Origin of the sequence: Clostridium sp. MCC328 (assembly GCF_018785465.1) — a bacterium.
Lineage (GTDB): Bacteria > Bacillota > Clostridia > Lachnospirales > Lachnospiraceae > Pilosibacter > Pilosibacter fragilis.
Window position 1 is genome coordinate 57,672 of the sequence record NZ_WQPW01000008.1, and the last position, 57,671, is coordinate 115,342.

At 50.7% G+C, this 57,671-nt stretch carries 61 protein-coding genes (2 of these 61 cut by a window edge); 60 read left to right on the forward strand and 1 reads right to left on the reverse strand.

Going from position 1 to position 57,671, the window contains the following annotated elements:
* From GPK83_RS01380 to GPK83_RS01630, 51 genes are all read left to right on the forward strand, one after another.
* Positions 1-186, forward strand: partial view of a tripartite tricarboxylate transporter TctB family protein gene (locus GPK83_RS01380; protein ID WP_015554303.1) — the final stretch only. The gene continues 279 nt to the left of window position 1, outside the view; the window shows 186 of its 465 coding nt (coding positions 280-465); the start codon falls outside the window, past its left edge; its stop codon occupies positions 184-186.
* A gap of 12 nt (positions 187-198) precedes the next feature.
* Positions 199-1,671 carry a tripartite tricarboxylate transporter permease gene (locus GPK83_RS01385; RefSeq protein ID WP_117483176.1) on the forward strand — a complete coding sequence of 491 codons (1,473 nt, stop codon included), beginning with the start codon at positions 199-201 and terminating at the stop codon, positions 1,669-1,671.
* A 262-nt stretch (positions 1,672-1,933) separates the two neighbouring features.
* The gene (locus GPK83_RS01390) at positions 1,934-3,001 is read left to right on the forward strand and encodes a tripartite tricarboxylate transporter substrate binding protein (protein ID WP_015554305.1); all 1,068 of its coding nucleotides are present in this window, start codon (positions 1,934-1,936) and stop codon (positions 2,999-3,001) included.
* Positions 3,002-3,109: 108 nt separating this feature from the next.
* Entirely contained in the window at positions 3,110-3,574 is a 465-nt protein-coding gene (locus GPK83_RS01395) for a tripartite tricarboxylate transporter TctB family protein (RefSeq protein WP_015554306.1), read from the forward strand.
* Positions 3,575-3,590: 16 nt separating this feature from the next.
* The gene (locus tag GPK83_RS01400) at positions 3,591-5,063 is read left to right on the forward strand and encodes a tripartite tricarboxylate transporter permease (protein WP_015554307.1); all 1,473 of its coding nucleotides are present in this window, start codon (positions 3,591-3,593) and stop codon (positions 5,061-5,063) included.
* 189 nt (positions 5,064-5,252) lie between these two features.
* Entirely contained in the window at positions 5,253-5,525 is a 273-nt protein-coding gene (locus tag GPK83_RS01405) for a YabP/YqfC family sporulation protein (protein WP_015554308.1), read from the forward strand.
* Positions 5,518-6,843 carry a sporulation protein YqfD gene (locus tag GPK83_RS01410; RefSeq protein ID WP_215703819.1) on the forward strand — a complete coding sequence of 442 codons (1,326 nt, stop codon included), beginning with the start codon at positions 5,518-5,520 and terminating at the stop codon, positions 6,841-6,843. Before GPK83_RS01405 ends, GPK83_RS01410 begins: the two co-directional genes overlap by 8 nt.
* Positions 6,830-7,852, forward strand: coding sequence for a PhoH family protein (locus GPK83_RS01415; protein ID WP_015554309.1), 1,023 nt, complete (start codon positions 6,830-6,832; stop codon positions 7,850-7,852). Before GPK83_RS01410 ends, GPK83_RS01415 begins: the two co-directional genes overlap by 14 nt.
* Positions 7,849-8,346 carry an rRNA maturation RNase YbeY gene (gene ybeY / locus GPK83_RS01420; protein WP_215703820.1) on the forward strand — a complete coding sequence of 166 codons (498 nt, stop codon included), beginning with the start codon at positions 7,849-7,851 and terminating at the stop codon, positions 8,344-8,346. The genes GPK83_RS01415 and ybeY overlap by 4 nt, the downstream gene beginning before the upstream one ends.
* On the forward strand, positions 8,343-9,473 hold the full coding sequence (locus GPK83_RS01425; RefSeq protein WP_215703821.1) for a DUF3048 domain-containing protein: 1,131 nt from the start codon (positions 8,343-8,345) through the stop codon (positions 9,471-9,473). Before ybeY ends, GPK83_RS01425 begins: the two co-directional genes overlap by 4 nt.
* A complete protein-coding gene (locus tag GPK83_RS01430) occupies positions 9,463-11,127 on the forward strand; it encodes a polysaccharide biosynthesis protein (protein ID WP_215703822.1) in 1,665 nt (554 codons plus the stop codon). The genes GPK83_RS01425 and GPK83_RS01430 overlap by 11 nt, the downstream gene beginning before the upstream one ends.
* A gap of 124 nt (positions 11,128-11,251) precedes the next feature.
* Positions 11,252-11,662 (forward strand): hypothetical protein, encoded by a 411-nt coding sequence (locus GPK83_RS01435; RefSeq protein ID WP_215703823.1) that lies wholly within the window; start codon positions 11,252-11,254, stop codon positions 11,660-11,662.
* A gap of 252 nt (positions 11,663-11,914) precedes the next feature.
* On the forward strand, positions 11,915-13,351 hold the full coding sequence (locus tag GPK83_RS01440) for an NAD(P)/FAD-dependent oxidoreductase (RefSeq protein ID WP_215703824.1): 1,437 nt from the start codon (positions 11,915-11,917) through the stop codon (positions 13,349-13,351).
* Positions 13,263-14,870, forward strand: a complete 1,608-nt coding sequence (locus tag GPK83_RS01445) for an FAD-dependent oxidoreductase (RefSeq protein ID WP_215703825.1) — start codon at positions 13,263-13,265, stop codon at positions 14,868-14,870. The genes GPK83_RS01440 and GPK83_RS01445 overlap by 89 nt, the downstream gene beginning before the upstream one ends.
* A gap of 66 nt (positions 14,871-14,936) precedes the next feature.
* Complete coding sequence (proB, locus tag GPK83_RS01450; RefSeq protein WP_015554316.1) at positions 14,937-15,782, forward strand: glutamate 5-kinase; 846 nt, start codon at positions 14,937-14,939, stop codon at positions 15,780-15,782.
* A 42-nt stretch (positions 15,783-15,824) separates the two neighbouring features.
* Complete coding sequence (locus GPK83_RS01455) at positions 15,825-16,052, forward strand: DUF896 domain-containing protein (protein ID WP_015554317.1); 228 nt, start codon at positions 15,825-15,827, stop codon at positions 16,050-16,052.
* On the forward strand, positions 16,033-16,665 hold the full coding sequence (locus tag GPK83_RS01460) for a 5-formyltetrahydrofolate cyclo-ligase (protein WP_215703826.1): 633 nt from the start codon (positions 16,033-16,035) through the stop codon (positions 16,663-16,665). The genes GPK83_RS01455 and GPK83_RS01460 overlap by 20 nt, the downstream gene beginning before the upstream one ends.
* 85 nt (positions 16,666-16,750) lie before the next feature.
* Positions 16,751-17,992 (forward strand): glutamate-5-semialdehyde dehydrogenase, encoded by a 1,242-nt coding sequence (locus tag GPK83_RS01465; RefSeq protein ID WP_021904356.1) that lies wholly within the window; start codon positions 16,751-16,753, stop codon positions 17,990-17,992.
* A gap of 334 nt (positions 17,993-18,326) precedes the next feature.
* Entirely contained in the window at positions 18,327-19,757 is a 1,431-nt protein-coding gene (gene miaB / locus GPK83_RS01470; protein ID WP_215703827.1) for a tRNA (N6-isopentenyl adenosine(37)-C2)-methylthiotransferase MiaB, read from the forward strand.
* Positions 19,758-19,848: 91 nt separating this feature from the next.
* Positions 19,849-22,482 (forward strand): DNA mismatch repair protein MutS, encoded by a 2,634-nt coding sequence (gene mutS, locus GPK83_RS01475; RefSeq protein WP_215703848.1) that lies wholly within the window; start codon positions 19,849-19,851, stop codon positions 22,480-22,482.
* A gap of 95 nt (positions 22,483-22,577) precedes the next feature.
* Entirely contained in the window at positions 22,578-24,602 is a 2,025-nt protein-coding gene (gene mutL / locus GPK83_RS01480) for a DNA mismatch repair endonuclease MutL (RefSeq protein WP_215703828.1), read from the forward strand.
* On the forward strand, positions 24,602-25,579 hold the full coding sequence (gene miaA / locus GPK83_RS01485) for a tRNA (adenosine(37)-N6)-dimethylallyltransferase MiaA (protein ID WP_215703829.1): 978 nt from the start codon (positions 24,602-24,604) through the stop codon (positions 25,577-25,579). Before mutL ends, miaA begins: the two co-directional genes overlap by 1 nt.
* Positions 25,567-26,847: a methionine gamma-lyase family protein gene (locus GPK83_RS01490; protein ID WP_215703830.1), complete on the forward strand. Its 1,281-nt coding sequence runs from the start codon at positions 25,567-25,569 to the stop codon at positions 26,845-26,847. The genes miaA and GPK83_RS01490 overlap by 13 nt, the downstream gene beginning before the upstream one ends.
* 131 nt (positions 26,848-26,978) lie before the next feature.
* Positions 26,979-27,230 carry a DUF4321 domain-containing protein gene (locus GPK83_RS01495; RefSeq protein WP_015554323.1) on the forward strand — a complete coding sequence of 84 codons (252 nt, stop codon included), beginning with the start codon at positions 26,979-26,981 and terminating at the stop codon, positions 27,228-27,230.
* Positions 27,231-27,289: 59 nt separating this feature from the next.
* Positions 27,290-27,997 (forward strand): DNA repair protein RadC, encoded by a 708-nt coding sequence (gene radC / locus GPK83_RS01500; RefSeq protein WP_117469546.1) that lies wholly within the window; start codon positions 27,290-27,292, stop codon positions 27,995-27,997.
* The gene (gene mreC / locus GPK83_RS01505) at positions 27,994-28,839 is read left to right on the forward strand and encodes a rod shape-determining protein MreC (protein ID WP_015554325.1); all 846 of its coding nucleotides are present in this window, start codon (positions 27,994-27,996) and stop codon (positions 28,837-28,839) included. Before radC ends, mreC begins: the two co-directional genes overlap by 4 nt.
* Positions 28,832-29,362, forward strand: coding sequence for a rod shape-determining protein MreD (gene mreD, locus GPK83_RS01510; protein ID WP_021904363.1), 531 nt, complete (start codon positions 28,832-28,834; stop codon positions 29,360-29,362). The genes mreC and mreD overlap by 8 nt, the downstream gene beginning before the upstream one ends.
* Positions 29,355-32,234, forward strand: a complete 2,880-nt coding sequence (locus GPK83_RS01515; RefSeq protein ID WP_215703831.1) for a penicillin-binding transpeptidase domain-containing protein — start codon at positions 29,355-29,357, stop codon at positions 32,232-32,234. Before mreD ends, GPK83_RS01515 begins: the two co-directional genes overlap by 8 nt.
* 114 nt (positions 32,235-32,348) lie before the next feature.
* Complete coding sequence (locus GPK83_RS01520) at positions 32,349-33,014, forward strand: septum site-determining protein MinC (protein WP_015554327.1); 666 nt, start codon at positions 32,349-32,351, stop codon at positions 33,012-33,014.
* A 213-nt stretch (positions 33,015-33,227) separates the two neighbouring features.
* Positions 33,228-34,019, forward strand: coding sequence for a septum site-determining protein MinD (gene minD, locus GPK83_RS01525; RefSeq protein ID WP_015554328.1), 792 nt, complete (start codon positions 33,228-33,230; stop codon positions 34,017-34,019).
* Positions 34,020-34,304, forward strand: a complete 285-nt coding sequence (minE, locus tag GPK83_RS01530) for a cell division topological specificity factor MinE (protein ID WP_015554329.1) — start codon at positions 34,020-34,022, stop codon at positions 34,302-34,304.
* 3 nt (positions 34,305-34,307) lie between these two features.
* The gene (locus GPK83_RS01535; protein ID WP_117469550.1) at positions 34,308-35,438 is read left to right on the forward strand and encodes an FtsW/RodA/SpoVE family cell cycle protein; all 1,131 of its coding nucleotides are present in this window, start codon (positions 34,308-34,310) and stop codon (positions 35,436-35,438) included.
* A gap of 11 nt (positions 35,439-35,449) precedes the next feature.
* A complete protein-coding gene (locus GPK83_RS01540; RefSeq protein ID WP_015554331.1) occupies positions 35,450-35,845 on the forward strand; it encodes a methylglyoxal synthase in 396 nt (131 codons plus the stop codon).
* Complete coding sequence (locus GPK83_RS01545) at positions 35,845-36,813, forward strand: serine hydrolase (RefSeq protein WP_215703832.1); 969 nt, start codon at positions 35,845-35,847, stop codon at positions 36,811-36,813. The genes GPK83_RS01540 and GPK83_RS01545 overlap by 1 nt, the downstream gene beginning before the upstream one ends.
* A 270-nt stretch (positions 36,814-37,083) precedes the next feature.
* Entirely contained in the window at positions 37,084-37,503 is a 420-nt protein-coding gene (locus tag GPK83_RS01550) for a hypothetical protein (protein ID WP_015554333.1), read from the forward strand.
* Between the two features lie 221 nt (positions 37,504-37,724).
* A complete protein-coding gene (ylxM, locus tag GPK83_RS01555; protein WP_015554334.1) occupies positions 37,725-38,066 on the forward strand; it encodes a YlxM family DNA-binding protein in 342 nt (113 codons plus the stop codon).
* 18 nt (positions 38,067-38,084) lie between these two features.
* Positions 38,085-39,449, forward strand: a complete 1,365-nt coding sequence (ffh, locus tag GPK83_RS01560) for a signal recognition particle protein (protein WP_215703833.1) — start codon at positions 38,085-38,087, stop codon at positions 39,447-39,449.
* A 79-nt stretch (positions 39,450-39,528) separates the two neighbouring features.
* Positions 39,529-39,771, forward strand: a complete 243-nt coding sequence (rpsP, locus tag GPK83_RS01565) for a 30S ribosomal protein S16 (RefSeq protein ID WP_015554336.1) — start codon at positions 39,529-39,531, stop codon at positions 39,769-39,771.
* A gap of 14 nt (positions 39,772-39,785) precedes the next feature.
* Positions 39,786-40,013: a KH domain-containing protein gene (locus tag GPK83_RS01570; RefSeq protein WP_015554337.1), complete on the forward strand. Its 228-nt coding sequence runs from the start codon at positions 39,786-39,788 to the stop codon at positions 40,011-40,013.
* Between the two features lie 65 nt (positions 40,014-40,078).
* Complete coding sequence (rimM, locus tag GPK83_RS01575) at positions 40,079-40,594, forward strand: ribosome maturation factor RimM (protein WP_015554338.1); 516 nt, start codon at positions 40,079-40,081, stop codon at positions 40,592-40,594.
* Positions 40,595-40,604: 10 nt separating this feature from the next.
* Positions 40,605-41,411 carry a tRNA (guanosine(37)-N1)-methyltransferase TrmD gene (gene trmD / locus GPK83_RS01580; protein WP_215703834.1) on the forward strand — a complete coding sequence of 269 codons (807 nt, stop codon included), beginning with the start codon at positions 40,605-40,607 and terminating at the stop codon, positions 41,409-41,411.
* Positions 41,412-41,801: 390 nt separating this feature from the next.
* Positions 41,802-42,149, forward strand: a complete 348-nt coding sequence (gene rplS / locus GPK83_RS01585) for a 50S ribosomal protein L19 (RefSeq protein WP_015554340.1) — start codon at positions 41,802-41,804, stop codon at positions 42,147-42,149.
* A gap of 378 nt (positions 42,150-42,527) precedes the next feature.
* A complete protein-coding gene (gene lepB, locus GPK83_RS01590; RefSeq protein WP_015554341.1) occupies positions 42,528-43,073 on the forward strand; it encodes a signal peptidase I in 546 nt (181 codons plus the stop codon).
* A 24-nt stretch (positions 43,074-43,097) separates the two neighbouring features.
* On the forward strand, positions 43,098-43,961 hold the full coding sequence (gene ylqF / locus GPK83_RS01595) for a ribosome biogenesis GTPase YlqF (protein ID WP_015554342.1): 864 nt from the start codon (positions 43,098-43,100) through the stop codon (positions 43,959-43,961).
* Between the two features lie 137 nt (positions 43,962-44,098).
* Positions 44,099-44,743 (forward strand): ribonuclease HII, encoded by a 645-nt coding sequence (locus GPK83_RS01600; RefSeq protein WP_117469556.1) that lies wholly within the window; start codon positions 44,099-44,101, stop codon positions 44,741-44,743.
* Positions 44,744-44,845: 102 nt separating this feature from the next.
* Complete coding sequence (locus GPK83_RS01605) at positions 44,846-45,193, forward strand: YraN family protein (RefSeq protein ID WP_345941750.1); 348 nt, start codon at positions 44,846-44,848, stop codon at positions 45,191-45,193.
* A gap of 51 nt (positions 45,194-45,244) precedes the next feature.
* The gene (pgeF, locus tag GPK83_RS01610) at positions 45,245-46,111 is read left to right on the forward strand and encodes a peptidoglycan editing factor PgeF (protein ID WP_215703835.1); all 867 of its coding nucleotides are present in this window, start codon (positions 45,245-45,247) and stop codon (positions 46,109-46,111) included.
* Positions 46,112-46,307: 196 nt separating this feature from the next.
* Positions 46,308-46,520: an alpha/beta-type small acid-soluble spore protein gene (locus GPK83_RS01615; RefSeq protein WP_117469559.1), complete on the forward strand. Its 213-nt coding sequence runs from the start codon at positions 46,308-46,310 to the stop codon at positions 46,518-46,520.
* 246 nt (positions 46,521-46,766) lie between these two features.
* On the forward strand, positions 46,767-47,327 hold the full coding sequence (gene rsmD, locus GPK83_RS01620; protein ID WP_215703836.1) for a 16S rRNA (guanine(966)-N(2))-methyltransferase RsmD: 561 nt from the start codon (positions 46,767-46,769) through the stop codon (positions 47,325-47,327).
* Positions 47,328-47,441: 114 nt separating this feature from the next.
* A complete protein-coding gene (gene coaD, locus GPK83_RS01625; protein ID WP_015554446.1) occupies positions 47,442-47,939 on the forward strand; it encodes a pantetheine-phosphate adenylyltransferase in 498 nt (165 codons plus the stop codon).
* A 21-nt stretch (positions 47,940-47,960) separates the two neighbouring features.
* The gene (locus tag GPK83_RS01630; RefSeq protein WP_215703837.1) at positions 47,961-48,551 is read left to right on the forward strand and encodes a vacuolar family H+-ATPase subunit H; all 591 of its coding nucleotides are present in this window, start codon (positions 47,961-47,963) and stop codon (positions 48,549-48,551) included.
* 43 nt (positions 48,552-48,594) lie between these two features.
* On the opposite strand, the gene GPK83_RS01635 is transcribed toward GPK83_RS01630, so the two are convergent.
* Positions 48,595-49,662 carry a hypothetical protein gene (locus GPK83_RS01635; RefSeq protein WP_215703838.1) on the reverse strand — a complete coding sequence of 356 codons (1,068 nt, stop codon included), beginning with the start codon at positions 49,660-49,662 and terminating at the stop codon, positions 48,595-48,597.
* A 216-nt stretch (positions 49,663-49,878) separates the two neighbouring features.
* Here GPK83_RS01635 and GPK83_RS01640 point away from each other — a divergent pair, with 216 nt between their 5' ends.
* From GPK83_RS01640 to GPK83_RS01680, 9 genes are all read left to right on the forward strand, one after another.
* Positions 49,879-50,625, forward strand: a complete 747-nt coding sequence (locus GPK83_RS01640) for a pseudouridine synthase (protein WP_345941751.1) — start codon at positions 49,879-49,881, stop codon at positions 50,623-50,625.
* Positions 50,622-51,278, forward strand: coding sequence for an HAD family phosphatase (locus GPK83_RS01645; RefSeq protein WP_215703840.1), 657 nt, complete (start codon positions 50,622-50,624; stop codon positions 51,276-51,278). The genes GPK83_RS01640 and GPK83_RS01645 overlap by 4 nt, the downstream gene beginning before the upstream one ends.
* Before the next feature lie 58 nt (positions 51,279-51,336).
* The gene (locus GPK83_RS01650) at positions 51,337-53,307 is read left to right on the forward strand and encodes a YgiQ family radical SAM protein (protein ID WP_215703841.1); all 1,971 of its coding nucleotides are present in this window, start codon (positions 51,337-51,339) and stop codon (positions 53,305-53,307) included.
* A gap of 76 nt (positions 53,308-53,383) precedes the next feature.
* Entirely contained in the window at positions 53,384-54,148 is a 765-nt protein-coding gene (locus GPK83_RS01655) for an SDR family NAD(P)-dependent oxidoreductase (RefSeq protein WP_215703842.1), read from the forward strand.
* Between the two features lie 61 nt (positions 54,149-54,209).
* Complete coding sequence (locus GPK83_RS01660; RefSeq protein ID WP_242990510.1) at positions 54,210-54,782, forward strand: O-linked GlcNAc transferase-like protein; 573 nt, start codon at positions 54,210-54,212, stop codon at positions 54,780-54,782.
* Positions 54,783-54,793: 11 nt separating this feature from the next.
* Positions 54,794-55,792: an RluA family pseudouridine synthase gene (locus tag GPK83_RS01665; protein WP_215703843.1), complete on the forward strand. Its 999-nt coding sequence runs from the start codon at positions 54,794-54,796 to the stop codon at positions 55,790-55,792.
* Positions 55,793-55,892: 100 nt separating this feature from the next.
* Complete coding sequence (locus GPK83_RS01670) at positions 55,893-56,450, forward strand: Holliday junction resolvase RecU (protein ID WP_215703844.1); 558 nt, start codon at positions 55,893-55,895, stop codon at positions 56,448-56,450.
* Positions 56,447-57,610, forward strand: coding sequence for an FtsH protease activity modulator HflK (gene hflK / locus GPK83_RS01675; protein ID WP_215703845.1), 1,164 nt, complete (start codon positions 56,447-56,449; stop codon positions 57,608-57,610). Before GPK83_RS01670 ends, hflK begins: the two co-directional genes overlap by 4 nt.
* Positions 57,611-57,671, forward strand: the 5' portion of a protein-coding gene (locus GPK83_RS01680; protein WP_118529819.1) for a protease modulator HflC. 815 nt of this gene lie beyond the right edge of the window; only the first 61 of its 876 coding nucleotides appear in the window; it begins with the start codon at positions 57,611-57,613; its stop codon lies off the right edge, out of view.

A 57,671-nucleotide genomic window follows, 5' to 3' on the forward strand; every position in this document is an offset into this window, starting at 1 on the left:
TTGGTGTTGTCCACGGTTGGATTCATCATCCCGTCTGTGATCATGCTGTTTGCGTTCTGCCAGTGGTTCCACAGAGGGGCCGTCTGGAAAAATGCGGTGATCTCCATCGCGGTGATCCTTGTGATCTACTATGTATTCAAAAATTTCCTGAACGTGCCGATCGATTTCGGTATGTTCAGCATATAGGAGGGCTGAGATATGAGTTTCTTTCTTGAAGTTGTACAGTCAGCGTTCAGCCCGATGGTCTTATTCTACATGTTCGCGGGCGTTGCGGCGGGTATCTGCATCGGAGCACTTCCGGGACTGACCGCAACAATGGGTGTAGCACTTCTTCTTCCGCTTACCTTTGGTATGGATGCTACATCCGGTATCTTAATGTTGCTTGGGATTTATGTCGGCGCGATCTACGGTGGATCTATCTCTGCGATCCTCCTTCATACACCCGGTACACCGGCATCCGCGGCCACAGCTATTGACGGATATCAGTTCTCCAAACGCGGTGAGGCGGGGCGTGCGCTCGGTATCGCCACACTTTCCAGCTATATCGGCGGTGTTGTGAGCTGTCTCTGCCTGTGGCTCATCAGCCCGCAGCTCGCGAAGCTTGCGTTAAAGTTCAGCTCGGCTGAGTTCTTTTTACTTGCGGTATTCGGCCTTTGTATCATCGCCAACATCTCCGGTGAGAACATGGCAAAGGGCCTGATCTGCGGATTCTTAGGAATCTTAACAGCTACCGTTGGTATCGACAGCGTAACAAGCTACATTCGTTTTACAGACAACGCGAACCTTCTCTCCGGTATCCAGTACATTCCGGTCATGATCGGCCTCTTCGCGATGAGCCAGGCCTTCGAGACCATCGAGGATATCTACAGCACCGACGAGATCGATGCGACGGTGACAAGACTTCTCCCGACAAAAGAAGATATGAAGACCATGTTCCGGGTCGCTCCGGTTACCGGTCTCATCGGAACCATCATCGGTATCATCCCCGGTGCAGGTGCCGATATCGGATCCTTCGTTGGATACAACACCGCCCGCGGCATGTCCAAACATCCGGAACTGTTCGGAAAAGGAAGCCCGGAGGCCGTAGCTGCTTCTGAGGGCGGCAACAACGGTGTAACCGGTGGTGCCATGATTCCGATGCTGACACTCGGTGTTCCGGGTGATGCTGTAGCAGCTATCATGATCGGCGCGTTAACGATCCAGGGTCTTACCCCGGGACCGATGCTCTTTAAGACCAACAAGGTTCTCGTTTACACGATCTTTCTTGGAATGTTCGTGGCAAACACCATCATGGTGCTCCTCGGATTCTCCTGTATCCGCCTTTTCACAAAGGTACTTAGCGTTCCGAAGACGATCCTCACACCGGTCATCTTTATCCTCTGCGTCGTGGGAAGCTATGCGATGAGGAGCAACTTCTACGATGTGGGAACGATGTTGATTGCAGGCGTGATCGGCTGGCTCATGGGTAAAGTAAAGATCCCGACAAGCCCGGCGATTCTCGGCCTGATCTTAGGCCCGATGGCTGAGAAGAACTTCCGCACCGCGCTCTTAAAGTCCAGCGGGAATGTGGGTGTATTCTTCAATACCCCGATCTGCTGGTTCTTTCTGGCCCTGATCGCATTCACCCTCTTTGGCGCGATCCGCGGACAGTTAAAGAAAAAAGCGGAATAGCTGTTAAGAAAAAATACATAAAAATTCAGGGCACCCTGACCGGGTTTTAAATTAATTTCCAACGGTCAGGGTGTCTTTTTTGGTAAAAACCTACAAAAATTATGAAAAACCATAGGAAATCAAAAGTATCTTTTGTGAAGACTTTCCATAAAACCATTGACAAGTTGTTCACAAACGTCTACAATATGTCGTGTGAAAATTTCATAAAGAAACCTAAAAAATCGTTAAGAAAGTATTAGGAAAGAGAAAAGGAGTAGGTTTTATGAGAAAAAGAGTAGTATCGCTCGCAATGGCAGCAGCTATGGCTCTCTCCCTGACAGCTTGCGGAAGCAGCTCCAGCAAAACAGAGACAACTGCAGCAGCTACAGAGGCAGCAAAAACAGAGACAACTGCAGCAGCTGAGGGAGCAGCTACAGAGGCAGCAGCTTCTGGCGTTGACACATCCGCATGGAAGGATAAAACAGTTACATGTATCGTTCCTTACGATGCAGGCGGCGGTACCGATACAGTTATGCGTGCTTTAGCAGACGCAGCGAAGGGTTCCTTCAAAAACATCTCCGTAGAGAACCGTTCCGGCGGCGGCGGAGCAACCGGTATGCTTGCTGGCGCAAACGCTAAGGCTGATGGCACAACCGTTACCATGATCACAGTAGAGCTTGCAACTCTTGAGGCTATGGGAACAAACGCTGGTCTTACATATTCCATGTTTAAACCGATCATGATGGTAAACAGCGCATGCGCAGCTATCACAGTAAACGCGAAGGATGATCGTTTCAACACGATCGAAGACTTCATCAACTACGCAAAAGAGAACGAGGTTTCCATGGGTAACTCCGGTAACGGCGCGATCTGGCACCTTGCAGCAGCAGGTCTTGCAAAAGAGACAGGCGCTCAGTTCAAACACGTTGCTTACGATGGAGCAGCAGGTGCGATCACAGACCTTCTTGGTGAGCACATCGACGCAGTAGCAGTTTCCTACGCTGAGGTTGCTAACTACGTTGAGTCCGGCGACTTAAAGGTTCTTGCAGTTATGAACGACAAACGTCTTGATTCCATTCCGGACGTTCCGACATGCCAGGAAGCTGGTTACAATGTAGTTCTTGGTACATGGAGAGGTCTTGGTGTTCCGAAGGATACTCCGGATGAGGTTGTTGACCAGCTCTATGAGATCTTCTCTCAGGCAGCACAGTCTGACGCGTTCGTTGACTTCATGAACAAGTCCAACAACGTGATCGACGTTCTTGACGGCGCTACATTCGAGGAGCGTATCAAATCTGACCTTGAGACATACACAGCTCTGGTTACAGATCTTGGTCTGAAAGTACAGTAATGTAAACCGGCTCACCGGGGAGTGGGAAACCCACTCCCCGGTTTTGTCTGTGAGGGCTTTCCCCAGGGAGACCTCTGCGAGACAGTTGTTTTAGAATGGAGTTTCAATATGAGAAAAGGAAATATTATCGCAGGTCTGATCTGCGCAGCTTTAGCTGTTTATGTGATCGTTACCTGTCTTGGCTACCCGAGAGCAGAAGCTTACGGTACAGGCGTTCCGGGTCCGGGACTCTGGCCGGGGATCATCGCAGCCCTTCTTCTGATCTGCTCCGTAGGCCTTATCGTCGTTACCCTGATGATGAAGAAAGACCAGTTCCCGGAGCTTCCGATGTGGACACCGGGTACAAAACGTGTATACATTTCCATGGCGATCCTGCTTGTATACATGCTGGTATTATCTACACTTGGATTTATCATTCCGTCAGTGATCATGCTGTTCGCGTTCTGCCAGTGGTTTCATAAAGGCGCTTTCTGGAAAAACGCACTGATCTCCGTGATCGTGGTCCTGGCAATTTACTTTATTTTCAAGAACTTCCTGAATGTGCCGATCGACTTCGGTATGTTCAGCATTTAAAGAAAGGGGTAGCAGAATGAGTTTCTTTTTAGAAGTATTTCAGAGCGCGTTCAGCCCCATGGTACTGTTCTACATGATCGCAGGTGTAGCAGCCGGAATCTGTATCGGAGCACTGCCGGGACTTACCGCAACTATGGGTGTAGCCCTTCTTCTGCCGCTTACATTCGGTATGGATGCCACAGCAGGTATCCTCATGTTACTTGGAATTTACGTGGGAGCAATCTATGGCGGATCTATTTCCGCGATCCTTTTACATACACCGGGTACACCGGCCTCTGCTGCAACCGCTATTGATGGATATCAGTTCTCCAAGCGCGGTGAGGCAGGACGTGCACTCGGTATCGCAACACTTTCCAGTTATGTGGGCGGTGTTGTCAGCGTTCTCTGCTTATGGCTCATCAGCCCGCAGCTTGCGAAGCTTGCATTAAAGTTCAGCTCTGCTGAGTTCTTCTTACTCGCGGTATTCGGACTCTGTATCATTGCCAACATCTCCGGCGAGAATATGGCAAAGGGCTTGATCTGCGGATTCTTAGGAATCTTAACAGCTACTGTCGGTATCGACAGCGTAACAAGCTACATCCGTTTCACAGACAACGCAAACCTTCTCTCCGGTATCCAGTACATTCCGGTTATGATCGGTCTGTTCGCGATGAGCCAGGCTTTCGAGACCATTGAGGATATCTACAGCACGGATGAGATCGATGCGAGCGTAACAAGACTTCTTCCGACAAAGGAGGATGTGAAGACGATCCTTCGTGTTGCTCCGGTTACGGGCCTCATCGGAACCATGATCGGTATCATCCCTGGTGCCGGTGCCGATATCGGATCCTTCGTTGGATACAACACTGCCCGCGGCATGTCCAAACATCCGGAACAGTTCGGTAAAGGAAGCCCGGAGGCAGTAGCTGCTTCTGAGGGTGGTAACAACGGTGTAACCGGTGGTGCCATGATCCCGATGCTGACACTCGGTGTTCCGGGTGATGCCGTAGCAGCCATCATGATCGGTGCGTTGACGATCCAGGGTCTTACCCCGGGACCGATGCTCTTTAAGACAAACAAGGTCCTCGTTTACACGATCTTCCTTGGAATGTTTGTGGCAAACACCATCATGGTACTCCTCGGATTCTCCTGCATCCGCCTTTTCACAAAGGTATTAAGCGTTCCGAAGACGATCCTTACACCGGTCATTTTCATCCTCTGCGTCGTAGGAAGCTACGCGATGAGAAGCAACTTCTACGATGTGGGAACGATGTTGATTGCAGGCGTGATCGGCTGGCTCATGGGTAAAGTAAAGATCCCGACAAGCCCGGCGATCCTCGGTCTGATCTTAGGGCCGATGGCTGAGAAGAATTTCCGTACTGCACTGTTAAAGTCCAGTGGTAACCCGGTCGTATTCTTCAACACCCCGATCTGCTGGTTCTTTCTTGCCCTGATCGCGTTCACACTGTTTGGTGCGATCCGCGGACAGTTAAAGAAGAAAACAAATTAAAAATTGTGAATTTTTAAGCCGCGTCTGCTCTCCGGTTTTGTGCCGGGGAGAGGGGCGGCTTTTGTAATAGAAAATTTTGAGGAATTTCCTGTATATGGCGAAAGGATGCCGGTTGACAGAAGGCAGGAAAGAATAATAGAAAGACATGGCGCATAAGATTTTGCAAGGCATAATTCGGCGGAGTAAGACATGAGAGGGCAGAAAAACGATGATGTTACCCGGACGGACTCCGCCGGGGTGTTTGCGGACGCATTGGGCGGGGAGACGCTTTTGACGCTCATCGGGACACGGGCGGTACATATTGAAAATTACAGGAGCATTCTTGTATACACGGATACGGAGATCAGAATCCAATGCAGGCACTATATTCTTTCTGTCTCCGGGAAAAAGTTAAAGATCTGCTATTACGATAAAGATGAGATGAAAATATCCGGCCGCCTGGAGGTGATCCGGTTTGAATAGATTTGAAAAATTGTGGGAGGGAAGCGTGAAAGTCCGGATCGATGGGAGAGGGATGGAGCGCTTTTTTAATATCGCGGCGCAGAGAGGGATCGTGATCGAAAAAATCGAGACAAAAGAGATCCCTGCTGCGGAATATGACGGCAATCGGCATGATCGATATGATAACCATGTTGAAAAGAAAGAATTGGAAAAAGAGGACAAGAAACAGGGGAAAACTGTCTGCTTCGAGATATCACCGAGAAACTTTAAACGTCTGAAGCCGATCGCCCGGAAAACAGATGTCCGTCTGCGGATCACGGAAAAGCACGGTTTTCCATTCTGGCTGATCCTGGGCCGCCGCAGAAGTCTCTGGGCCGGAGGTCTGGCAGCCTTTTTTCTGCTGATCTATCTTTCATCTTTTTATGTGTGGGACATTTCCTTTGATGGAAATCATCGTTTTACGGATGAGATGCTGCTGCATTTCATGGACACGATTCCGGTGCAGTGTGGGATGAGAAAAAAAGAGATTTCCTGTGGGGATCTGGAAAAACAGATCCGGAACGCGTTCCCGGAGATCGGCTGGGTATCCGCAGAACTGACCGGCACAAGGCTTACAGTCCATGTGCGGGAAAATGACGGGATCCTGAAGGCGGAGACCGGATCAGATGCGCCCTGTGAGCTCACAGCAGGATCAGATGGCACCGTGACAAAGATCATCGTCCGGAACGGGATTGTCAGGGTGAAAGCCGGGGACGAGGTGAAAACAGGGGATGTCCTGGTCTCGGGGAAGCTTCCGATCTACGATGATTCCGAGACACTTGTGAAGACAAACTTAGTCCATGCGGATGCGGAAGTCTACGCAGAAACAACGAGAACGGTTACATGGAAGATCCCGGTTGTGGAGGAGATCCGCGCGGGAACAGGAAAGAAACGCATGGGCGTGTTCTTTAAATTCCTGGATACGGAATTCTGTTTCCTGATGCCGGACCTAAAAAAAGAAAGCAGCTGGGAACTTTTCATGGAAGAATCCCAGCTCAGATTTTCGAAAAATTTTTACCTTCCGGTCTACGGCGGGATCCTCGCTGCCAGGGAATATATTCCCTACGAAAAAGTCCTCACAAAATCAGAAGTTTCGGATTCTGCTGACCGGTATTTGAACGAATATATGCAAAATCTCACCGAAAAAGGTATACAAATCCTTGGTAGTGATGTTAAAATAGAGAGAAGTGAATCACACTGGAAGATTCATGGAACACTGACGGTGGTGGAGGACATCGCGAAAGAATCCCCCATGCCGGAAGATCAGGAGGAGATTCAGACAGTAGATGAGCATCATTGAGACAATCATAGACATTCCGGCAGAACATGAGCGGAAGGTCTGCGGACAGTTTGACAGTTATCTGAAAAAAATCGAGCGGACGCTTCACGTATCCATGGTGGCGCGGGACGGGGAGATCAAGGTCATCGGACCAGATCATGCGGTAAAACGCGCGAAGAGCGTATTTTCAACGCTTCTGGAACTCTCGAAGCGGGGCGAAGAGATCGGGGAGCAGAATGTGGATTACGCCCTGGCTCTTTCCTTTGAGGATAAGGACACGGAAATGCTTTCCCTGGACCGCGATATCATCTGTCACACCATAAATGGAAAACCGGTAAAACCGAAGACTCTTGGACAGAAGCAGTATATCGATCTGATCCGGAAAAAGATGATCGTGTTCGGCGTGGGACCTGCGGGAACCGGAAAAACGTATCTTGGCATGTCCATGGCAATCCAGGCCTTTAAGAATGGAGAGGTGGGCAGGATCATCCTGACACGTCCGGCCATCGAGGCGGGAGAGAAATTAGGCTTCCTTCCGGGCGACCTTCAGAGCAAGATCGATCCGTACCTGCGCCCACTTTACGACGCCCTCTACCAGATCATGGGCGCGGACAGCTATCTTCACAATTCAGAGAAAGGCCTGATCGAGGTGGCGCCTCTCGCCTACATGCGCGGACGTACCTTAGATAACGCCTTTATTATCCTGGATGAGGCCCAGAATACGACCCAGGCACAGATGAAGATGTTCCTTACAAGGATCGGTTTCGGTTCCAAGGTCATCATCACCGGCGACCAGTCCCAGAAGGATCTGCCTGCAGGCCAGGTATCCGGCCTCGACGTGGCGCTTAAGGTACTGAAGAATATCAACGATATCGGAATCTGCCGGTTCTCCAACGAGGACGTGGTAAGACATCCGCTTGTCCAGAAGATCGTAAAGGCATATGATGAATATGAAGGCCGTGAGAAACCGGAGAGAAGATCTTACACGGAACATGGAAAAAGCGGCCGGGAAGGACGGGAACAGAGATGACAGTGACAGTGGAGTACGAAGCGGAGGAAAAACTGGATCTTCCGTACGAAGAGATCATTAAAAACGTGATCGAGGAATCCCTGGATTATGTAGAATGCCCGTATGACGCGGAGGTGAATGTCCTCCTTACGGATAATGCCGGGATTCACCAGATCAATCTTGATATGCGCGGGATCGATAACCCGACAGACGTTCTGTCGTTCCCGATGTGCGATTTTGAGACACCGGGTGACTTTTCCCATCTTGAAGAAACGCCGGAGGAATACTTTGACCCTGACACAGGGGAGTTACTTATGGGGGATATCGTAATTTCCGTGGACAAGGTGAAAGAGCAGGCAGAGAAGTACGGCCACTCCCAGACGAGAGAGCTGGCATTCTTAGTTGCGCACAGCATGCTTCATTTATCCGGCTACGACCATATGGAGAATGATGAGCGGATCCAGATGGAGGACATGCAGAGAGAAATTCTGGAACGGAGGGGTTACAGGAGATGAGAAGACGGGGCAGAGCATTTATTATTGGTATTGGAATCATGATGGCTGCGGCAGCTCTTTCCGGGTGCGGAAAGAAGGCTGAAGAAGCAGCTGTGACAACGGAGGCGCCTACAGTGACGCCGGAAGAGACGAAGACCATCGTTCTTGAGACAGAACCGACGACGGAGGCGGAGACGGAGCCGGAAGGCCCGGAAGAGCGCAAAGAGGTCGACGGAAAGATCCAGAGTTACCTGACCGGTGAGATGGTGGATGTGGCGAAAGCTAACAGACGCCCTGTTGCGGTCATGATGAGCAATGATAAAGCATCTCTGCCCCAGTACGGCATCAACCGGGCGGATGTTGTCTACGAGGCGCCGGTGGAGGGCGATATGAACCGCTACATGGCGATCTTCGAGGACTATGATGATATCGAGCGGATCGGTTCCGTCAGAAGCTGCCGTACCTATTATACATATTTCGCAAGAGAGTACGATGCGATCTATGCCCACTACGGACAGAGCACCTTCGCAGTTCCGTATCTGAAAAGTGTGGACAACATCAACGGTGTCGATGGCACAGGCGGAAATGCGTTCTACCGCACAAAGGACAAGAAGGCACCGCATAACGCCTATACAAGTGGCGCGAAATTAAATAAGACCATCGGCCAGCTGGGCTACCGCACTTCCTACAGCGATACCTACACGGGACATTTTCAGTTCTCAAAGAATACTTATGTCCCAGCGGAATCCGACGCGAAGGACGCGTACAAGTTCTACCCGTCCTACACGATGAATAATCCGTGGTTCGAGTACAATGAGAGTGACGGAAAGTATCACCGTTTCCAGTACGGCGGAAAGCACAACGGCGACGGCGGGCAGATTGCGGTCAATAATGTCATTTTCCAGTATGTGGAGTGGGGACATTACGCCAGCACTGATTACCTCAATATCAATGTCCATAAGGGCGGAGCGGGTTATGTATTTACAGGCGGAAAGTGCGTTCCTGTATCCTGGAAGAAGGATGGGGACTTCGGACCGACCCGCTACTATGACTCTGCAGGAAAGGAAGTTATGCTTAACAAAGGAAAGACCTGGATCTGTATTGTAGGCGCAGACAGGTACAGTAAAGCTGAAATTTATGGAAAGTAACAGACAGAAAAAGAAAAAGGAATCCAATTTCGTTGTCCAGGGAAGTATCCTGGCAGTGGCATCCATCGTCGTGAGGATTATCGGAATCGCTTACCGTGTTCCGATGATCAACATCATCGGTGATGAAGGAATGGGATATTACGGAACAGCGTTTAATGTATACAATATTGCGTTGCTCCTCTCATCCTACAGCCTGCCCCTCGCTGTGTCGAAAATGGTTTCCGCGAGACTTGCAGGGAAGCAGTACCGGAATGCAGCGAGAATCTTACGCGCGGCGCTCTGTTATGCCACCATCGTGGGTGCCTTTGCGGCCGCGGTGATCTGGTTCGGTGCTGATTTCTTCGCAAAAGACGTATTTTTTATGCCCTATGCGGCATTCGCACTAAGGACATTAGCCCCGACGGTATGGATCATGGCGTATCTCGGCGTGTTCCGCGGATATTTCCAGGGGCAGGGGACCATGGTGCCCACTGCCTTTTCCCAGGTCTTTGAGCAGATCGTAAACGCCATCGTCAGCGTTGCAGCGGGAAGCTTTCTCTTTAACGAGGCGTTAAAGACAGAGGTGTTAAAGAACCAGACAGGAGACGGATATTCCAACGCCTGGGGCGCTGCAGGCGGTACCATCGGTACAGGTGCGGGCGCATTTACTGCATTGATCTTTCTGCTGTTTTTATTTGCAGCTTGCGCGAAGATGAGAAAGCGCCGGATCAGAAGAGACAAGACGGAGGTTCTGGAGAGCTACGGGGACATCACAGGAGTCCTGTTCTTCACGGTAGTCCCGGTCATCTTGAGCTCCGCGATCTACAACTTAAACAGTGTGCTGGACAACGGGATCCTCGCGTACAACTTTAAGACCCTGGGACAGGGGGACGAGTTCGCCTCCATCTGGGGTGTATATACAGGAAAGTATCACCTGCTGATCAACGTGCCGATGGCGATCTCAAACGCCCTTTCTTCCTCCCTGATCCCATCCGTATCCAGGGCGGTGGCTGTGGGAGATAAAAAGCTTGTGAGAGCGCGCGTGGCATCCGCGATCCGATTCTCCTGCATCGTTGCGATCCCGTCCACGGTGGGCCTTACAGTGCTTGCAGGACCGGTAAACGACCTTTTATTCTCCGGAGATAATTCCCTGGCAATCCGGATGACGATCTACGGTTCCCTTGCGGTGGTATTCTACTCCGTGTCCACGGTCACAAACGCGATCCTCCAGGGCATCGATAAAATGCGCCTCCCGATCTTCCACGCGGTGATCTCCCTGGTGCTTCACCTGATCGCCCTGGAGATCATGGCCCTCGGATTCCACATGGGAATCTACAGTATGGTATTCGCGAATATCCTGTTCGCGCTCTTTATGGTCTTGATGAACGCGAGATCCATCCGGAAGCTTCTCGGCTACCGACAGGAGATGAAGAAGACAGTGATCATACCGGTGATCGCTTCCGCGGTGATGGGAATCTTCGCTTTTGGTTCCTACCAGCTTGCCCATCTTGCGGTGAAGAGCAATGCGATTTCCACCCTGCTTGCGATGATGATCGCGGTGGTCGTATACGGTGTGCTGCTTATTAAGCTTGGAGCACTGTCTGCGGCAGAATTAAAGACGATGCCGGGCGGAACGAAGCTCCTGAGAGCGTTCAGAAAACTGCATCTGATGTAAAGGCGGAACGTGCGGAAATAAACCGGGACAGCTGTCTGACTGCCGGTGCATGGACAGAAATTTGGTTTTATGTGTTTAAAATAGAAAAGAAAGCAGATAATACTTTCAAAGGAGGAATATTCCTATGAAAAAGTATGTATCCTGCTTTCTTTTCTTTTTCTTTCTGACATCCGCGAGCTTGATCACATTGTTTCTCATGACGGTTGGGGAGGAAGCCCAGAGGGCGGAAGAGGTACAGATGCAGGAATCTGTGGAGGAACCGGTATTTGCGAAGGAGACAAAAGAGGAGATCCATGTGGTCTTGAATATGGAGCAGGTTGAAAATCAGACCGTGGCGGAGGATGAGGAACGGTATTTCCTTGTGGCGGAGGAAGGTTATCTCATCGTTTACGATAAAGGACAGGAGACCACAGACCTCTTCACCCATATGCCCCTGGCGGAATTCCCGGCGGAGGAGCAGGAGCGGCTGATGACGGGGATCTGGTTTCCGACAATGGCTGAAATTTTCAGTTATCTGGAGTCTTACAGCAGTTAAAATTTCGCCCGGAAAGTCAATTTGAGGTACTTTTTGCCTGAAATGGGTAAGATGCGGAACAGTTACTACTTGAAATTTTTGCGTCAGGTCGATATACTAGTATAAAAATTGTGTAATTGCCTGGCAGGTCTGCGCATTTGCTGCGCTGACCGTGAGAAAACTTGGCGAAATTGTTTGATACTGGGGCAGTAGTCTTAAAGTCTGGAAATCGGTCTCAGATCACAGGAAAAACCAGAGACAGGGAGAAAAAGAATGACGGAGAACTTTAGAGGACGGAAAGGAATCATTATCGGCGGCGGCGCATCGGGACTTATGGCTGCGATCACGGCGGCAGAGCAGGGCGCGGCTGTTACAGTAATCGAGCACACGGCCCGTCCGGGAAAGAAGATCCTGTCCACAGGAAACGGAAAATGCAACCTGACGAACCTCTATATGGATCCGTCCTTCTACCGGAGCGATGAAAAGGGCTTTTGGGGGACTGCGATCCGAAATTTCCCGCCGAAGGCAGCAGTCGCGTTCTTTCGGAATCTCGGAGTCCTGACCATGGACCGCGGCGGATATGTCTACCCTATGTCCGGTCAGGCGCAGACGGTTCTGGATGCACTTTTAAGGGGTGCGAAAAGAGCCGGCGTTAAGATCGTCACCGGGTGCGAAGTGGAAAAGGCGGGAAGAAAAAAAGAACACTTTGAGGTCACAACGAATCTGGGAACCTTCACAGGGGATTTCCTGATCCTCGCCTGTGGATCGAAGGCAGCAAAGGCTACCGGATCCGACGGTAGCGGCTATGAGCTGGCGAAGCAGTTCGGACACCGGATCATAAAGCCTCTCCCGGCGCTCGTACAGCTCCGCTGTGAGGGAGATCTTCTCCCAAAAGCGTCCGGTGTCCGGGTGGATGCCCTTGTGAGCATCCAGACGGCGGATGGAAAGACGGCAGCAAAGGACCGCGGGGAACTGCAGATTACAGACTACGGAATCTCCGGCATTCCGGTATTTCAGGTGAGTCGGTACGCCGCAAAACTGCTGGACCAGAAAAAGAAAGTTCTGGCATCTTTAAATTTTCTGCCGGATCTTGATGAGACGAAGGTCCGGTATCTCTTGAGAGAACAGCGGGAAGTCCTTTCCGGGGAAACGGCGGAGGACTTTTTAAGCGGTATTTTTAATAAGAAATTAGCGTCGGTGCTTTTGAAGGCGGCGAAGATCCAGACGGACAAAAAAGCGGGTCTTCTGACATCGGAGGAGCTGGAACGTCTGGGTGCCACGATCCGGGAATTTAAGATCCCGGTGAAGGAGACAAATTCCTTTGAACAGGCCCAGATCTGCACCGGTGGTGTCGACACGGCAGAGATAGAAGCGGAGACCATGCAGTCGAAACGTGTTCCCGGCCTTTATATAGTCGGGGAGCTCCTGGATGTAGATGGAATCTGCGGCGGATATAATTTACAGTGGGCATGGTCCTCCGGGTACGCAGCCGGATGCCATGTGGCAGCAGGAATCGTTCCCGGGTATTTAAAAAACAGCCGTGCAGCAGGAAAAACGATGACGTTTTCCGGTGCGGAGGGAAACAGGACCCAGGGAAAACAGGAAAGGAAAAAACATACATATGATCCGGATCAATCAGCTCACACTTCCCGTGGACCACGGGGAAGAGGCCATAAAGAAAAAGGCGGCAAAGCTTCTAAAAGTCGATGAATCGGCGATCGGGGAGATCAGGATCGTCCATAGATCCATCGACGCGAGAAAGAAGCCGCAGCTGTTATTCAGCTATATTGTAGATGTGATGCTCGCGAACAGTAAAAGAGAAGGTACTGTCATCAAAAAGGCGGCGAACCAGAACATCCGGGCCGAAGGCTTCCGTCCATATGCGTACCCGGAGCACGGAACTGCGGAAATGAAAAAGCGCCCGGTGATCATCGGCGCCGGTCCTGCCGGAATGTTCGCGGCCCTGGCACTCTCCGAGAACGGCTGCGCTCCGATCCTTTTGGAGCAGGGAGATGCCGTGGAGGAGAGGACGAAAAGAGTAGAAGATTTCTGGAAGAACGGGGATGAGGCCCTGGATATCCGATCCAACGTCCAGTTCGGAGAGGGCGGAGCCGGAACATTCTCCGACGGAAAGTTAAATACACTGGTAAAGGATACCTCGGGAAGAAACGGGAAAGTTCTCTCCACGTTTGTGGAGATGGGAGCCGATCCTTCGATCCTTTACGACCATGCCCCACATATCGGAACAGATGTGCTGCGGGGTGTGGTTAAAAATATAAGAAACCGGATCATCGCCGGCGGCGGAGAGGTGCATTTCCGGACGGAAGTCACGAAAATTCTGGAAGAGAATGGAAGAGTCACCGGCGTGATGACTGCAGATGGCGCTGTGATTGAGACAGATCATGTGATCCTGTCCGTAGGACACAGTGCGAGAGACCTGTTCGCGGAGCTTGATCGGATGAAGGTCTTTATGGAACCGAAGCCGTTCGCGGTGGGACTCCGGATCCAGCACCCCCAGGCGCAGATCAATAAGAACCAGTATGGAATGGAGGACGCCGGAAAGCTCGGAGCGGCGCCCTATAAAGTGACGGCAAAGACCACCAGTAGCCGCGGTGTGTATTCATTCTGCATGTGCCCGGGCGGAATGGTGGTGAACGCGTCCTCAGAAAAGGGACATCTCGCTGTCAATGGAATGAGCAATTTTAAGAGAGACAGCGGTATCGCGAACAGTGCCCTGATCGTGGCTATCACCCCGGCGGATTTCCCGGAAGCAGGACCTTTGGGCGGCATCGCGTTCCAGAGAAGCCTGGAAGAGCGTGCGTTCGCCCTCGGCGGAGGAAAGATCCCGATCCAGCTCTACGGCGATTTCGCCGCGAACCGACCGACGGTGGCCCTGGGAGACGTAAATCCTGTGTTTTGCGGAGGTTTCTCCTTCGCGAACTTGCGGGAGCTGATGCCAGAGGCCTTAAACGGAGCGTTTCTGGAAGGAATGGAACAGTTCGGAAGACGGATCAAAGGGTTTGACCGTGCCGATGCTGTCCTTGCGGGAATCGAGAGCCGTACGTCATCACCGCTCAGGATTTGCCGCGATGAGAGCCTTCAGAGCAGTTTGAAAGGGCTTTATCCATGCGGCGAGGGAGCCGGGTACGCCGGGGGGATCACATCGGCGGCCATGGACGGCCTGAAGGTTGCGGAAGAGATCATAAAGCGATATGCGGCGGTCAGGTAGTCAAACGTAAACAGTCAGCAGTGCGTTAAATAGCGCTGAGGATTCCGCTGAAAGGAGACTTTTCATATGACAGAGAGAGAATTATTAAAAGATAAAAAGAGAATCGTGATCAAGATCGGATCTTCTTCACTGACACACGCGGAGACAGGCGATCTGAATCTTGCAAAGATCGAGAAGCTTGTCCGCATCATCAGTGACATGAGAGGCATGGGAAAAGAAGTGATCCTTGTTTCCTCCGGTGCCATCGCCACAGGACGCCAGACTCTCGGCGGAAAGAAACCGGAGACGGTTGCCGAGAAACAGGCATACGCAGCTGTGGGCCAGGCACGTCTCATGATGGTGTACCAGAAGCTTTTCTCCGAGTACAACCAGACTGCGGCACAGATCCTGATCACAAAGGCGACGATCCTGGATGATACCTCCCGCACGAACGCGAAGAACACGTTCAATGAACTTTTAAAGCTCGGAACGGTGCCGATCGTAAATGAGAACGATACCGTATCTACATATGAAATTAAATTCGGTGATAACGACAGACTGTCTGCCATCGTTGCAGCCCTCGTGGAAGGCGACCTGCTATTCCTTCTCTCCGATATCGACGGCCTCTACACCGACGATCCGAAGAAAAACCCGGACGCGAAGTTCATCAGCCAGGTGGATGATCTTACCGATGAATTTATGGCTATGGGTAAGGGAACCACAGGAAGTGACGTGGGAACCGGTGGAATGGCGACGAAGCTCCATGCGGCAAAGATCGCGACGGAGAGCGGAGCCGACATGGTGATCGCCAACGCGGACGATCTGGAAGTTATGTGGCGGATCTTAAAGGGTGAGGAGATCGGAACGCTCTTTAAAGCGAATAAGAGCAGTGAATTTGCGCTGTTGGATTATATCCAGAGCATTCACGCGTAATATGGGCTCTGAAAAGAAACTGAGAGGACAAGAGAAACAAATATGAAACAGGAACAGATCGACAGAATCAATGAGCTTTACCATAAATCCCAGGCCGTAGGACTTACGGACGCGGAAAAAGAGGAACAGGCAGCTTTGAGAAAACAGTATGTTGCCGATATCAAGGCGAGCCTCAGAGGCCATTTAAACAATATCTCCATCGTTGAGAAGGATGGCTCCGTGACAGATCTTGGAAAGAAATACGGAAATGTTGGAAAAACAGAAAGCTGATCTTAGAAAAGAAATACGAGGCCAGTTAAGGTTACTGCCGGAGGAAGAAAAAGAGATCCTGGATCGCCAGATCGCGGAGCGGGTCCTGACTCTTCCCGCGGTCACTGATGCCGGGGCAGTTTACGGATATGCGTCTTTAAACTGGGAGACTGGGACTGCGGAGATCTTAAAAGAGCTTTGGAAGAAAAAATGCATTGTCTGCCTTCCAAGAGTCATGGGTGAGACAATGGAGTTTTTCGTGACTGACTCAGAGGATGATCTCACTGAGGGCGCGTTTCACATTATGGAGCCTAAGAACGGATGCCGGAGCGCAGAGGAGTACCATTCGGAAATAGCTTCGGAAAAGATGGACCAGGAATTTCATCAGAAATCCAGGTATATTTTTTCGACAGCACCGATCCTGGTGCCGGGCATGGGATTTACGGAAAACGGCGTCCGCCTTGGAAAAGGCGGCGGATATTATGACCGGTATCTGGAGACGCATCCCGGTCATAAGACCATTGCCCTGGCATACGAGTTCCAGATCCTTCATGAGCTCCCGGCGGAGCCGTATGACAAGAGCGTGGATATGATCGTGACAGAAAAACGGGTGATCCGGTGCAGCATTAAGTAACAACATACAGACTGACATTTTTTGGACAGAAAATACCGTATGATACATTGCATGATCAGGCTCATAAATCAGGGAGGAAACAGCCATGTTAATAGAAATCGGACAGAAAGCAAAAGAAACTTCCTATATCCTCGGAAAAATGGGGACAGACTTAAAGAACGCGGGACTTCTGGCTGCGGCCCAGGAGATCTTGGATGAAGAGGATGAGATCTTAAAAGCCAACGCGGCAGATGTCGCAAAAGCGAAAGAAAGAGGAATGGCTCCGGGACTTGTGGACCGCCTGGAGCTGAACCACAAGCGGATCGAGGGAATCGTGGAGGGCATGCGCCAGGTCGTAGGTCTCGAGGATCCGGTGGGAGAGGTGATCTCCATGAAGAGGCGCCCGAACGGCCTCCTGATCGGCCAGAAACGGGTGCCCTTCGGTGTTATCGGAATCATCTACGAGGCGAGACCGAACGTTACGGCAGATGCCTTTGCGCTCTGCTTTAAGACGGGAAATGCTGTGATCCTTCGCGGCGGCAGCGACGCGCTGGAATCCAACAAAGCCATCGTAACAGCGATCAGGAATGGTTTAAAGAAGGAAGGAATCCCGGAGGATGCCATCTCCCTGATTGAGGACACAAGCCATGAGACCGCGAGAGAGTTCATGCGGATGAACGGATATCTCGATGTCCTGATCCCGAGAGGCGGGGCAGGTCTGATCCGTACCGTTGTGGAGAACAGCACGGTTCCGGTGATCGAGACGGGTACCGGAAACTGTCATATCTATGTGGACGAGAGCGCGGATTTCGATATGGCGTTAGATATCATCTTTAATGCGAAGACCCAGAGGATCGGTGTCTGCAACGCCTGCGAATCCACCTTGGTACATAGAAAGATCGCAAAGGAATTCCTGCCGCTGATGAAAAAGCGTCTCGATGAGAAAAACGTGGAGATACGCGCTGACGAGGGGGCCCGCTCCATCGTGCCGGAATTTACGGCGGCTACAGAGGAAGACTGGGGAAAAGAGTACCTGGATTATATTCTTTCCTGCAAGATCGTGGACTCCGTGGATGAGGCTATCGCCCATATCAACCGGTACAATACGGGACATTCCGAGGCCATCGTGACAAAGGACTACGAGAACGCCCAGAAATTCTTAAATGAGGTGGATGCGGCGGCAGTTTATGTCAATGCCTCCACGAGATTTACTGACGGATTTGAGTTCGGCTTCGGCGCTGAGATCGGTATCAGCACCCAGAAGCTCCATGCGAGAGGACCGATGGGACTTCTGGCGCTGACATCCACGAAGTATATTATTTACGGGGATGGACAGATCCGCAAATAGAAATACAGGCTGTAAAGCATTCCGGCGGATTTCCGCTGATGTTGGTCATGGGCGGAGAAGTAAAAAACAACGTAACTGTTCAGTAGGTCTGCGCACTTGCTGCGCTGACCGTAAGAAAACATAGGCTGGAAGGCAAAAATCCCATCAGCGAAGCTGATCTGGAATGGATTTTTGCACGTAACTATGAAGGTACTGAATAGCTACAAAACAACAAGGTTGCATTTTCGGGGAATCTTGGGTATAATCATTCGGGACAGTTCAGCCAGGGACGTTTATGCCAAAAAGAGAACGGCTGAACATAAAGGTTTATAAAAATAGTTGGAGAAATATCAGAATGACAGATAAAAATATTATCGCAGGTGCCCCGACAGAGGAACCTGCGAGACAGCAGTACTTTATGGAACAGGTGAAGAAGCTCGTGGAGGCGGAGAGCGCGAAAAAAGGCCGTCCGCTCACCTGTTTTATCAACACCTTCGGGTGCCAGATGAATGCCAGAGACTCCGAAAAACTCCTTGGAATCTTAAAGGAAGCCGGTTATGAGGAGGGAACCGATGAGAATTCAGATTTCGTCCTCTACAATACATGCACCGTTCGTGAGAACGCGAACTTAAAGGTTTATGGCCGCCTTGGATATTTAAGCGGTGTAAAGAGAAAGAACCCGGATATGATGATCGCCCTCTGCGGCTGCATGATGCAGGAGCCGGAGGTAGTCGCAAAGATCAAGAAGAGCTACCGCCATGTGGATCTGATCTTCGGAACCCACAATATCTTCAAGCTTGCGGAGCTGCTCTACGAGCGCTTCCTGGAGAAGAAGATGGTGGTCGATGTATGGGAAGGAACAAACGAGATCGTGGAGGAACTCCCGATCGAGAGAAAGTATCCGTTCAAATCTGGTGTCAACATCATGTTCGGCTGCAACAACTTCTGCAGCTACTGTATCGTGCCGTATGTGCGCGGACGCGAGAGAAGCAGGGAGCCGGAAGATATTATCAAGGAGATCGAGGGTCTTGTAGCTGACGGTGTCGTGGAAGTCATGCTTCTGGGACAGAACGTCAACTCCTACGGAAAGAACCTGGAACAGCCAATCACGTTCGCGGAGCTCCTTAGAAGAGTGGAAAAGATCGAGGGACTTGAGCGGATCCGCTTCATGACTTCCCATCCGAAGGATCTCTCCGATGAACTCATCGAGACCATGAAGAACTCCAAAAAGATCTGCAGCCATTTGCATCTTCCGCTTCAGTCTGGCAGCAGTGAGATCTTGAAGAGAATGAACCGCAAATACTCGAAGGAACAGTACCTCGCCCTGGTGGAGAAGCTCCGTGCGGCGATGCCGGATATTTCCCTGACCACCGATATCATCGTGGGATTCCCGGGAGAGACAGAGGAGGACTTCGAGGAGACCATGGATGTGGTGAGAAAAGTGCGTTACGACAGTGCTTTCACCTTCATCTACTCCAAACGTACCGGAACACCGGCGGCTGCTATGCCAAACCAGGTTCCGGAGGACGTGGTAAAGAACCGTTTCGACCGCCTGCTCAAGGAGGTCCAGGACATCGCGGCTGAGGTCATAAAGCGCCACGAGGGAACAGTACAAAAAGTCCTTGTGGAGGAGATCGATACTCACGAGGCAGGCTTTGTGACAGGAAGACTTTCCAACAACACAGTCGTACATTTCGCCGGGGATGCGTCCCTGATCGGAAAGATCGTGGATGTCTCCTTGGACGAGGCAAAGGGATTCTACTATATGGGATCTCTCGTAAAATAAGAGAAAAACTATGTGACGCCCGGAGCCGAGTGCTTCGGGCGCTGTGGGCATGTTAAGGAATAGGAGAAAAGACGTGGGACAGATTTCACCAATGATGACACATTATCTCGAGACAAAAAAACAGTATCCGGACTGTATTCTTTTTTACCGGTTGGGTGATTTCTACGAGATGTTTTTCGAGGATGCCAAGACGGTTTCAAGAGAACTGGAACTGACACTGACGGGAAAGGACTGCGGTCTGGAAGAGCGGGCACCGATGTGCGGCGTTCCATTCCACGCGGTGGAAGGTTATCTCACGAGACTCGTCCAGAAAGGTTATAAGGTCGCTATCGCGGAGCAGATGGAGGATCCGAAGCTCGCAAAGGGTCTTGTAAAGCGCGAAGTCATCCGCGTTGTGACACCGGGAACCATAACGAGCTCCCAGGCCCTGGATGAGACAAAGAACAACTACCTGATGGCAGTTGTGTATACCGGAAACAATTATGGGATTGCGACGGTCGACATCACGACCGGCGATTTTTTTGTTACGGAGGTGACAAGTGAGCGGGCGCTGTTAGACGAGATCAATAAGTTCACACCGTCGGAGCTCGTGTGCAATGAGGCACTCTTTATGTCAGGCCTGGACATGAATGAGTTAAAGGAACGGCATCATTTTGCCGTGACCGCTCTGGAAAACAGGTTTTTCTCGGACGATGACTGCAGAAAGATCTTAAAGGAGCACTTCCATGTGATGAGTCTGGAGGGGTTGGGCCTGGGCGATTACGAGAACGGAATGATCGCCTCCGGTGCTGTTCTTCAGTACCTCTATGAGACACAGAAAAATGACCTGTCCCATCTGACGAAGATCACACCGTACACGACAGGCCAGTTCATGATGATCGACACCTCCACGAGACGAAATCTGGAGTTAGTTGAGACTTTAAGGGAAAAGCAGAAGCGCGGATCCCTGCTCTGGGTCCTTGACAAGACAAAGACGGCCATGGGAGCGAGACTTCTTCGCTCCTTTATCGAGCAGCCGCTGATCGATAAAGAGGAGATCGAGCGCCGCCAGCAGGCCATCGAGGAACTGAACATGAACTACATTTCCAGGGAGGAGGTCCGGGAATACTTAAATTCTGTCTATGACCTGGAACGTCTCATGGGCCGGATCAGCTACAAGACTGCGAATCCGAGAGACCTTCTCTCCTTTAAGAATTCCCTGGAGATGCTGCCGTATATCAAAGATATTCTCGGAGAATTTTCCTGCGAGCTCTTAAAGAAGATGAATGAGGACCTGGATCCGCTCCGGGACCTCTATGAGCTTATCGACCGCTCCATCGTCGACGAGCCGCCGATCACAGTCCGGGAGGGAAACATCATCAAGGACGGATACAGCGAGGAGGCCGACAAGTACCGGAAGGCGAAGACCGAGGGAAAGGCATGGCTGGCAGATCTCGAGGCGGAGGAGAAGGAAAAGACCGGAATCAAAAATCTGAAGATCAAATACAACAAAGTGTTCGGCTATTATTTTGAGGTGACGAACTCCTTTAAGGACTTAGTTCCTGAGTACTTTATCCGGAAACAGACGCTGACAAACGCGGAGCGGTACACCACAGACCGCCTGAAAGAGCTGGAAGATATCATCATGGGTGCTGAGGACCGCCTCTATACCTTAGAGTATGATCTGTTCTGCGACGTGCGTGACCAGATCGCAGCGGAAGTCCTGCGGATCCAGAGCACCGCGAAGGCTATTGCAGGTATTGACGTGTTCACATCCCTGTCCACGGTATCCATGAGAAACAACTATGTGAAACCGAAGATCAACGAAAAAGGCGTGATCAACATCAAGAACGGCCGCCATCCGGTGGTGGAGAGGATGATCAGGGACAGTCTGTTTGTCGCAAACGATACATATCTGGACAATGGAAAGAACAGGATCTCCGTCATCACGGGACCGAACATGGCCGGTAAGTCCACCTATATGAGACAGACAGCCCTCATCGTCCTCATGGCACAGATCGGAAGCTTTGTCCCTGCGGACGAGGCAAACATCGGAATCTGCGACAGGATCTTTACGAGAGTCGGCGCCTCCGATGATCTGGCTTCCGGACAGAGTACGTTTATGGTTGAGATGACGGAGGTGGCGAATATCCTGAGAAACGCCACAAAGAACAGTCTTCTTGTCCTCGATGAGATCGGCCGCGGTACGAGTACCTTCGATGGCCTGTCCATCGCCTGGGCGGTCATAGAGCACATCAGCAACCCGAAGCTCCTTGGTGCGAAGACATTGTTTGCGACCCATTACCATGAGCTCACGGAGCTTGAGGGAACCATAAGCGGAGTCAACAACTACTGTATCGCCGTGAAGGAGCAGGGGGACGATATCGTGTTCCTCAGAAAGATCGTAAAGGGCGGAGCAGACAAGAGTTACGGAATCCAGGTAGCGAAGCTTGCTGGAGTACCGGAGCCGGTCATCGCCCGTGCGAAGGAACTCGTGGAGGAGCTTGCCAGTGCCGACATCACGGCCCAGGCAAAGGAGATCGCCCAGATGAGCGCATCCCCGCAGCACAAGGCGGTGGCGAAGCCGGACGAGGTGGATCTCAACCAGATGTCCATCTTTGACACAGTGAAGGACGACGATATCATAAAAGAACTCAGGGATCTGGAGCTTTCCAGCATGACACCGATCGATGCGTTGAATACGCTGTACAGACTGCAGACGAAGCTTAAGAACCGCTGGCAGTAATGATACGAAAAACTTTGCAGGTGCGAGTTTTCGCGTGAAACGGTGCGAAAGACAAATACCGGCAAGGGGAAATATGAAAGAGAGGGAGAGAGACTATGCCGATTCAAGTGCTGGATCAGAGTACGATCAACCAGATCGCTGCGGGAGAGGTCGTGGAGCGGCCTGCTTCCGTGGTGAAAGAGTTAATGGAAAACGCCATTGATGCCGGTTCCACGGCGATCACCGTGGAGATCCGTCAGGGCGGCATCGGGTTTATCCGGATCACGGACAATGGATGCGGGATCAAGAAGGAAGAGCTTCCGTTAGCGTTCTTGCGCCATTCCACCAGTAAGATCCGGACGGCGGAGGATCTGCTCACGGTCTCTTCCCTGGGGTTCCGCGGCGAGGCACTTTCCAGTATCGCGGCTGTCTCCCAGGTGGAACTGATCACAAAGACCTCCGGCAGCCTTACGGGATCCAGATACAGGATCGAAGGCGGTGAGGAGATAGGTCTCGAGGAGATCGGCGCGCCGGACGGAACCACATTTATCTCCAGAAATCTGTTTTTCAATACACCTGCCAGACGGAAATTTTTGAAGACGGAGACCACGGAAGGGGCACACGTGGCGGATCTTGTGGAAAAGATCGCCCTGTCCCACCCGGAGATCTCCATCCGGTTCATCGTAAATAACCAGAGCCGCCTCCACACGTCAGGAAATCATAATCTGAAAGATATCATCTATACCGTTTACGGGCGGGAGATCGCGGCAAACCTTCTCCCTGTGGAGGTGTCAAACGGAATCGTTAAGATCTCCGGTTTTATCGGAAAGCCGGTGATCGCCCGCGGAAACAGGAATTTTGAGAATTATTTCATCAACGGGCGTTATATTAAGAGCGGACTCGTGTCAAAGGCCATTGAGGACGGGTACAAGAGCTACATGATGCAGCACAAATATCCCTTCACGCTGCTGCATCTCACCGTGGAGCCGGAGTTTATCGACGTGAATGTGCACCCGTCGAAGATGGAGCTTCGCTTCAAGGACGGCGAGAATATGTACCGGGTAATCTGCCAGGCGGTGATGGACGCCCTTTCCGGGAAAGAACTGATTCCGAACGTGAGCCTCATGTCGGAGCGGGAAGAGCGCGAGCTTGAGAAAAAAGAGACTGCCGCGGCGGGAAGTCCAATCCTGGGAAGCGGAATGAACCAGCCTGCCAAGAACGCCCACGGTCCGGAACCTTTTGAGCACCGGCGCATGGAAGCCATGGGCATCCGCGAGGAACGCCCGGCCTACGGGGAGAAGAAGCAGGAGAGCAAATGGATCCTGCCGCCGAAACCGCTGACAAGGGAACTGCCGCCGGAACGCGCACAGGCACAGCAGCCAAACGAGACAGGAGCGGGAGCGATGCCTGCGGCTTTGGAAGAGAAAGCTCCGGAGACGACAGGTGCGGCTTTGGCTGCGAAGAAAGCGGTCCCGGCTGAGAAAGAAGCACCTCTGGCAGAGAAGGAAGCGCTTCCTAAGCAGATGGAAATGTTCGACAACCGCCTTCTCTCGGAAACCGCGAGAAAGCGCCACCGTCTGATCGGCCAGGTCTTCGAGACTTACTGGCTTGTGGAGTACGACGGCAGTCTCTACATTATTGACCAGCATGCCGCCCACGAGAAGGTCCTCTTCGAGAAGAACTTCGCGTCCCTAAAGACGAGGGAATACACCTCCCAGCTCGTGAGCCCGCCGATCATCCTGACACTTTCCTTACAGGAGGCGGATCTCTTAAAACGCCACATGAAGGTGTTTACGGACATCGGCTTCGAGATCGAGCCTTTCGGCGGAAACGAGTACGCGGTGCGGGCGGTGCCGGATAATCTGTTCTCCCTGGCGAAAAAGGACCTTCTGATGGAACTCATCGACGGACTCTCCGATGAGAGTATGGGAAAGAATGTGGAGTCCATCTACGACCGGATCGCCACCATGTCCTGCAAGGCGGCGGTAAAGGGAAACAACGAGCTGTCCTTCGCCGAAGCGGATAAGCTCATCGATGAACTGTTAAAACTGGAGAATCCATATAACTGCCCGCACGGAAGACCGACGATCGTCGCGATCAGCAAATATGAGATGGAAAAGAAATTCAAGAGGATCATATAATGAAAAAGCCTTTGATTATAATCACCGGGCCGACGGCGTCCGGAAAGACCGCCCTGTCGGTGGAACTCGCGAAAAAGGTCGGCGGCGAGATCATCAGCGCCGATTCCATGCAGGTGTACCGCCACATGGATATCGGTTCCGCAAAGGTGACGAAGGAGGAGATGGACGGTGTCAGACATCACCTGATCGATGTTCTGGATCCGTGGGATGAATTTAACGTGGTCGTTTTCCAGAGACTCGCAAAGCAGGCCATGGAGGAGATCTACGCCGCCGGACATATCCCGATCATCGCTGGAGGCACCGGCTTTTATATCCAGGCACTGGTGAACGATATCGATTTTACGGAAAATGACAGTGATACGGGATACAGGGAAGAATTGGAGTGTCTGGCGGCAGAAAAAGGCGCGTCCTGCCTTCACGATATGTTAAAGGAAGTGGACCCGGAGTCCGCAGAGGCGATCCACGAGAACAACGTGAAGCGTGTAATCCGCGCCCTGGAGTTTTACAAGAAAACCGGGACAAAGATATCCGAACATAACGAGGCGGAGCGGCAGAAAGAATCGCCATACAACTTCGCTTACTATGTACTGAACATGGATCGCGAACGCCTGTATCAGAGGATCGACCTGCGGGTGGATCTCATGATGAAGAACGGCCTGCTGGCGGAAGTGGAAAAGTTGAAGGAGATGGGCTGCACGAGAGATATGGTGTCCATGCAGGGACTTGGATACAAAGAGATCCTGGATGCCCTGGATGGAACGATCTCCTTAGATGAGGCGGTCTACATCATTAAGCGCGACACCAGACACTTCGCGAAGCGCCAGCTCACCTGGTTTAAGAGAGAAAAAGAAGTTACCTGGGTGGATCAGGGAAACTTTGATTTTGATAGGGAAAAGATCCTCATGTGGATGCTTGAGGATCTGCGCGAAAGAAACATTATGGCAGTTAGAAAAAAGGAGAAATCATGGAACTTATAAAGATGTACGGAGAGCTTGGAATCTCTGAGAAGGTTTTAAATTATGGAAGAGAGATCGAGAAAAGCCTGCACGACCGTTTCGAGGCCATCGATAAGACAGCAGAATACAATCAGTTAAAGGTCATTAAAGCCATGCAGGAGGCGAGAGTCAGCGATATCCATTTCGCCGGAACTACGGGATACGGCTACAATGACCTTGGACGTGACACGTTGGAGGAAGTCTATGCGAAGGCATTCCACGGCGAGGACGCCCTTGTCCGCCCACAGCTGATCTCCGGAACCCATGCGCTTACCATTGCTCTTTCCGGAAATCTCCGCCCGGGTGATGAGATCCTTTCCCCGGTAGGAAAACCGTACGATACTTTAGAGGAAGTCATCGGAATCCGTGATTCTGTCGGTTCCTTAAAGGAGTTCGGCATTACCTACAGCCAGGTGGATCTTCTTCCGAACGGTGATTTCGACTTTGAGAACATCAAAAAAGCTATCAATGAGCGAACAAAACTCATCGAGATCCAGCGCTCCAAGGGATATGCCACAAGACCAACCTTATCCGTAAAGCGTATCGGCGAGCTGATCTTCTTTATCAAGTCTATCAAGCCGGATGTGATCTGCATGGTAGATAACTGCTACGGCGAGTTCGTGGAGGAGATGGAGCCGACAGATGTGGGAGCGGACATGATCGTCGGTTCCTTAATTAAGAACCCGGGCGGCGGACTTGCCCCGATCGGCGGCTATATCGTCGGACGCAGGGACTGCGTGGAGCGGGCGGCATACCGCCTGACAGCTCCGGGTCTCGGAAAAGAGGTTGGTGCCAGCCTCGGTGTCAGCCAGTCTCTCTACCAGGGACTTTTCCTGTCTCCGACCGTTGTTGCGGGTGCATTAAAGGGCGCGATTTTCGCAGCAAACGTGTACGAGAAGCTGGGCTTCGGCGTCGTTCCGAACGGCACTGAGAGTCGTCACGATATCATCCAGGCCATCACCTTCGGAACACCGGAAGGCGTCATCAAGTTCTGCGAGGGCATCCAGGCGGCAGCGCCGGTGGACAGCTTCGTGACTCCGGAGCCGTGGGCGATGCCGGGATACGATTCTGATGTCATCATGGCAGCAGGAGCGTTCGTTCAGGGGTCCTCAATCGAACTTTCCGCAGACGGTCCGATCAAGCCGCCGTACGCGGTATACTTCCAGGGCGGACTCACATGGTATCATGCGAAGCTCGGTATCTTAATGTCCCTTCAGAAGTTAGTGGATGCAGGGATCGTGACACTGTAAGAGTGTGAACTTTTTCTTAACTCATTGTTTTTGGGCGTGAAATATGCTAAAATTTCCTGCATAGGCGAAACAAACAGCCGCCGGGACTGACGATCATGCGCAGTTCCAGCGATCGAGAGGAATGAAACAGTATGAAGAGTAAAAGTTCCTGGGCGCTGCTTCTCCTTCTGCTTTCCGGAATCGTTTTGGGAGGCTTTATCGGGGAGATGACAGCGAAGGTGCCGGGACTTTCCTGGTTGAATTTTGGAGAATCCTTTGGTCTTAACGATCCACTGATCCTTAACCTCGGGATCCTCGTGATCACGTTCGGACTCAGCATCCGGATCACGATGGCGAGCATCATCGGCGTGATCATTGCAATTTTAATTTACCATTTTCTGTAGAAAAAGGGGACATCTGCCGTATCGTGTACTTGGAGAGACAGGAAAGGCGGAATGTCAGTATGGAAAAGAAAAATGGAAAGACAATGAAGGGGCTTCCGATCTCAGAACGCCCCTATGAGAAGGTGCTGGAGAAAGGTCCGGTATCCCTCTCGGACGCGGAACTTCTCTCCGTGATCCTGCGCTCCGGGACGAAAAATATCCCGGTGCGGGACATGGCGGAGGAGATCTTAAATGCCGGAAATCCGCCGGGACTCGCAGGACTTCTCCATGGAACAGTGGAAGACTATAAGGAGATCCGCGGTGTCGGTGAGGTGAAGGCGATCCAGCTTGCCTGTATCGGAGAACTCTCCGCCAGAATCTGGAAGGCGGCGGCATCGGAGAAGACCATCGTCTTTGACGCACCGTCGAAAGTGGCGGCTTTTTATATGGAGGAAATGCGCCATTTAGAGCAGGAGAACTTAAAGCTTCTGCTCCTGAACACGAAAAATATTCTGTTGAGGGACATCACAGTCTCCAGGGGAACGGTGAACGCATCCTGCGCGACACCGCGGGAGATCTATATCGAGGCGCTGCGCTTCAGGGCCTGCGGGATCATCCTGCTCCACAACCATCCCAGCGGGGACCCGGCACCCAGCCGGGAAGACTGCCTCTTCACAGAACGGGTCCGGGAAGCAGGGAGTCTTATGGGAGTCCCGCTTTTAGACCATATCATTATCGGAGATAATTCCTATGTGAGCCTTAGAGAACGGGGAATTTTTGAAACATGAAAAACAATACGAAATATTTTCTATTTGGACTGTCGCTTCTCTGCGTCTGCATGATCGGAATCACGACCATCAAGGGAAGCATCTTAAACCCGCTGAGAACCGCGGTAGGCTATGTGCTGGTGCCGATCCAGTCCGGCGTGAACCGGGTTGGCGGCGGCCTCTACAATGAACTGAGCAGTGTCGGAAAGCTTAAGACGGCACTGGCGGAGAATGAGACCTTAAAGACGAGAGTGGATGAACTGACGGAAGAGAACACGAGACTCCGCTCCGAACAGTTTGAGTTAGAGCGTTTAAGAAGCCTCTACGAGCTGGATCAGGAGTACATGCAGTACCATAAGATCGGTGCCCGGATCATCGCAAAGGACTCCGGCTCCTGGTTTTCCGTATTTCGCATCGACAAAGGGTCTGATGACGGAATCAAGGAGGACATGAATGTCATCGCAGGCGGCGGTCTTGTTGGCATCGTCACAGACGTGGGCGCGAACTACGCCACGGTCCGCTCCATCATTGATGATTCCAGCCGTGTGAGTGCCATGGCACAGCAGTCCGGGGACTCCTGCATCGTGGCAGGTGATCTGCAGCTCTTTAAAGAGGGCCGCTTAAAGCTTTCTTACATGGAAAAGGACGATGATATCAAGGACGGCGACATGATCGTCACCTCTAATATCAGCGGAAAGTTCCTGCCGGGAATCCTAGTGGGATATGCCACGGACATCACGGTAGACTACAATGACAACCTGACAAAATCGGGATACCTGATTCCTGCCGCGAGGTTCGACAGACTTCAGGAGGTCCTGGTGATCACAGACTTAAAGGATGCGGGGCCGGAGATCAATGAATAGCAATATGAAACGGATCATCGTAAACTTTGTTCTGGTGATTCTGGCATTTATCGTGCAGACATGTATTTTTCCGCTGCTGCCGTTCCTGGCGGTATACCCAAACCTCATGGTGATCCTGGTGTTCTCCTTTGGATTTATCAGGGGAAGCGCATGGGGGATGGGCTACGGTCTGATCGTAGGACTTTTGATGGATCTGTCATCCGGAGGTCCTTTGGGGTTCCATACGCTTGTCTTTATCTGGATGGGCTATGTAAACGGAATCTGTACAAAATACTATTATGAGGACTATATTACGCTGCCGCTGGTGCTTTCGGCGCTGAACGAAGTATTTTATAATTTCTATCTTTATGTATTCGGCTTTCTGGTGCGGGGAAGATTGAATTTCGGTTATTATTTTATCAATATTATCCTGCCGGAGACGATCTTCACCGTTGTGACAACACTGATCCTGTACCGGCTGTTCCTGTATATCAGCCGCAAACTGGAAGAGATGGAAAAAAGGAGAGACACAACGATTGTTTAACGATTTTTCTGAGATCCTGAAAGAGTTTTTGAAAAAGCTGCTGTCGTCAAGACTTGTGATCCTGTCGGTGGTATTTGTGGGCCTTTATGCGATCCTGGGCATGCGCCTGTTCAAGCTGCAGATCATTGAGGGAGAGCAGTTCCAGGAAAACTATATGGCAAAGACGGAGAAAAAGATCAGTCTTACCGGTACCCGTGGAAATATTTATGACAGAAACGGGAATGTTCTTGCATATAATAAACTGTCGTACAATGTGACGCTTCAGGATAACGGAGATTACAAGAGATCCAATGACAGAAACCGGATGCTTTTAGAGCTTGTCCGGATTTTGAACCGCCATGGCGAGAGCGTGGAAGGTGATTTTTCCATTGGATATGATTCCTCCGGCGAGATGATCTTCACGACAACCAGTGAGACGGCAAGAAGACGTTTCCTGAGCGATTACTACGGATTAAAAAAGACGGACGAGCTGGATGACGCGGAAGGAAAATATCCTTCCGATGTGACGGCGAGGGAAGTCTTTGACGACAGGGTGAAGTACTACGGCCTTGACCAGCTGAAGGATGACAACGGAGCGCCTATCGAGTTCACCGACGAGGAAGCTCTCGGGATCATCAACATCCGCTACACGATGAGACTCACTGCATACCGGAAATATGAGTCCACGACGATCGCCTCCGATGTCAGCAAGGAGACCATGACGGATATCCTGGAAAACTCCGGAAACTTAAAGGGTGCAGAAATCGAGGAATCCACGATCCGTGTATACAATGATAGTGTATATTTTGCGCCGATCATCGGCTATATCGGAAAAGTCTGGGATGATGAGCTCGAAAAACTGCGGGAGACGAACCCGGATTACGAGCTGACAGACCTTGTGGGTAAGACCGGAATTGAAGCGTCCATGGAGACGGAACTTCAGGGCAAGAAAGGTTCCCAGACCATGTATGTGGACAGTATGGGACGGATCCTGGAGGTTGTTAAGAGGACGGAGCCGGAGGCCGGACATGACATCTACCTGACGTTGGACCGTGATCTTCAGATCGGTGTGTACCATATTCTGGAACAGCAGCTCGCCGGTATCATCACGGACAAGCTTGTAAACCGTGACCTGGATGACAACGATTACAAGAAAGCGGCGAATATCCCGATTCCGGTGAAGGATGTTTACTATCAGCTGATCAACAACAATGTTCTGGATCTTTCTGCGTTCTCCGCGCCGGAGGCATCCCAGACAGAGAAAAATATTTACGCGAAATACAGTCAGTCGAGAGAGCAGATCCTGGCTCAGATCAGGAGCGAGCTCACGGACGGATCCGCAAGAAAGATGGTGGACCTGCCGGAAGATATGTTTGCCTATATGCAGTATATCTACACGCTGCTTTCCGAACGTCAGATCATCAAGACGGATAAGATCGACCAGGAGTCCGACACCTACAAGGCATGGAAAGACGATTCCATCAGCCTCAGGGATTACCTGTACGATGGAATCGCTGAGAGCTGGATCGACACGACAAAGTTAAAGATCGAGTCCAGATATTCCGACGCGGACAGCATTTACCGGACCATCGTGGATTATGTGCTGGATGACCTGCAGAACGATGCGGCCTTCACAAAGAAGATCTTCCGGTATCTCGTAAACAACGGCACCGTATCCGGAAAGGAACTCTGCCTCGCCCTCTATGACCAGAATATCCTGGCATACGACGAGAATGAAGTCCGGATGCTGGAGGCGGGCGGAGACGAGTACGCGTTCCAGTTTATCAGAAAGAAGATCTCCGATATCGAGATCACACCGGCTCAGCTGGCTCTGGACCCGTGTTCCGCCAGCGCGGTAATCACGGACGTCCATACCGGTGAGGTGCGGGCGTTGGTGACATATCCGAGCTACGACAATAACAAGTTCTCCGGCACTGTGGATGCGGAGTATTACAATAAGTTAAATAATGACCAGTCCCTGCCACTCTTCAACAATGCCACTCAGGCACAGAAAGCGCCGGGTTCCACCTTCAAACCGATCATCGCGGTAGCGGCTTTGGAGGAGGGAGTCATCGGATTAAACGACACGGTGAACTGTACCGGCATCTATAAGGAGATCTCACCGGCGTTGAGATGTTGGATCTATCCGGGACAGCATGGACCTCTCGATGTGGTCCACGGTATCCAGAACTCCTGCAACGTGTTCTTCTCCGAGATGGGACACCGTCTCTCCATGGACGAGAACGGCAACTATTCACCGGAGCTCGGTATCGAGAAGATCCGGAAATACGCGTCGCTGTTCGGTCTGGATGAGACATCTGGAATCGAGATCGCTGAGAGAGAGCCGCAGATGACAACGGAGAAGCCGGAGGCGTCCTCCATCGGACAGGGTAAGAACTCTTACTCTAACGTCCAGCTTTCCAGATATATCACGGCTGTGGCCAACAAGGGAACAGTCTTCAAACTGAGTCTTCTCGATAAGATGACAGATTCCCAGGGAAATCTCTTAGAAGATTTCACTCCGGAGGTCCGCTCTGTCATCGATGTGAAGGATTCCACATGGAACGCGGTCCACACCGGTATGCGCCGGGTTATCTCCGACGGTTCCGCGAGAAAGATCTTCAGCGATCTCGAGGTGGATATCGCCGGTAAGACAGGTACCGCCGAGGAAATCAAAAACGGACACCGCATCAACCATGCGTTCTTCGTTTCCTTTGCACCGTACCAGAATCCCGAAATCGCGGTGACGGTAAATATTCCCTATGGATATTCGTCATCCAACGCGGCGACGGCCGCGAAAAATATATATCGTTTCTACTACGGATATACAGACCTGAATTACATTCTGAATAACAGTGCGTTGAACTCTTCGAACGTAGAGATCGGAGACTAATCCACGCACTGCACAAACAAAAAGCTGCAGCCCGGCGAATCTGCCGGGCTGTAAGGCGTTGACGGACCGGCGGTCTGGTTTACCTGCCGAAGTTACATAAAGGGGGATTTCAAGATGAAAGATGCTGTCGTAATCAAGGGAAATAAAGCGGGAATGACGGTCTATCTGGAGAAAGACCTGGATTTTGAGGAGGTTCTTCAGGCAATCGCAAAGAAGTTCAAGGCGACGGCGAAATTCTGGGGAGCTGCCCAGATGACACTGACACTGGAAGGACGGGATCTGACACCGGAGGAGGAGTACCGCGTCGTTCAGACTATTACGGAAAACTCTGATATTGAGGTGCTTTGCCTTCTCGACACGGACGGGAACCGGACGAGAAAGTGTGAGCAGGCGTTAAATGAGAGACTTATGGAGCTGTCCTCCCTAACAGGCCAGTTTTATAAGGGAAATCTCCGCGACGGGGATGAACTGGAATCGGAAGCCAGTATCGTCGTGATCGGTGACGTGGAAAAGGGAGCGAAGGTCAGCGCGAAAGGAAATATTGTCGTCTTAGGGGCGCTCCGCGGAGCGGCTTACGCAGGTGTCTGCGGGAATGAGGACGCGGTGATCGTCGCCTTCGAGATGGCACCGATGTCTGTGCGGATCGCTGGACTTTCCCTGAAAAAAGCCGGGAACGGACGTCACCTGGGACGGGGGCCGATGATGATCCTGTCTGAAAACGGGAAAGTTGTAGAGGAGCCGATCAAGAAGAGCTTTCTGAGCGCACTGAATTTTATTTAAGCCAAATGCCTAACCGTCCTTGCGTGCAGGCACGCAGTCCGTTTAGTTGCTTGACAACCTTTAACTGTAAATTTTTTATAAACTCTATTTTTTACTGGAATTTTTTGCTTTTTTCATGTAAAATATATTTTGTGGATTTATGTCCAGGCAGCGCCATTCTCAGATAATAGAACCGCTGCGGTACATTACAACTGAATACAGGAGGATATTCTTATGAGTGAAGTCATTGTTGTTACATCCGGAAAAGGGGGTGTTGGCAAGACGACGACCTCAGCGAATGTCGGTACAGGACTTGCCATGCTTGGGGAAAAAGTAATTCTGATCGATACAGATATCGGTCTGAGAAACCTCGACGTGGTGATGGGACTGGAGAACCGCATCGTCTACAACCTTGTGGACGTCGTGGAGGGAAACTGCCGTCTGAAGCAGGCACTGATAAAAGACAAAAGATATCCAAACCTGTTTTTACTTCCGTCCGCCCAGACCAGGGACAAGTCTTCCGTGACTCCCGGCCAGATGCGAAAGCTGGTGGATGACCTGAGAGAAGAGTTTGATTATGTACTGTTAGACTGCCCTGCTGGAATCGAGCAGGGATTTAAGAATGCCATCGCCGGAGCGGACCGTGCCTTTGTGGTGACGACTCCCGAGGTGTCAGCAATCCGTGACGCTGACCGGATCATCGGTCTTCTGGAAGCAGAGGAGATCTCAAAGATGGATCTCATCGTAAACCGGATCCGGATGGATATGGTCCGGCGCGGGGATATGATGTCAATGGAGGACGTGACGGATATTCTCGGAATCCCAATCCTCGGCGCGATCCCGGACGATGAGGAGATCGTGATCTCCACGAACCAGGGGGAACCTCTGGTGGGAATGAATTCCTTTGCCGGACAGGCTTATCTTAATATCTGTAAGCGGATACTTGGTCAGGAGGTGCCGCTTATGGGGCTTGAGAAAAATAAAGGATTCTTCCATATGTTTAGCGGTCTCTTAAAACGGGCATAAATGAAGAAGAGGCTGTTCCATATCCTGACAGGAAGAAATTCCGGAAACATAGCAAAAAAACGGCTTGAATTTCTGCTGATCGCAGACCGGGCCGGATGTACGCCGGAGATCCTCGAGATGTTAAAAAACGACATGATAAAAGTCATATCAAGATATATGATGATCGATCCGGAGCAGCTGGAGGTCAAGGTGATCCATATGGACCACAAAAGGGTGGGAGAGAAGCTCCCTGTCCTGTACGCCAGCATCCCGGTTCGTGAACTGCTAGTTAAGGGGACATTTTAATACATGTTTTCAGAATACAATTTTAAAAACTTCAATTTCCGCCTGCTGTTCTATGCCCTGGCATTAAACGCCATCGGGCTTCTCGTGATCAACAGCGCGGTAAACGGAGACAGAAGCTATATCAACCGCCAGTTGATCGGCCTTTTCGGCGGACTGGTGATCATGCTCTTCCTGGCTCTGACTGATTACCACAAACTGATGCGCTGCACCGGCGTGATCTACCTTGGATGTGTGGCGATCCTTCTCGCGATCATCGTTGCGGGACAGTTCGGAGGAGCCGGAACCGGTGCGAGACGCTGGATCACGCTTCCTGTTATCGGACGTTTCCAGCCGTCGGAATTTGTTAAGATCGGTCTGATCATTTTCTTCTCCTGGTTTCTGCAGCGAAATCAGGAGAAGATCAATAATCTCCGCACGTTGATCATCGTCGGAGCATTTGCTGCTGTTCCGCTGCTTTTAATTATGAAGCAGCCGGATCTGTCCACGAGTATCGTTATCATGTTTATCATCGTATGCCTGATCTTTGTCGCGGGACTCAGCTACAAATGGATCGTCGGCGCTGCCGCCGTCGTGATCCCGGGGCTGGCCCTCACGGTATTTCTCGCCGAGCGGGGCGCTGTGCCGTTTCTGACAGGATACCAGGTAAACCGAATCCTTGCCTTCGTCAATCCTGGAAAATACGCGGACCTGAATGTCCAGCAGGATAACTCAAAGATGGCCATCGGATCGGGAATGCTGTATGGAAAGGGCCTGCTCAATGAAACGGCCATTTCCGTAAAGAACGGAAATTTCTTATCGGAGGAACACACTGATTTTATTTTCGCCGTGATCGGCGAGGAGATGGGCTTTGTGGGCTGCATGCTTGTGCTGGTCCTGTATCTTCTCTTTGTATTTGAATGTCTGCGAATGGCAGGGAGAACGAGAGACCTGACTGGAAAGCTTCTCTGTACGGGAATAGCTGCTCTCGTTGGATTCCAGGCATTTACAAACATTGCGGTTGCCACCGGAATTTTCCCGAACACCGGGCTTCCGCTTCCGTTTATCAGTTATGGTGTAAGTTCGCTGGTAAGTCTTTATATCGGCATCGGCGTTCTCTTAAACGTCGGACTGCAGCAAAATAAACTAGAATTCTAGGAGGTATTGTTATGAATGTTGGACTGATCGCTCATGATTCCAAAAAGAAACTGATGCAGAACTTCTGTATTGCGTACAAGGGAATCTTAAGTAAACATAACCTCTATGCGACCGGAACCACCGGCAAACTCATCGAGGAAGTCACAAACTTAAATATCCATAAATTTCTGCCGGGGCATCTTGGCGGAGAGCAGCAGATGGGAGCACAGATCGAGAACAACGATATGGATCTCGTGATTTTCTTAAGAGATCCGCTGTCCCCGAAGTCCCATGAGCCGGATGTCAACAAGGCTGTGAGACTCTGCGATATCCACAATGTCCCGTTAGCGACAAACCTCGCTACGGCGGAACTTCTGGTCAAGGCCTTGGACCGCGGCGATCTGGAATGGCGCGAGATGTATAAGTAATGGGAAAGAAGATAAGATGGATCCCGGGAATCGTGGGACTCTGCCTGCTTCTTGGCGCGTCTGGCTGCGCGAAGTCCGCAGGTGCAGGAAGCTCCTACGCCCTGGATCAGAGGATTGGGACGTTTGCCGCCTCCGGAAGCGGAAGGACGGCGGATGGATTTGCGGCAGACCTGGCAGTGGTGACAGATGAAACGAGCGTGGATGAGACGCTCACAGCGGAGTCTGCCGGAGTGTTTCCGTTAGACGGCGGAAATGCTGTTTTCGCACAGGATGTCTTTGAACGGAGAAACCCTGCCAGCACGACAAAGGTCATGACGGCACTTATTGCTTTAAAATATGGGAATCTTGATGATGTGGTGACGGTTCCCCAGGAGTCGGTGATCACGGAGAGCGGTTCCTCCATGGCGGGAGTCGTTCCCGGAGACAAGCTGACACTGGAGCAGCTTCTTTACGGCCTTCTGATCCCATCTGGAAACGACGCGGCGAATGCTATCGCGGTCCACATGGGCGGATCCATCGAGGGCTTTGTGAAGATGATGAATGAAGAGGCTGTACAGATCGGTGCAACAGGGACGCATTTTGCGAATGCCAACGGTCTGACGAATGCGGATCACTATATGACCGCCTATGATCTCTATTTGATGTTCCATGAGGCGTTAAAGTATGAGAAGTTCCGGGATATTATCGGGACAAAAACGTACACTGCGTCCTATAAAGGGGCAGATGGATCGGATAAGACCGCGTCCTGGAGTGTCAGCAATTACTACATGCTCGGAAAGAGGGAAATGCCGGATGGACTCTCTGTATTCGGAGGAAAGACCGGAACCACGCAGGCAGCGGGGTATTGTCTGATCATGGGGGAGAGGGACGCGGACGGAAAAGAGTACGCATCCGTTGTAATGCACGCGGACAGCCGCGATGCCCTCTATTCGGATATGTCGACGATCATTGAGAAGATCGACCGATAGCGGAAAACAGGAAGAAAAAAGCGTGAATGAACAGGATATGAAAGTTTTCGGGGGATTCGGAGGCTTTCGTGTCCTGTTTTTTGCTCCCGGCATCCGTAAAGAACTGTCGACGGCAGATTCTGCAGGTGTTGGAAGTACATTCTGCTTTTGTATGAAATTATTTCGAAATTTAGAAATAATGGTTGCAAATTTTCAGCAAATAGTCTATAATAAATTTACAAACAAGAGATTTTTTATACAAAATATATAAAATCCAAGGAGGAGTGCATTATGGTTCAGATCATCGCAGGACGGAAGGGAAAAGGAAAAACTAAATATTTACTTGATATGGCTAACACAGCTGTGAAAGAGGCAAAAGGTTCAATCGTTTACCTTGATAAGAGCTCGAAACATATGTACGAGCTTAACAATAAGATCCGCTTAATCAACGTAGCGGAGTTCTCTGTAAGTACGGCTGAAGGCTTTATCGGTTTCATCTGCGGAATTATTTCCCAGGATCACGACCTCGAGGCTATGTATCTCGACAGTTTCTTGAAGCTCGCTGGTCTTGAGGGAGAAGATATCACTGCAACTCTCGCAGAACTGGATCAGATCAGTGCAAAATACCATGTAAACTTTGTATTAAGCGTATCCATGGATGGTGAAGAACTTCCGGAATCTGCAAAAGATATGGTACTGGTAGCTTTATAAAATAATCGCTCCTTCCTATATAAGAGTACATAAACACCTGCCTGACGGCGGGTGTTTATGTTTTATGGAAAAATGAAAAGCCCGGTTTAACGGGATATTTCCAGATCAGAGGACATATATTGCCAGGTGTCTGAAAAGAAAAATTAAAAATAAATAAAACGTCAAGCAAAAACACTTGACAACCATCCTCGTTTATAGTATGATATCGCAGGTGACCTGATATGGAAAAAATTGTAGCACAGGGTCTTCTGTATGATTTCTATGGAGAGCTCTTAACGGAGCACCAGCGGCGTGTATATGAAGATGTGGTATTTAATGACATGTCCCTCAGCGAGATCGCCGAAGAACAGGGAATCAGCAGACAGGGCGTGCATGACTTGGTGAAGCGCTGTGACAAGATTCTTTCCGGATACGAGGAAAAACTGAAGCTTGTCGAGAAATTCAACCAGACAAAGAAAATGGTAGAAGAGATTAAGGAACTGGCTGGCCAATATAAAAAGGACGGCGACCGATCCCTGATCGACAGGATCGAAGCGATTTCCGAAGAGATCGGGAAGCTGTAAGTCAGAGGGAGAGTTTTCATGGCATTTGAAAGTTTAGCCGATAAATTACAGAATGTCTTTAAAAACTTAAGAGGCAAAGGAAGACTGACAGAGGCAGATGTAAAAGCTGCCCTGAAGGAAGTCAAGATGGCTCTCCTGGAAGCCGATGTAAGTTTTAAAGTTGTTAAACAGTTTATCAGTTCTGTACAGGAGCGTGCAATCGGACAGGATGTCTTAGAGAGCCTGACTCCGGGACAGATGGTAATAAAAATTGTAAACGAGGAACTCGTAAAGCTTATGGGTTCCGAGACCACAGAGATTGCCTTAAAGCCTCAGAATGAGATCACCGTGATCATGATGATCGGACTTCAGGGTGCAGGTAAGACAACGACTACGGCAAAGCTTGCCGGAAAGTTTAAGGCGAAGGGCAGAAAGCCGCTCCTTGCGGCCTGCGACGTTTACCGTCCTGCTGCGATCAAGCAGTTACAGGTAAACGGTGAGAAAGTCGGAGTTCCGGTCTTCACGATGGGTGATAACCAGAATCCGGTGAATATCGCGAAAGCCGCTGTGGAACATGCCAGAAAAGAAGGCATGAATCTTGTATTCCTCGATACGGCGGGACGTCTTCAGATCGACGAGTCCATGATGGATGAGCTCGTCAATATCAAGGAAGCCGTTGAAGTCGACCAGACGATCCTCGTTGTCGATGCGATGACCGGTCAGGATGCAGTAAATGTAGCCGGAAGCTTCAATGATAAGATCGGTGTCGATGGCGTGATCTTAACAAAGCTTGATGGTGATACGCGAGGCGGTGCGGCGTTATCGATCCGTGCCGTAACGGGAAAACCGATCCTCTACGTCGGTATGGGCGAGAAGCTCTCCGATCTGGAACAGTTTTATCCGGACCGTATGGCTTCGAGAATCCTTGGAATGGGTGATATCCTTTCCCTGATCGAGAAAGCCGAGTTTGAGGTAAGCGAAGAGAAGGCGAAAGAAATGAGCCAGAAACTTCGCAAAGCAGAATTTGATTTTAACGATTTCCTGGATCAGATGCGCCAGATCAAAAAGATGGGCGGCATGAGCAGCATCTTAAACATGATGCCGGGAATGTCTCAGATGAAGGGAAATGTTGAAATAGACGAGAGATCCATGGATAAAGTGGAGGCGATCATTCTCTCCATGACGAAGGAGGAGCGGGCGAATCCGTCCCTCTTAAATCCGTCGCGAAAGCAGAGGATCGCAAAGGGAGCCGGCGTAGATATTGCCGAGGTAAACCGGATCGTCAAACAGTTTGAACAGTCGAAAAAGCTTATGAAGCAGCTTCCCGGAATGATGGGAGGCGGCAAGCGGAAAGGGCTTGGCGGACTGGGCGGGATGCTTGGAAAGATGAAATTACCTTTCTAAATACCGCAATTTATGATAAGAAGGCAAATGCGATTCCCGCATGGCTGATAAACGAAAAAACCAAGGAGGTGAAATTGTCATGGCAGTTAAGATGAGATTAAGAAGAATGGGTCAGAAGAAGGCTCCTTTCTATAGAATTATCGTTGCAGATTCCCGTTCCCCGAGAGACGGTCGCTTCATCGAAGAGGTTGGATACTACGATCCGAACACAGAGCCGAGCACCATCAAATTCGACGAGGAAGCAGCTAAGAAGTGGTTAGGAACAGGCGCTCAGCCGACTGAGACTGTTGCTAAGCTCTTAAAGGCAGCCGGTATCCAGTAATCGAGGTGGATTCAATGAAGGAATTGGTAGAAGTTATCGCCAAAGCGCTGGTTGATAATCCAGATGAAGTCGTTGTTACGGAATCTGAAAAAGAAGAAGAGATCGTCATTGAGCTTAAGGTTGCCCCGACCGATATGGGAAAGGTGATCGGAAAGCAGGGAAGGATCGCGAAAGCCATCCGCTCCGTTGTGAAGGCAGCTTCTTCCAAGATGGATAAGAAAGTGATTGTTGAAATTCAGTAATCGTGAGGGACTGTGGACAGGATTTTTCCCGGCTGCAGTCCCCTTTCTGTCATTAAGGAGACAATATGGAAAAATATCTTCGCGTAGGCGTCATTACCTCCCCGCACGGCGTGCGCGGCGAGGTGAAGGTCTATCCGACCACCGATGACGTGATGCGCTTTAAAAAATTAGATAAAGTGATTCTGGATCTCGGAAGAGGAGAGACACGGGAGTTAAAGATTCGTCAGGTGAAATTCTTTAAAAATATGGTCATCCTGAAATTTGATGGCGTGGACACCATGAACGAGGTGGAAGGCTGGCGTCAGAAGGATCTTCTTATTACAAGAGATCAGGCGATCCCGCTGGAGGAGGATGAGTTCTTTATCACAGACCTCATCGGACTTAACGTTGTCACAGACGAGGGAGAGACACTTGGAACTTTGACGGATGTCATGGAGACCGGAGCGAATGATGTGTACTGCGTGAAGACACCGGAGGGAAAAGAGCTTCTTCTCCCGGCGATCCGCGACTGCATCCTGGACGTGGATCTCGACAAGGAAGAAATGCTTGTTCATGTTCTCCCGGGACTTCTCGATCTGTAGGGAGGCTGCGATGAACTTTCATGTACTTACCCTGTTCCCGGAAATGATCATGAACGGTCTGGAGACGAGTATTCTCGGCCGCGCGGCTGCAAAGGGAATCGTATCATTTGAGGCAGTGAACATCCGTGATTATACGCTGGAGCGCCACGGCAAGGTGGATGATTATCCATACGGAGGAGGAGCCGGGATGGTCATGCAGGCAGAGCCGATTTACCGCGCTTACGAGGCCCTTGTGGAGAAAATCGGAAAGAAACCACGTGTGATCTATATGACACCCCAGGGTCAGACCTTCAACCAGAGTATCGCGGAAGATCTCGCGAAGGAGGAAGATCTGGTGTTCCTCTGCGGACATTATGAGGGCGTGGATGAGCGTGTCCTCGAGATGATCGCTACAGATTATCTCTCCGCGGGAGATTATGTCCTTACGGGCGGTGAACTGCCGGCGATGATGATGATCGACTGCATCTCAAGGCTTGTGCCGGGAGTGCTGAACAATAACGTATCTGCGGAGTTTGAGACGTTCCATGATAATCTTCTGGAGTATCCCCAGTATACCCGTCCGGAAGTATTCATGGGCAAAAAGGTGCCGGATATCCTGCTTTCCGGCCACCACGCGAATGTGGAGAAGTGGCGCAGGGAACAGTCCATTATCCGAACGTTAAAGAACCGGCCGGAGCTTCTTGAGGATGCGGTCCTGTCGAAGAAGGAGCAGAAGTTTCTCGACGAACTGTTGAGACAGCAGGAATTGGAGAACGCCCAGAAGGTCAAAAATAAAGAGAAAGCATCGGCGGCACATGACGGGGAAGAGACCGCCTGATCCGTGCAGCAGCTGGAAAAATGAGACTTTCGCTCCACAAATATTGGTTACAGTTCAGCCATTACATCTTCTTGTTTTCATATTCATGAAAACAAGAAGCTTGGTGGTTCCACCATATGCTGATTTGGATGAAAAAGTGCTTATGCAAGCAAGCTTGCAACACACTTTCTCATTCAAACCAGCGCATGGCTGAACTGTAACAAATATTGTGCGATTTTTGAGAAAACCGCTTGCATTTTGGCTGACGGTATGGTAAAATACAAAACTGTGGTATCCGAAAGACGGGGAAGTCCTGTCGATACGGAGGCTTAAATCATAAGAGATGGTCCGCTGCCGCAGGAAAAGATGATGCGGGTAAGAACATCGAATACTTTAAGGAGGTTCATATCAATGAACGACATTATCAAGAATATCGAAGCTGCACAGTTAAAAGAGTCTGTACCGAGCTTCAACGTAGGTGACACTGTAAGAGTATCCGCTAAGATCAAAGAGGGAAACCGTGAGAGAATCCAGGTTTTCGAGGGTACAGTTATCAAGAGACAGAACGGCGGCGTTAGAGAGACTTTCACAGTAAGAAAGAACTCCAACGGTATCGGCGTTGAGAAGACATGGCCGCTTCATTCCCCGTCTGTTGAGAACGTTGAGGTTGTTAGAAGAGGTAAAGTTCGTCGTGCGAAACTTTACTACTTAAGAACAAGAGTAGGTAAGGCAGCAAAGGTTAAAGAATTAGTAAAATAATTCATAACTGTACAGAGAGTCAGTAGATCAAAGGGGCAATGAAAATTGTCCCTTTGTTTTTAATGTAACAGGAAATTCCGAGGAATTCCCTGTTACATTAAAAGACACTAACGTGCCAAGGATGCGCACTCGCGCGAAGATGTAGATTGTCGCAAGCGACCGCGCGAGGCGCGAGAATGTGCCAAGGCACATTCTTTTTATATGAAAGTGTTGTTAAGCGGATGACCAGACTGCGTACTTGCGCGCAAGGATGGGCAGACATTTGACAGCCAAGCCGATATAAGTAAGCAGGGCGATAGCCCGGATTACGAATTTTGGCGGCAATTGTGGGAGTGACTTAGTCATGGAACAATTGCCTTTCAGAGAGGGGGCCTCGCCATGGAATTTTTTGAGGAAAAGGAATCGAACAGGCTTCACCGGCTCACGGAATGGGCGGTCGACTGCGCAGTCATGGTTGCCCTTGCGTGTTATCTTGTGTTTTGTTTTGGAAGCAGGATTGAGATGAATGGAAGTTCCATGAAGCCCGTGCTGGAATCCGGAGATGTGGTATTGATGAACCGCCTGTCCTACGATATCGGGAAACCGAACCGGCTTGATGTCGTTGTGTTTGAGCGGGAAGGGCAGCAGCCTGGAATCAAGCGGATCATCGGACTTCCGGGGGAAACGGTCCAGATCAAAAACGGGTCCATCTATATCAATGGGGAACTCTTAAAGGCGCAGGACGGTCTTGGTGAGGCCACGATCGCCGGGGCAGCCGAATATCCGGTGGAGCTTGGGGAGGATGAATATTTTCTCCTGGGAGACAACCGGGAATCAAGTGAAGACAGCCGGTTTTCCGGCATTGGAAATATAAAACGGGAAAATCTCATCGGACGCGTCTGGCTGCGGTTTCAGCCATTTTCCAGACTTGGTTTCGTCCGGTAGCAGGAAAGGACGGAGACAATTACTATGAATATACAGTGGTATCCAGGCCATATGACAAAGGCGAAACGCGCCATGAAAGAGGACGTGAAGCTTGTAGACCTCGTGATCGAGCTCGTGGACGCGCGCGCGCCGTTAGCCAGCCGCAACCCGGATATTGACAGTCTCGCAGCTGGAAAAGGCCGTGTGATCCTTTTAAACAAGGCAGATCTCGCTTCTGAGAAGGCAAACGCGGCGTGGATCACTTACTTTGAGAGTCAGGGTTTCCAGGTCATGAAGATCGACGCGAGGGCGAAGGCAACCTTAAAGCAATTGAATGCCCTGATCCAGGAGGCATGTAAGGAGAAGATCGAGCGCGACAGAAGACGCGGAATCTTAAACCGCCCGGTGCGCGCCATGGTGGTGGGGATCCCGAACGTGGGAAAATCCACCTTCATCAACAGCTTTGCCGGAAAGGCGGCTGCGAAGACCGGAAATAAGCCTGGCGTCACAAAAGGAAACCAGTGGATCCGCTTAAACAAGCAGGTGGAGCTTCTTGACACCCCAGGGATCTTATGGCCGAAATTTGAGGACCAGAGAGTGGGACTTTTACTGGCATTTTTAGGTTCCATCAACGATGAGATCCTGGAAAAAGATGAGCTGGCATCCGAGCTTGCGGACTATCTTAGGAATATCACTCCGGGACTCTTAAAGGAGCGCTATGGAATCGAGGAGGACGGAAAGAAGCCGTATGAGCTTCTCGATGAGATCGCGGCAGCCCGCGCATGCCTGACGAAAGGCGGGGTGAATGATCTCACGAAGGCTGCGAGACTGCTGCTCGATGAATTCCGGGGTGGAAAGCTTGGAAGGATTACGCTGGAGATGCCGGAAAAGAAAGAAGAAGCGGAATAATATAAAACTCTGAAAATGCAGAGGTGTGCAGATATTTCCCGGAAATATTCAGATGATGACTGTTTTGATGAAATGAAAGGGGAGAAGCTGCGCATGCAGGCAGAGAAATTATGTGAGGATAAGGAGCTGGGCAGAATATGGCAAGACGGGTGCTGACGGGAGAAAAACTTGAGAAGGAACTGGAACGTCTCTCTCTTATGCGGGAATTCGAGAGACAGTATGAGGACTGCGCATTCATCTGTGGAATCGATGAGGCAGGTCGTGGACCTCTTGCGGGTCCTGTAGCAGCCGGTGCGGCGATTCTGCCGAAGGATTGCCAGATCCTTTATCTGAATGACTCAAAGAAGCTCTCTGAGAGCCGACGGGAGGAACTATTCCTGGAGATCAAGGAGAAAGCCATCGCCTGGTCGGTGGGGATCGTGGGTCCGGAGCGGATTGATGAGATCAACATCTTGCAGGCAACCTACGAGGCGATGCGACAGGCCATCTCGAAGCTCGATCCGGTGCCGCAGGTCCTCTTAAACGACGCGGTGACGATCCCGGGCGTTGCGATTCCCCAGGTGCCGATCATCAAGGGCGACGCGAAGAGCGTTTCTATCGCGGCAGCCAGCATCCTCGCAAAGGTGACCAGGGACCATATGATGGAGGAGTACGATAAAGATTATCCGGAGTATGGTTTCGCGAAGCATAAAGGATACGGAACTCCGGCGCATATCACGGCGCTCAAGGAGTTTGGTCCGACACCGATCCACAGACGGACGTTTATTACCAAATTCGTATAAATTGGCAGGCTCGAGGATCAGGTGTAAAGAGAGAATAAAAATGTTTATGCGGCTGCAGGAGATGAGCTGTATGACTGCATTGTCATAAATCGGGGGATGAGCGTGACAAAGAATAATCGGGCAACAGGCAGCATCTATGAAGAAAAGATCGCTGCCTTTTTAAAACAGAACGGATTTATGATCCTGGAGAGGAATTACCGCTGCAAGCAGGGCGAGATCGATATTATCGCGAAGGATGGAAAATATTTCGTGTTTATCGAGGTGAAATTCCGCGCCAGCGGCTCGGCTGGTTTTTCACTGGAAGCCATCGACCACAGGAAGGCCATGCGGATCCGGAATGCAGCGGTGTATTATCTGTTTTCCCATCAATTTCCGGAGGAGACTCCGTGCCGGTTTGATGCGGCGGGGATCGATGGGGAAGAGATCACATATATCAGAAACGCTTTTTAATGAAATAGTCTTATGTTTTTTGCATGAGATATCTCGGAAAGGGGAAAATTTATGAATCAGTGGATCAGAAAAACAGATGCGGCGGATCATATGAGAGAAGTGACAAAGAGCGGTGTCACATATCTGACATTTCCGGTACTTGATGCCACGGGAATCGTTACTCACGCGTTCTCCACGAGAATGGGCGGTGTCAGCGAGGGCTGGTATTCGACCATGAATTTTTCCTTTACCCGCGGTGATAACCGGGAACATGTGCTGGAGAATTACAGCAGGATGGCGGCGGCTCTCGGTGTAGACCGGGAAAAAATGGTCTTAACCTGGCAGACCCACACGACAAATATCCGAGTCGTCTCCGCGGATGATCTCGGAAAAGGCGTTGTGAAGGACCGGGACTACCGGGATATCGACGGACTTTTGACGAACATGCCGGGCGTGACGCTTGTGACATTTTTTGCGGACTGTGTCCCGTTATATTTTGTAGATCCGAAACACCATGCCATCGGTCTCGCACATTCCGGCTGGCGAGGAACCGTGAACCGCATGGGAGAAAAGATGATACATGCGATGAAGCAGGAATACGGAACTGTCCCGGAAGACCTGATCTGCTGCGTGGGACCGAGTATCTGCAGCGACTGTTATGAGGTCGGGGAAGATGTGGCGGACAACTTCCGTGATGCATTTTCGAAAGAGGATTGTGAACACATTGTCTTCCCGTCTAAGAGCGGCGTGATCGGGAAGCGTCAGCTGGATCTCTGGGAGGCAAATCGCCGGATCCTGATGGAAGCCGGAGTGCCGTCAAAGAATATTTCCGTCACAGATATCTGCACGAAGTGCAATCCGGATAAGCTGTTTTCCCACAGGGCGATGGGGGAGAAGCGAGGGAATCTCTGCGCGTTTCTTGCGCTTAAAGAGAAATAAAGGTCTCGAAGCCGCTGATATTGAATTGCAGGCAGAGCCGACAGACAGCACGAAGTGGTTGAATTGCAAGAAAACGACATTTCACACAAAACCTTCCAGTGTATTATTTTTCAGGACGATCATACTAGGAACGTACCATCAAACATGCCCGATGCGAAAGCAGTAAAAGGCATTACACTAAAAGGAGGCGTATCTTATGTCTAACACAAGCAGTTCTTCTAACCGTGTAGTAGTTCCGGAAGCAAAGGAAGCGATGGACAAATTCAAAATGGAGATCGCAGATGAGCTCGGAGTACCGCTCACAAACGGCTACAACGGCAATCTGACTTCTTACCAGAACGGCAGCGTCGGCGGCTATATGGTCAAGAAGATGATCGAAGAGCAGGAAAAGAAGATGGCAGGTAAATAAAGCCTGAGCATCCGGAAAGCCTTCGCAGGAAAGACGGGACCTCATCAGTTCCATCTGCCCTGTGAGGGCTTTTTCCGTGTCACGGTTCACGCCTTGCGCAGACAGTAACTGAGTATGTTACAGCAAAAAATACTTGTATAATAGAAAAAATGCGATTATAATGGGTATGCTTTCTTGCGGTCAGCGCAGCAAGTGCGCAGACCTGCTGAACAGTTACGAATAATTGCAATATTCAGAGGTTGAAATATGAGAGTGATTGCAGGCAGCGCGAGACGGCTGCTTTTAAAGACGGTGGATGGAATGGAGACAAGACCCACCACGGACCGGATAAAAGAGACCCTGTTCAATATGCTTCAGAATGACCTTTACGGGGCAAGATTCCTGGATCTTTTCGCGGGAAGCGGCGCGATTGGAATCGAGGCATTAAGCCGCGGGGCGAAGGAAGCGGTCTTTGTCGATAAGGGTGACGGACAGATTTCCTGCATCCGGGAGAATTTAAAGACAACCTACCTGGAAGAAAAGGCCAGGGTCATGTCTGTGGATGTGACAGAGGCAGTTCGGAGACTTGACCGGGATGGAAAGTCGTTTGACTTTATCTTTATGGATCCACCGTACCGGATGGATCTTCCGAAAAAAGTCCTTGAGGCATTAAAGGACACCTGTCTCGCGGACGAAGAGACGCTGATCATCGCTGAGGAAGCTCTTGACGTGGATTTTTCCTGGGCTGGTGCACTCGGGTATGAGATCGTGAAGATCAAAGAATATAAGACGAATAAACATGTTTTCCTTAAGATTAAGGAAGTGTGATGAAGCGACCAGTACGAATGACAGATCACAGGCTGGAAATTACCAGAACAAAGCCAGAAAAAACACATAAAATGAGGAGATAAACCGCAGCAGCCTGCGGCATAGACAAAAATCATGAAGACAGCAATCTATCCGGGAAGTTTTGACCCGGTCACACTGGGACATATCGATGTTATCAAGAGGGCATCAAAATTATTCGATCATCTGATCATCGGCGTTCTCAATAATCGCGCGAAAACGCCATTGTTTTCTGTGGAAGAACGTGTTAAGATGTTAGAAGAGGTCACAAAAGACATTCCGAACGTGGAGGTAAAGAGCTTTGCGGGACTTACCGTTGACTTTGCAAAGGAATGCAACGCCAACGCCGTTGTCCGTGGACTCCGCGCGATCACTGACTTCGAATATGAACTCCAGATCGCCCAGTTAAACCGCGTGATGGATACCAGCATAGACACAGTATTTCTGACCACGAGCCTTGAGTATGCGTACTTAAGTTCCAGTACCGTAAAGGAAGTTGCGGCTTACGGCGGGGATATTTCGAATTTTGTAACACCTTATGTGGCGGATGAAGTACATAAGAGACTGCGTGAGAGACAAGGCAGTCAGGTGTAAGGGAAAGGAAAAGGAAACGACATGAGCAGAATTGAACAGTTAATCAATGAAATTGAGGAATATATCGACAGCTGTAAATTTCAGCCGTTATCTACAACAAAGATCATCGTAAACAAAGAGGAGCTGGACGAGCTTTTAGTGGAGCTTCGCTTAAGAATCCCGGATGAGATCAAGCAGTATCAGAAGATCATCAGCAACCAGGATGCGATCCTCTCTGATGCCCACAGCAAGGCAGACGCAATGCTCGCAGAGGCAACGGCCCAGACAAACGAGCTTGTAAACGAGCACGAGATCATGCAGAGAGCTTACGCTCAGGCAAATGAGATCATCGAGCAGGCTCAGGCCCAGGCTCAGGCCATCGTTGACAAAGCAGTCGCTGACGCGAACAATGTCCGTCAGGGATCTATCCAGTACACAGATGATATGTTAAAGAGCCTTCAGACAATTATGAACCACACAATGGAAGGCGCCCAGGGTCGTTTCGATGCGTTCATGAACTCCATGAAGTCCAGCTACGATATCGTTTCCTCCAACAGAAAGGAACTTTCCTCCGGAATCATCACAGAGAAAGAGGAAGACGCTACGCCGGAGACCGAGGATAAGAACGCTTAATGCAGTCAGTCTGTACAGAATCGCAGATGGAAACAAAACGAATTTAAAATATGGAAAAACGCAGGACATCCGTGAGGACTGCCATGACGGCAGCTGTCAGGGAGGCGTGGGCAATTTTCCAGAGAAGATACTGCCGGATGGAGAGTCCGGCAGTTTTTTCGTGCACAGAATTCTGCCGACCACCGCAGGAGACCGTCCTGAAGGCGGATCCAGATGAGGATCGGTGTATCCGGATCACTGCATTTGTCTGCGACATGGCGGAAAAGCCACCGAAAGAGAATATGGCAGCAGCTGCGATAGCGGAATATGGATATGTAAGAGAATCACTGACAGTACGGATCCCCGTTGTGATCTCCATTGCGCCAGAAAAAAACAGACGGGCTGGGGCTGGAATCTCAGGAGTATTCCGGATCACAAGGATCAAAATGGAATAAAAGATCAGGTAGCCGCCGATCTTTACAAGAATCTCTGCGGAATTCAGGATCGCGGCATCCAGGGAAAGTGCAGAACTGGACGATTTATCTGATCGTGTGTGCTTTGAAGAAAACGCATTGGCGGAATTCAGAGTTGGATGTTGTTGGGAAATACCGGAATTTTCCGGGATGGATTCAGGACTAAAAGGAGCGTGATAAATGAAGTGTGCCGGGATAGCGAGCAGCAGGAGCGGCATGTAAATGGCAAAGACAAAGCACAAAAGCGGTAACTGAGCGGCAAACATGGGATAAACGAAACCTGCGAGAAACATCGGACTCGGGTGATTACAGAGGGCGAAGAGAAACTTTGCCTCGCTGGAGCTGAGCCGCCCTTCCGCGAGAAAGTCCGCACACGTTTTTGCCCCCATAGGACAGCCGCAGAGGAGCCCTGTGAGGAGGACATACCATCCGTCTGCAGACAGCCCGCAGAAACGGAAAACCACCGTAAACGGCTGCATGAGCCGGGAGATCCCACCGGAGGCAGAGAGGACGGATGACAGAACCATAAATGGAAACAGCGCCGGTACCACTGCAGAATACCACAAAAGAAGTCCTGCAGCTGCACCTTTTGTCACAAGGTCCGCATGAAAGATCATAAAAAGCAGGGAGAAAAGAGCCAGGATCGATGTCTTTGTCATAAATACTCCTAATAAGGATATTTTGATCAGGTTTACCGGGCGCCACCAGATAAACTCTTTCTATTATTTTCATTGTACTTTCACCGGAATTTTGATATGATAAAGATAGTGTGCTTTTTTATTTAAAAGTCCATATTTTCCGGGAATTCTGCATTTCCCAATAGAATGAATACGGACTGGACCAGAAAAGCACGGGATTCGGAAGGAGAGAAATACTTGGAAAAAGCAATCCGGTTGGATAAATATCTGGCTGATATGGGAAAAGGGACGAGGACGGAGCTCAAGGAGATGATCCGGAGAGGACGGATCACGGTGAACGGTGTGATCGTAAAAAAGCCTGAGACGAAGATAAAGAAAGGCGAAGACACGATCTGCCTTGACAATGCGCCGGTGGAGTATGTGGAACTGGAATATTACCTTTTAAATAAACCCCAGGGTGTGATCTCCGCGACGGAGGACCGCCGCAGGGAGACGGTCGTGGATCTGATTGACGAAAAGAGCAGAAAAGATCTGTTCCCGGTGGGACGCCTGGATATCGATACGGAAGGCCTGCTTCTCATTACAAACGACGGGGCGCTGGCCCACCGACTCCTCGCGCCGGGACATCATGTGGACAAGGTGTACGAGGCGAGATGTGAGGGGCTTGTCCCGGACGAGGCAGTGAAGAGATTCCGGGAAGGAATGACGCTTGCGGACGGACTTTCCTGTATGCCTGCGGAGCTTGAAATTTTAGAACGGAAACCGGAAGATCCGGAGACGGGAACGGCTGCGGAGAGTCTTGTACGGATCACGCTTCATGAGGGAAAATTCCACCAGGTGAAGCGTATGATGGAGGAAGTCAGCTGTCCGGTACTCCATTTAAAACGTCTGTCCATGGGCCCTCTGAAGCTTGACGATACCTTGAAGCCCGGGGAATACCGGAAACTGACGGATAAAGAACGGGAGTTGTTGGAAAACTTATGATAAAGAATTTTTTGGAAAATAAAAAGGCAATGCTTTTTGATCTGGATGGGACTCTTGTGGACTCCATGTGGATGTGGAAAGCCATCGACATTGAATTTCTTGGAGAGTACGGCTATGAATGCCCGGATGATGTCCAGAGAGCCATCGAAGGGATGAGCTTTTCGGAGACGGCGGTATATTTTAAGGAGCGGTTCGATCTCCCGCTGAGCCTGGATGAGATCAAGGCGGTCTGGGTTAAGATGTCCATCGACAAGTACCGCCACGAGGTGCCGTTAAAGCCAGGCGTGCTGGAATTTTTAAAGTATTGCAGAGAAAAAGGGATCCGCACGGGAATCGGGACAAGCAACGGAAGCGAGATCGTAGATGCGGTCCTGACATCTTTGAAGGTGAAAGAATACTTTGATGCGGTGGTGACAGCCTGTGAGGTGGCCCACGGAAAGCCGGAGCCGGATATCTACCTTGAAGTCGCAAAGCGTCTTGGTGTGCAACCGGAGGACTGCCTCGTGTTTGAGGATATCCCGGCGGGGATCATGGCAGGAAAAGCGGCGGGGATGCCGGTGATCGCCATGGAGGATGATTTTTCGGCAGATCTGATGGATGAGAAGAGAGAGCTTGCGGACGCGGTGATCTCCGATTACAGAGAATTACTGTAGTTTCTATAAGAATGGCTCATTTGCCGGTTCAACGATAAAATGAATAAGGACATAACATATGATACATGATTTTCTCCCGGTATGCCGGGCAGATATGGAAAAAAGAGGCTGGGACCAGTGTGATTTCGTCTATGTTTGCGGGGACGCCTATGTGGATCACCCGTCCTTCGGCTCCGCGATCATCAGCCGTGTGCTGGAATCCTACGGATACAGGGTCGGGATCATCGCCCAGCCGGACTGGAAAGAAAAAGAGAGTATCCAGGTTCTCGGAAGACCGCGTCTCGGTTTCCTCGTGAGTGCCGGAAACATGGACTCCATGGTAAACCATTATTCTGTCTCAAAGAGACGCCGCGATAAGGATTCCTACACTCCGGGCGGTGTTATGGGAAAACGGCCGGATTACGCGGCAGTGGTCTACTGCAACCTGATCCGTTCCGTTTATAAGGACATCCCCATCGTGATCGGTGGAATCGAGGCGAGCCTGCGCCGCCTGGCCCACTATGATTACTGGTCCAATAAGGTGAAGCACTCGATCCTTGTGGATTCCCAGGCAGACCTGATCTCCTACGGAATGGGCGAAAAGTCCATCGTGGAGATCGCGGACGCGCTGAACTCCGGTCTTGATGTGAAGGATATCACATTTATCGACGGAACTGTCTATAAGACAGACAGTCTGGATTCCGTATACGATGCGGTTACCCTGCCGTCCTACGATGAGATCAAAACAGATAAGAGACGTTATGCGGAAAGCTTCAATATCCAGTATAAAAATACGGACGCCTTTTCGGGAAAACGTCTTGTGGAGCAGTACCGGGACAACCTTTATGTTGTCCAGAACCCACCGGCAAAACCGCTCTCTGTTCAGGAGATGGATGATGTCTACGCGCTTCCCTATATGAGGCGTTGGCATCCGTCCTACGACGCGGCGGGCGGGATTCCGGCGTTCTCGGAGGTGAAATTCAGCCTGATCAGCAACCGTGGCTGCTTCGGCGGCTGCAGCTTCTGTGCGCTGACGTTCCATCAGGGGCGTATTATCCAGGTACGAAGCCACGAATCGATCATCGATGAGGCGAAATACCTGACAAAGGAACCTGATTTTAAGGGATACATCCACGATGTGGGCGGCCCGACGGCAAACTTCCGCTTTCCGGCCTGCAAAAAACAGCTGAAATACGGAGCATGTCCTGGAAAACAGTGCCTCTTCCCGAAGCCGTGCGAAAACCTGATCGCGGACCATACGGATTATATCGCCCTCTTAAGAAAACTCCGGGCGCTGCCGAAGGTGAAGAAGGTATTTATCCGTTCCGGCATCCGTTTCGACTATGTTCTCGCTGACAAGAAAAAGGATTTCCTAAGAGAACTCTGCATGTACCATGTCAGCGGACAGCTGAAGGTCGCCCCGGAGCATGTCTCGGATCAGGTGCTCAGACTTCTCGGAAAGCCGGAGAATTCCGTCTATAAGAAGTTTGCTCAGGAATATAAAAAGATGAATGAGAAGCTGGGATTAAAGCAGTATCTTGTTCCATACCTGATGTCCTCCCACCCGGGTTCCACCTTGAAAGAGGCGGTGGAGCTTGCGGAACACTTAAGGGATCTTGGATACATGCCGGAGCAGGTACAGGATTTTTACCCGACACCGTCGACGATCTCTACATGTATGTACTATACAGGGCTGGATCCGCGGACGATGGAACCGGTCTATGTGCCGACGAACCCGCATGAGAAGGCGATGCAGCGTGCCCTGATCCAGTACCGGAATCCGGACAACTATGATCTTGTAAAAGAGGCACTGATCAAGGCCGGAAGAGAGGATCTCATCGGATTTGACCAGAAATGCCTGATCAAGCCAAGGAAGATGACGAAGGACATCGCAGATAGAAAAAAAGTCGGAACGAGGACCGGAAAAAAGCCCGGGAACGGGAAAACGGAAGGAAAAGGCCGCCAGGTCTTATCCGGCAGAGCAAAGGGAATGGCCGGACAGACCGATGGGAGAAGACCGAAGCCGAAGCAGGGAGGACGAAAGAAATAACGGCGTTATCCTGCGCGGATCTGTAAAAAGATGAGCATTGATACAGCTCGACCATATTTTTAGAAAGGCAGATTTCATGAGTGGAAAAAAGATTGCGATCGTGACCGGCGCGTCGTCGGGAATGGGAAGGGAGATGGTGTATCTCCTTGCGGATCACTTTGCGGCACTGGAGGAGATCTGGGTCATCGCCAGACGAAAGGACCGCTTGGAGGAGCTCGTTGGAAAGGTTCCTGTGTCCTTGCGGATCCTGCCGTTCGATCTTTCAGACGAGGAAGACCTTTGCATGCTTTCCGGACTTTTAAAACAGGAACAGCCGAATGTGAAGATCCTCGTAAACGGCGCGGGGTACGGAAAGACAGGTGCTGCGGGAACGATCCCGGGCAGTTTCTCCACCGGAATGGTGCGGTTAAACGATGAGGCTCTGGTGGCGGTGACGGAGATGGTACTTCCGTATATCTCAGGGAACAGCCGGATCATCCAGTTTGCCTCCGCGGCAGCGTTTATGCCGCAGCCGGGATTCGCGGTCTACGCCGCGTCAAAGTCCTTTGTGCTGAGCTACAGCCGGGCGTTGGCTGCCGAGTTAAAAAAGAGGGAGATCTATGTGACAGCGGTTTGTCCGGGACCTGTTGAGACGGAGTTTTTCGGGATCGCTCTCAATGGGGGAAAGCTTGCACCTATCAAGAAACTCACGATGGCAGATCCGAAAAGAGTAGTGAAAAAAGCTCTCCTGGACAGTATGAAGGGCAAACGGATCTCGGTATATGGCCCGTGGATGAAAGCATTCTATGTTATCTGCCGGATCGTTCCGCATGAGATCCTGATGGGGTTTATCAACTGGTAACCTCCGACTGCGGGACAGAGCACTGAAAATTTACAAAGTATAGCAGAAAAGAGGAAAAAACTTGAAATTACGACTGGAAAAAGGAACTTACCGTTACCGTACCGCCCACAAGAAACGTCAGCTTTTCTTCGTGGTACTGTTTATTCTGGCGATCGTTGCGCAGCTTATTTTAAGAAACTTTATCACGGCGCAGATTTATAAAAATCTTGTCACGATCAGTGCGATCCTCACGGTGCTGCCGATGGCAAACCTCGCATCCCCTCTGGTGGTTGCGGCGAGGATCCCGGAGGTCCCGGAGAAATTTCACGACGCGTGTGTTCCATACGAGGAGAAATTTCCGATCTTATACGATCTGATCATTACATCGAATGACCTGATCATGCCGGTGGACGCTGCGGTTGTCCATCCGACAGGGGTCTACCTCTACTGTCCGAACAAAAACGTGGACAGGAGGAAGGCGGAAAAATTCTTAAACGAGATGCTGGTGGGCTGGAAGTTGGACGGAAACGCGAAGGTCATGAACGAGGAGAAAAAGTTCCTCCGGCGGCTTTCTGAGCTTAAGACCGTCACAGAGGAAGAGGATGACGGAAGCGCTCCACATGTTTTAAAGTTATTAAAGAGTCTTTCCATGTAGGGGAATAAAAGATGAGAGAGATCGTGATTGAAAAGAACGAGGCGGGACAGCGACTGGATAAATTTCTCGCGAAGTACATGAATGAGGCGTCGAAGAGCTTTTTCTATAAGATGATGCGCAAGAAGAACATCACGCTGAACGGGAAAAAGTGTGAGGGAAATGAAAAACTCGCCGAAGGCGATGTCGTGAAGCTGTTTCTTGCGGAGGACACCATCGAAAAATTTTCCAGTGTTCAGGTGCAGGAGGTAAAGAAAGTAGATCTCGATATTCTCTATGAGGATGACGAGATCATTCTGGTCAACAAACCGGCGGGGATGCTGTCGCAGAAGGCTAAGGAGACCGATGAGTCTCTGGTGGAGTATCTGATCGATTATCTTTTGGGGAGCGGCAAGCTCACGGAGAGCGGGCTCCGCGCGTTCCGCCCTTCGGTCTGCAACCGTCTGGACCGGAATACCAGCGGTATCGTGGCAGCAGGAAAGTCTCTGGCGGGTCTTCAGATGCTTTCCGGCGTGTTTAAAGACCGCTCGATCCACAAGTATTATCAGTGTCTCGTATCCGGTGTGATCCGGGACGTGAAGACGGTGGACGGCTGGCTTTTAAAGGATGAGAAGAAGAATCAGGTGCGGATCCTCACGGAGGCGGAGGCAAAGCGATTTGGAGGAAGAGACGGAGACGAGGAGCCGAAACGGATCCGGACAAAATATGAGCCGATCGCGACGGACGGAAAGTTTACGTTGCTCAAGGTGACACTTCTGACCGGACGTTCCCATCAGATCCGCGCCCATTTAGCGTCTCTTGGACATCCGATCGTAGGGGATTCCAAGTACGGCGGAGTTTCGAAGGTGAACCCCTCAGGGCGGACCGTGAAGTATCAGCTTTTACATTCTTACCGTCTGGAGTTTCCGAAGCTTGCGGAACCGTTTGCCTATCTTTCCGGGAGGGTGTTTGAGGCGCCGATGCCGGGATATTTTGCTTCGGTACTGAAAGAGACCGGGATCAGGCTGCCATAAAATCTGGCAGCGCCGGACAGGCATGTGGCAAGCAAGTGGTTGACATAAAAAACTTATGTAAATCACTCGAAAATATTTGCATTGGTGATAAGGAACAGCTATGGGAACATGGAAAACCAGGGGCCTTCGTGGTTCCACGTTGGAAGATCTGATCAACCGGACCAATGACAGCTACCGGGAAAAGAAGCTGGCACTGATCCAGAAGATCCCGACCCCGATCACGCCCATCGAGATCGACAAAAAGAGCCGCCATATCACATTGGCGTACTTTGATATGAAAAGTACAGTCGACTATATCGGCGCGGTTCAGGGGATTCCGGTCTGCTTTGACGCGAAGGAATGCGCAGTGCGGACGTTCCCACTTCAGAACATCCACCCGCACCAGATCGCGTTCATGAAGGAATTTGAAGCCCAGGGCGGAGTTGCCTTCATTATCCTCTCCTTTACAGCGGAGAACGAGATCTATTATGTTCCTTTTGATGTGGTGAACCGTTTCTGGGTACGGATGGAAGAGGGCGGAAGAAAAAGCTTTACCTATGATGAGGTGGTGCCGGAAGCGTACAGGATCCGGAGCCACCGGGACATGTATGTCCATTACCTGGAAGGGATCCAGCAGGATCTTGACCGGAAGGAAGAAAAAGGAGGAGACAGCGAATGATTGAGATGGTCATATGGCTCGTTGTGATCGCGGCGTTCGTGTTCCGGGCGTTAAAAAAGAACGGGACACTGGACGAACTCTTTGCGGGTGCAAAGAAGCGGAAAGAAAATAAGGCAGAGCGCGTGGTGTACGAACAGCCGGAGGAAGGTTCCGGGAAGAAGGAGAAGAAGAAGGGGCCGGGGATCCGGGTCCCGAAGCACACAGGTCTTGCGGTGACTGCGGTTGTGATCGTCCTCGCGGCGGCAGTGCTTTCCTTTGACAGCTTCTATACTCTTTCCGAGGAGGAGATGGCGGTGGTCACCACGTTCGGAAAACCGGCAGTGGAGGAGGCATCAGGTCTTCACTTTAAAATTCCGGTGATCCAGCGCGTGACTAAGGTTTCCAAAGCCATCACGGGTATGCAGATCGGCTACACGACGGACCCGGCCCGGGCGGACGGCGCCTCTATAGACAATCCGGTATCCATTGAGAACGAGAGCCTGATGATCACAAAGGATTTCAATCTGACAAACGTGGATTTCTATGTGGAATACATGGTCACAGATCCGGTTCAGGCGGTGCGCCACAGAAGTGTGTACGAGTCTATCATCAAGAACCTGGCTCAGAGCTATATCCGTGACACCGTCGGCGTTTATAATGTTGATGATGTGATCACCACCGGAAAGACCCAGATTCAGGAGCGGATCAAAGAGCAGCTCACAAACCGTCTCGTCGAGGAAAATATCGGATATGGAATCTACAACGTGTCGATTCAGGATACGGAAATGCCGAGAGATGATGTGGCGAATGCGTTCAAGGCGGTTGAGGATGCGAAACAGGGCATGGAGACGGCGATCAACTCCGCAAAGAAATATCAGTCTGAGAACATTCCGGAGGCGAAGGCAAAGGCCGATAAGCTTTTGCAGGATGCCGAGGCATATAAGGAACAGCGGATCAACGAGGCAAACGGACAGGTGGCGCGTTTCGAGGACACATACGCGGAGTACGTAAAGTACCCGCTGCTCACGAAAAAGCGTATGTTCTATGAGACGATGGAGGAAGTTCTTCCGGATCTCAAGGTCATCATCACCGGTGGAAACGGCACACAGACGCTGCTGCCGTTAGAACCATTTTCAGAGACAGCTTCCGGCAGCGCAGCACAGACGGGAGGAGGGAACTAAATGAAAAAGACAGGAAAAAGAATCATAGGGATCGTTGTTCTCCTTCTGATTGTTGTTCTGC

Bases quoted from the DNA above. Each gene is read 5' to 3' on its own strand.
- GPK83_RS01385 (WP_117483176.1), top strand. From the start codon at position 199: ATGAGTTTCTTTCTTGAAGTTGTACAGTCAGCGTTCAGCCCGATGGTC.
- GPK83_RS01390 (WP_015554305.1), top strand. From the start codon at position 1,934: ATGAGAAAAAGAGTAGTATCGCTCGCAATGGCAGCAGCTATGGCTCTC.
- GPK83_RS01395 (WP_015554306.1), top strand. From the start codon at position 3,110: ATGAGAAAAGGAAATATTATCGCAGGTCTGATCTGCGCAGCTTTAGCT.
- GPK83_RS01400 (WP_015554307.1), top strand. From the start codon at position 3,591: ATGAGTTTCTTTTTAGAAGTATTTCAGAGCGCGTTCAGCCCCATGGTA.
- GPK83_RS01405 (WP_015554308.1), top strand. From the start codon at position 5,253: ATGAGAGGGCAGAAAAACGATGATGTTACCCGGACGGACTCCGCCGGG.
- GPK83_RS01415 (WP_015554309.1), top strand. From the start codon at position 6,830: ATGAGCATCATTGAGACAATCATAGACATTCCGGCAGAACATGAGCGG.
- ybeY (WP_215703820.1), top strand. From the start codon at position 7,849: ATGACAGTGACAGTGGAGTACGAAGCGGAGGAAAAACTGGATCTTCCG.
- GPK83_RS01425 (WP_215703821.1), top strand. From the start codon at position 8,343: ATGAGAAGACGGGGCAGAGCATTTATTATTGGTATTGGAATCATGATG.
- GPK83_RS01430 (WP_215703822.1), top strand. From the start codon at position 9,463: ATGGAAAGTAACAGACAGAAAAAGAAAAAGGAATCCAATTTCGTTGTC.
- GPK83_RS01435 (WP_215703823.1), top strand. From the start codon at position 11,252: ATGAAAAAGTATGTATCCTGCTTTCTTTTCTTTTTCTTTCTGACATCC.
- GPK83_RS01440 (WP_215703824.1), top strand. From the start codon at position 11,915: ATGACGGAGAACTTTAGAGGACGGAAAGGAATCATTATCGGCGGCGGC.
- GPK83_RS01445 (WP_215703825.1), top strand. From the start codon at position 13,263: ATGATCCGGATCAATCAGCTCACACTTCCCGTGGACCACGGGGAAGAG.
- proB (WP_015554316.1), top strand. From the start codon at position 14,937: ATGACAGAGAGAGAATTATTAAAAGATAAAAAGAGAATCGTGATCAAG.
- GPK83_RS01455 (WP_015554317.1), top strand. From the start codon at position 15,825: ATGAAACAGGAACAGATCGACAGAATCAATGAGCTTTACCATAAATCC.
- GPK83_RS01465 (WP_021904356.1), top strand. From the start codon at position 16,751: ATGTTAATAGAAATCGGACAGAAAGCAAAAGAAACTTCCTATATCCTC.
- miaB (WP_215703827.1), top strand. From the start codon at position 18,327: ATGACAGATAAAAATATTATCGCAGGTGCCCCGACAGAGGAACCTGCG.
- mutS (WP_215703848.1), top strand. From the start codon at position 19,849: ATGATGACACATTATCTCGAGACAAAAAAACAGTATCCGGACTGTATT.
- mutL (WP_215703828.1), top strand. From the start codon at position 22,578: ATGCCGATTCAAGTGCTGGATCAGAGTACGATCAACCAGATCGCTGCG.
- miaA (WP_215703829.1), top strand. From the start codon at position 24,602: ATGAAAAAGCCTTTGATTATAATCACCGGGCCGACGGCGTCCGGAAAG.
- GPK83_RS01490 (WP_215703830.1), top strand. From the start codon at position 25,567: ATGGAACTTATAAAGATGTACGGAGAGCTTGGAATCTCTGAGAAGGTT.
- GPK83_RS01495 (WP_015554323.1), top strand. From the start codon at position 26,979: ATGAAGAGTAAAAGTTCCTGGGCGCTGCTTCTCCTTCTGCTTTCCGGA.
- radC (WP_117469546.1), top strand. From the start codon at position 27,290: ATGGAAAAGAAAAATGGAAAGACAATGAAGGGGCTTCCGATCTCAGAA.
- mreC (WP_015554325.1), top strand. From the start codon at position 27,994: ATGAAAAACAATACGAAATATTTTCTATTTGGACTGTCGCTTCTCTGC.
- mreD (WP_021904363.1), top strand. From the start codon at position 28,832: ATGAATAGCAATATGAAACGGATCATCGTAAACTTTGTTCTGGTGATT.
- GPK83_RS01520 (WP_015554327.1), top strand. From the start codon at position 32,349: ATGAAAGATGCTGTCGTAATCAAGGGAAATAAAGCGGGAATGACGGTC.
- minD (WP_015554328.1), top strand. From the start codon at position 33,228: ATGAGTGAAGTCATTGTTGTTACATCCGGAAAAGGGGGTGTTGGCAAG.
- minE (WP_015554329.1), top strand. From the start codon at position 34,020: ATGAAGAAGAGGCTGTTCCATATCCTGACAGGAAGAAATTCCGGAAAC.
- GPK83_RS01535 (WP_117469550.1), top strand. From the start codon at position 34,308: ATGTTTTCAGAATACAATTTTAAAAACTTCAATTTCCGCCTGCTGTTC.
- GPK83_RS01540 (WP_015554331.1), top strand. From the start codon at position 35,450: ATGAATGTTGGACTGATCGCTCATGATTCCAAAAAGAAACTGATGCAG.
- GPK83_RS01545 (WP_215703832.1), top strand. From the start codon at position 35,845: ATGGGAAAGAAGATAAGATGGATCCCGGGAATCGTGGGACTCTGCCTG.
- GPK83_RS01550 (WP_015554333.1), top strand. From the start codon at position 37,084: ATGGTTCAGATCATCGCAGGACGGAAGGGAAAAGGAAAAACTAAATAT.
- ylxM (WP_015554334.1), top strand. From the start codon at position 37,725: ATGGAAAAAATTGTAGCACAGGGTCTTCTGTATGATTTCTATGGAGAG.
- ffh (WP_215703833.1), top strand. From the start codon at position 38,085: ATGGCATTTGAAAGTTTAGCCGATAAATTACAGAATGTCTTTAAAAAC.
- rpsP (WP_015554336.1), top strand. From the start codon at position 39,529: ATGGCAGTTAAGATGAGATTAAGAAGAATGGGTCAGAAGAAGGCTCCT.
- GPK83_RS01570 (WP_015554337.1), top strand. From the start codon at position 39,786: ATGAAGGAATTGGTAGAAGTTATCGCCAAAGCGCTGGTTGATAATCCA.
- rimM (WP_015554338.1), top strand. From the start codon at position 40,079: ATGGAAAAATATCTTCGCGTAGGCGTCATTACCTCCCCGCACGGCGTG.
- trmD (WP_215703834.1), top strand. From the start codon at position 40,605: ATGAACTTTCATGTACTTACCCTGTTCCCGGAAATGATCATGAACGGT.
- rplS (WP_015554340.1), top strand. From the start codon at position 41,802: ATGAACGACATTATCAAGAATATCGAAGCTGCACAGTTAAAAGAGTCT.
- lepB (WP_015554341.1), top strand. From the start codon at position 42,528: ATGGAATTTTTTGAGGAAAAGGAATCGAACAGGCTTCACCGGCTCACG.
- ylqF (WP_015554342.1), top strand. From the start codon at position 43,098: ATGAATATACAGTGGTATCCAGGCCATATGACAAAGGCGAAACGCGCC.
- GPK83_RS01600 (WP_117469556.1), top strand. From the start codon at position 44,099: ATGGCAAGACGGGTGCTGACGGGAGAAAAACTTGAGAAGGAACTGGAA.
- pgeF (WP_215703835.1), top strand. From the start codon at position 45,245: ATGAATCAGTGGATCAGAAAAACAGATGCGGCGGATCATATGAGAGAA.
- GPK83_RS01615 (WP_117469559.1), top strand. From the start codon at position 46,308: ATGTCTAACACAAGCAGTTCTTCTAACCGTGTAGTAGTTCCGGAAGCA.
- rsmD (WP_215703836.1), top strand. From the start codon at position 46,767: ATGAGAGTGATTGCAGGCAGCGCGAGACGGCTGCTTTTAAAGACGGTG.
- coaD (WP_015554446.1), top strand. From the start codon at position 47,442: ATGAAGACAGCAATCTATCCGGGAAGTTTTGACCCGGTCACACTGGGA.
- GPK83_RS01630 (WP_215703837.1), top strand. From the start codon at position 47,961: ATGAGCAGAATTGAACAGTTAATCAATGAAATTGAGGAATATATCGAC.
- GPK83_RS01635 (WP_215703838.1), bottom strand. From the start codon at position 49,662: ATGACAAAGACATCGATCCTGGCTCTTTTCTCCCTGCTTTTTATGATC.
- GPK83_RS01645 (WP_215703840.1), top strand. From the start codon at position 50,622: ATGATAAAGAATTTTTTGGAAAATAAAAAGGCAATGCTTTTTGATCTG.
- GPK83_RS01650 (WP_215703841.1), top strand. From the start codon at position 51,337: ATGATACATGATTTTCTCCCGGTATGCCGGGCAGATATGGAAAAAAGA.
- GPK83_RS01655 (WP_215703842.1), top strand. From the start codon at position 53,384: ATGAGTGGAAAAAAGATTGCGATCGTGACCGGCGCGTCGTCGGGAATG.
- GPK83_RS01665 (WP_215703843.1), top strand. From the start codon at position 54,794: ATGAGAGAGATCGTGATTGAAAAGAACGAGGCGGGACAGCGACTGGAT.
- GPK83_RS01670 (WP_215703844.1), top strand. From the start codon at position 55,893: ATGGGAACATGGAAAACCAGGGGCCTTCGTGGTTCCACGTTGGAAGAT.
- hflK (WP_215703845.1), top strand. From the start codon at position 56,447: ATGATTGAGATGGTCATATGGCTCGTTGTGATCGCGGCGTTCGTGTTC.